This window comes from Mesorhizobium sp. M0077, from assembly GCF_040322955.1.
In the GTDB taxonomy this organism is placed as follows: Bacteria; Pseudomonadota; Alphaproteobacteria; order Rhizobiales; family Rhizobiaceae; genus Mesorhizobium.
Genome location: NZ_JAMYUL010000003.1, coordinates 1 through 55763, shown reverse-complemented (window position 1 = coordinate 55763; position 55763 = coordinate 1). Strand labels below are relative to the sequence as shown.

Genomic DNA, 55763 nt, shown 5'->3' with positions numbered 1-55763 from the left:
TCGCCTTCGCACGGCTCGGCGGCTGGACGCAGGACGTCGGGCCGATCTATGAGCAGGAAGTCATCGTTACGCTCGTCAAAGGCAACAGCGTGAGAATTATCGCAGCGCCGGCAGCCCCTGCCGTTCCGAAGATCGCCGCCTGCGACGCCGTGTGGGCTGCTGCGGACGCCGCCGCGCAGAAATTCCAGGAGGCCTACCAGGCATCGGACCTGAAGGACGAAAAAGCGTTCGAGTCCTCCAACGCCGCCTGAGACAAGGGCGACAGCGACTACCGGGCCTGCATGGCGCAGCGCCTGCCGGCTGACCCGGCTTTCCCGGCGCTGCTCGCCCAGGCGCAGGCGCTGGCCGATCAAATGGCTGGGAAGTAAGCCTCCCGCAAGGGCCCGCGCGGCAAGATCAGGCGGCTTGTTGCAATCTGAGGCGAATATGACTTCGCCGCTGGGTTGCAGAACGCTGCAACCTGGCGTCCTACTTTCGGACACTCATTCAGATTTCGGCTGGACCCTGGCAGCCAAAAGCTTACCGTTTGTTCTCGGATTCGTCTCGAAGCTCAAACTTAAGCTTTAGCTACTATGGTCGACCGAAGGACTACTGTCCTGGAAAGGTCTTCGGATCGAGTTGGCAGGTGCAATGCTCAATTCCGGCCGGTTGAAACGGGCCGTTTTTTCTTCCGCCAACTTGCCGGCGGCGATTGCCTTTGTCGTGCTTCTCGTCTGCGCCCTGGTTGCCGACCAGAGGAACAGAGAGGTCTCCGATCAGCTGGCGCGCGCCGACGTCCTGGCCAAGGTCAACATCATACGCGCCAAGCTCGAAGGCAACATAGGCGGCAATCTCCAGCTGGTTCAGGGTCTCGTTTCGACAATCGTTACCGAGCCCTATATGGGCCAGCAAAGATTTGCGGCACTCGCCCGTAATCTGTTCGAGCAAAAATCGCAGTTGCGCGATATTGCCGGCGCCCCCGACCTCGTCATCGCGCTGATGTATCCGCTGGAAGGCAATGAAAAAGCCATCGGGCTGGACTACCGCAAGAGCGATACGCAACGCATGGCCGCGCTTCGCGCCCGTGACCAGCGCGCGCTGGTGCTCGCCGGGCCGGTCAAACTGGCGCAAGGCGGACGTGGCTTCATCGGCCGTATCCCGGTCTTCGTGCCGACGGCGGGTGGCGGCGACCGTTTCTGGGGTATCGTCTCGGCCGTGATCGATGTCGATCGGCTCTACGCTGCCAGCGGACTGACCGACCCTGATCTGGATATCGATGTGGCGCTTATCGGCAAGGATGCGCTCGGCGGCGGCGGGGAACTGTTCTTCGGCGGCGATAATGTCGTGTCCGGCAATCCGGTGATGGCAGAGGTGCAATTGCCTTCAGGCTCCTGGCAAATTTCAGCCATACCGAAGGGCGGCTGGCCGACCGCTCCGAAAAATGAGTGGCTGTTGCGTCTGCTCATGGCGCTTGCCGGCGCGCTGGTGGTGCTGCCGATCCTCGTGGCAGGACGTCTTTTCGGTGAGCGGCAGAAAAGTGACGCCGAGTTGAGGCGCCTGTCCCGGCGGCTGGAGCTGGCGTTGGAAGCCTCTGCTATAGGCGTGTGGGAGCACGATACCGTCAGCAACGAACTCGTATGGGACGACCGCATCAACGAAATCTATGGCAAACCCGGCGGCGGCAAGACCCGTAGCTATGACGACTGGGCGCTGGCGATCCATCCCCAAGACTTCGAACGGGCTAAAGCAGATTTCGATTCGGCTGTTGCAACACAAGGCCCCTACTCTTCGCAGTATCGGCTCCTGCGGCCGGACGGCACCATTCGCCATGTGCGCACCCGCGCCAGTTTCTTCCGGGACATCGACGGCACGCCAAAAATGATCGGCGCCGAATGGGATGTGACAGGCGACGTGCTGCTCAACGAGAATCTCGTGCGTGAACGTCGCCTTTCAGAATCGAAAAATGCCGAACTGAACCTGGCCAAAGCCCGCATCGAGCATGTCGCGATGCATGATTCGCTGACCGGTCTGCCCAACCGTCGGTATCTGGACGAGATGCTTGCCGAAAACCGCGAAGCCGACGGCCGTGCGGCGTTGCTGCATCTCGACCTTGACCGGTTCAAGCAGATCAACGACACGCTCGGCCATGCAGCGGGCGATGCATTGCTGGTGCATGCTTCGAAAGTCATCAAGGCCAGCGTCGGCAGTGCCGATTTCGTTGCGCGCATCGGCGGCGACGAGTTTGTCGTGCTGAGCCATGGACGCGACGACAAGGAACTCGCCGCGCTGGCCGACCACATTATCGATGCGATGCGCCAGCCGGTCGACTATCTGGGTCACCAGTGCCGGTTCGGCGTCAGCATCGGCATTGCGGCCAATAGCGGCGTCGATGCAAGGCAGTTGCTTGTCAATGCCGATCTGGCGCTGTACCGGGCGAAAGGCCGCGGCCGCAACCGCTACGAGTTTTTCAACGAAGAGCTGCAGAGCGAGATCGTGCGGACCAAGCAGACCGCCGACGAGATTCTGGGCGGGCTCGAGCGGAACGAATTCATCGTCTACTATCAGCCGCAGTTCGACGCCAAGACGCTGGAGATCGTCGGCGTCGAGGCGCTGTCGCGTTGGGATCATCCGCAACGCGGCATGCTGACCCCCGACGCCTACATCAAGGTGGCTGAAGAACTTAATGTCGTGGCGCTTATCGACCGCACCGTCCTGGAGCAGGCGCTCGATAATTTTGAGCGTTGGTCGCGCAGCCACCTCAACATCCCGCGCGTCTCGGTCAACGTTTCCGCACGGCGCCTGGAAGACAGGGACCTGATCAAGGGTTTGCGCAAGCTTCCGATCAAGGAAGGGACCGTGTCGTTCGAACTGGTGGAGTCGATTTTCCTCGACGAAAACGACGAGCTGGTCAGCTGGAACATCGAACACATCAAGGGGCTCGGCATCGACGTCGAGATCGACGATTTCGGCACCGGGCATGCCTCGATCGTCTCGCTGTTGAAGTTGCGGCCCCGTCGCCTCAAGATCGACCGCCAGCTGGTCACCCCCATCACCAGCTCAACCGCACAGCGGCAGCTTGTGTCGTCCATCATCGACATCGGCAAGTCGCTCGGGATCGAAGTGATCGCCGAGGGCGTCGAGACGATGGAGCACGCGCGCATCCTGAAAGAGCTTGGCTGCGACATCCTGCAAGGCTTCCTGTTCGGCTACCCGATGGATGCCAAAGCCTTCAAGGCCTTCGCGCAGTCGCGCAAATGGCTGGCGGCGAGCTGACAAATCCTGGCTTTGCTGGACGCAAATGCGGACGCAGGACCTGCGTCAGGTCCGCAGCCCCGGCGCCTCGTGCCCGGTCCTCTCCACATATTCGGTATAGCCGCCGCCATAGGTGTGGATGCCTTCTGGCGTCAGTTCCAGCACGCGGTTGGAGAGTGCGGCCAGGAAATGGCGGTCGTGCGAGACGAACAGCATGGTGCCTTCGTATTGCGACAGCGCCGTGATCAGCATCTCCTTGGTCGCGATGTCGAGGTGGTTGGTCGGCTCGTCGAGCACCAGAAGATTGGGCGGATCGAACAGCATCAGCGCCATCACCAGGCGCGCCTTTTCGCCGCCTGACAGAACCCGGCATTTCTTCTCGATCTCGTCGCCGGAAAAGCCGAAGCAGCCGGCGAGTGCCCTGAGCGGCGCCTGGCCGGCTTGCGGAAACGCGTCCTCCAGCGTCTGGAACACGGTGCGTTCGCCCTCCAACACCTCCATGGCGTGCTGGGCGAAATAGCCCATTTTCACACTCGGCCCCCGAGCAACTGTGCCGGCATCCGGGTCAGACGCGCCGGCCACCAGCTTCAGCAGCGTCGACTTGCCGGCGCCGTTGACGCCCATGATGCACCAGCGCTCGCGGCGGCGGACCTGGAAATCCAGCCCCTCATAGATCGAGCGACTGCCATATCCCTTGTGCACGTTCTTCAGCGTCACGACATCCTCGCCGCAGCGCGGCGCCGGCTGAAAATCGAAATTCACGATCTGACGGCGCTTGGGCGGCTCGACACGATCGATCTTGTCGAGCTTCTTCACCCGGCTCTGCACCTGGGCGGCGTGTGACGCCCGCGCCTTGAAGCGCTCGATAAAAGCGATCTCCTTGGCCAGCATGGCCTGCTGGCGCTCGAACTGCGCCTGCTGCTGCTTGTCGGCGATCGCCCGCTGCTGCTGGTAGAATTCGTAATTGCCGGAATAGGCGGTGAGCGAACCGGCGTCGATCTCGACCACCTTGTTGACGATGCGGTTCATGAACTCGCGGTCGTGCGAGGTCATCAGCAGCGCGCCCTCATAACCCTTCAGGAACTGCTCCAGCCAGATCAGGCTTTCGAGATCGAGATGGTTGGACGGTTCGTCGAGCAGCATGACGTCGGGCCGCATCAACAGGATGCGGGCCAGCGCCACGCGCATCTTCCAGCCGCCGGACAGTTTGCCGACATCGCCGTCCATCATTTCCTGGGAAAAGCCGAGGCCGTCGAGCACTTCGCGGGCGCGGCCATCGAGCGCATAGCCGTCGAGCTCCTCGAAACGATGCTGCGCCTCGCCGTACTTCTCGATGATCTCGTCCATCCGGTCGGCCTGCTCGGGATCGGCCATGGCCGCCTCGAGTTCGGCCATTTCGGCCGCCACGTCGCTGACCGGCCCGGCGCCGTTCATCACTTCGGCCACAGCACTGTGGCCCGCCATGTCGCCGACATCCTGGCTGAAATAGCCGATGGTGACGCCGCGATCGACCTGCACCTGGCCTTCGTCGGGCTGTTCCTGGCCGGTGATCATGCGAAACAGCGTCGTCTTGCCGGCGCCGTTCGGGCCGACAAGGCCGACCTTCTCGCCCTTCTGTAGCGAGGCCGAGGCCTCGATGAAGACAAGCTGGCGGCCGTTCTGCTTGCTGATGCTTTCAAGACGGATCATGAGGCGGTCCGGGGGAGTTGGTGCAAAGTTGAGGGATTTGCCCGGGGCCATACGCGAATGAGCGCAAGGAGGAAAGAGGCAGAAGCGCCACAGATGGTGGCGAGGACCCGTCATCGCGCCCGAAACAAAAATCCAGCGATTGTCGAAAACCGCCCTCGCGGAACGACATTGGCACGGCGGCCTGCATGGCCCCCAAACAGCGACACCAACAGGCAGGAATATGACGATGGCCAAGATGCTCGTGATCTACAAAACCCCGGCTGATCCGGAGGCGTTCGACCGGCACTATTTCGAGGTTCATGTGCCGCTGGCCAAGAAGCTTCCCGGACTGCGGCGCTACGACATCAGCAGGCGGCCCATCATCAAGCGCTCGGCGGGCGAGATTCCGTATCTGGTCGGGACACTCTATTTCGACAGCCTCGCCGATATGCAGAGCGCATTTGCCACCGAAATCGGCATTGCCTGCGCCGCTGACCGGCGTATACTCGCCCCAGGAGACGATGACTTGACGATGCTCCTGTTCGACGTCGACCAAGTGTGAATCTTAGCCGATCTCGGAGTGGAACGAAGGAGCCGCGCCGAAGCGGACGACGTTACTTCGCGTCGTGGAAGATGATTCCCACCGTATGCCGCCGTCCCGAGCGCAGGCGGCTGACGCCGTGCCGGAGATTGACGCGGTAGTGCCCTTTCGTACCTTGCACCGGGCGATTGTGGACAGCAAAGATCACTGCATCGCCCCGGGTCAGCGGCACCACTTCGGCACGGCTTTGCATGCGCGGGCGCTGCTCGGTCAGCACGAATTCGCCGCCGGTGAAATCCTCGCCCGGCTGCGACAACAGGATCGCGACCTGCAGGGGAAAAGCGAGGTCGCCATAGAGATCCTGGTGGAGGCAGTTGAAGTCGCCGGGGCCATATTGGAGGAGAAGCGGCGTCGGCCGCGTTTGGCCGCCTTCGTGGCAAAGCTGGAGGAAGGCGGCGTGGTCATCGGGATAGCGCCGTGCCGCGCCCATGCGATCGTTCCAGTCGTTCGCGACGCCGGCCAGCCTGGGATAGAGCGCGGTGCGCAGGCCACCGACCAGATCCGGCAGCGGATAGCGGAAATAGCGGTACTCGCCCTTGCCGAAGCCATGGCGGGCCATCACCACATGGCTGCGGAAATGGTCCTCATGCGGATAGAGACCGGCGATCTCGGCGCACTCCTCGGGTGCAAGCAGCGCCGGCATGACGGCGCTGCCGTGGCTGTTCAGTTCGCCGACCAGAGCACTCCAGTCCTGCGCTGCGACGCGCGCTTCGGCCGAATGGGCTGCGCGTTTGGTGCTTATCGAATGGATGGTCATGGATGCCTCCTTTGCTTGCGGTCAAAGTGGGGCGAACGAGGCGCCTGGGCCACCCGATTCCTGCGATGAACATTGTCATCTGCTGCCGGCAGCGATTAACTGTGTACATGCATCTTTCGATCGAACCGCTAAATGGCGTCAAAGGGCTTCCTCTCGGATCGTCTAAGGCGACTGTCAGATCCTTCTTTTCAGGAGAGCTCAAGGTCTTTCGGCGGAGCCCAACCAGCGTTCCGGCCGACTATTGGCCGGACCTTGGAGTATTCGCCTATTACAAGGCCGATGGCGCACTCGAAGCGCTAGAATTCACCTCGCCTGCGATCTTGGAACTGGGTGGCGCGTCGCTGTTTCCGATTTCCATGGAGGTTGCGCTGAGGTTCTTGAGACAAACCGACCCCAATGTGAAGGTCGAGATCGATAGCGCGATTTCGAATGCTCTCGGCATCAGCATCTGGACAGCCATAGGAAAAGAAGCGGACTCCCAGGTGGAAACACTTTTGCTGTTTGGAGCAGGCTACTACGGCTGATCCTTCCGGCGATATCCACTGCAGATCGACTGCGTATCGATCGCATCAGACCGGATCGGCACCCTTGCGGCGATACGCCTCCAACTCAGGGTCCAGATCGACCCTCACCGCGTTTGTGAACAGGCAGGTCGCCACCATGATGCCGGCGAAGGCGACGAGGTTGACCAGCAGTGTGTCGTCGTAGCTAGCCTTGAGTGCCGCCCAGACATCGTCGGGAACGGCGTTGGTATCGGCAGCGACTGCCTTGCCGAATTCGATCAGCAAAGCTTCTTCAGCGCTGGGCTCGATCGCCTCGGGATCAAGACCGCTGTCGATCAGCGCGCGGCGGAAGAAGGTAAGCGGTATCTCGGCGCGGCATCTCTCGGAGATCGCCAGCGACAACAGCCAGACAGCGCGGTCGTCGAGTGCGGGCTTGAGCAGATCGCGAAGGGTGAACCATTCGGCATAGATGCGGTGGGCCGCCGGTGAATGCAGCAGGATGCGCTTCATGTTGGTCATGCGTCCGCGCAGGCCAAGCTCCCTGTCGTGCTCGGCGCGGATGTCTTGCGATGCCGAGGCGTAGTCGATCGGCGGGATCATGGCCATGGGACGGTCCTTGGTTGGTGGTAGCGAGGCATTCTGCGACACCCTCACCCAAGCGTCGTATGCAATTGCGGCGCGGCGCGCAGCGTGTTGGACACCGTGCAGATCGCTTCGGCGTCCTCGACGATCCGCTGCTTGGTCGCAGCGTCGAGATCGCCTGAGATGTCGAGCCTGATGTTGAGCCTTTCGACGCGCGACGGCTCGTCCTTGGCCTTCTCGCCGCTGACCTCGGCGCGCACCTCACCAAGCGCGGCGGCAACCCCGAGGCGGGAGGCGGCGATGCGCGCGCTCAGCACCATGCAGGCGGCGAGCGAGGCGTAGAGCAGGTCGAGCGGATTGAAGCCCGGCGCGCTGACGCCGGTGACGACATCGACTGCACCGCCGGTCGGAGTGGTGATGGAAGGCAAGCCGCCGGGCTGCAGCGTCGCCGTCGCGCCGGTGACGCGGGTTCTGACCTTCAACTCAGCCATCGCAAATCCTTCTGGCCGGCAGTCCGGCAAAGGGGTAAGGATCGCCCGTGGCGTGTCCTGTCCCGCTATATGGTATGTCCTGGGCCGATACCGCAACCTCCGCAGAAGCGGCACCCTGTCAGCAATCTTCACCACGCCCGTTCCCTCTCCGCCCTGCCCTGCGGTAGGCTCGCGCGATCCGCAACAGGATCGCGAGAGCCATGATCGTCCAGGCCTGCATCAATGGCGCGCGCGCCGCCGATTTTCACCCCACACTGCCGCTCGACTCCGACGCTATGGCGCGCGACGGGGCGGCTTCGATTGCCGCGGGCGCAGCTGAGCTGCATGTCCATGCCCGCAGCGCGGACCGCCGCGAGAGCCTTGCGCCGGCAGCGATGGATCCGACCATCGCAGGGCTGCGCCGTGCCTGCCCCGGTACGCTGATCGGCGTCTCCACCGGCGCCTGGATCGAGAATGACGATACAAGCACGCTGGTCGCCATCGCCGGCTGGCGCGAATTGCCGGACTATGCCTCGGTCAATCTCAGCGAGGCGGCCGCGCCTATCGTCATGGAGAGCCTGCGGCAGCGCGGCATCGGCATCGAGGCGGGTCTGGCGTCGGTCGCCGACGCCGAGCGGCTGGTCGGCCTCGACCATGGCGGGCGCGTGCTGCGCGTGCTGATCGAGATTTCCGAGCAGACGCTAGACGAGGCTTTTGCGGTCGCCGACGGCATCGAACAGGTCCTGGAGCGCGCCGGCATTCGCCGTGCCATCCTGCTGCATGGCGAGAACGCGACGGTGTGGCCGTTCGTGCGCCGTGCCGCGGATCGCGACTGGTCGACGCGCGTCGGGCTGGAGGATGGGAAGCATCTGCCGGATGGCACGGTTGCGGCCGGCAATGCCGCGCTGACGGCGGCAGCCGTGGCGATCTTCCAGGCCGGGCGATAGCGCATACAAGCAGCGCGCCAAGGCATCGCCGAGACGATGGCGATCGCAAGGCCCGGGCCGCGAAAGTCGGTGAAAGCTATTCAAATTTTATGTATTAATTAAACCGGCAGTTAATCGTCGCATCAACGATCTCATCGGTGTTAATATTCTCCGGCATCGGGGACATTTTTTAATGAACGTCATTCCGGATAATGATCACGCTGCGCCGCGTCGGATTCAACAATATACATCGATACAGACCCTGCGGGGGCTAGCAGCCCTAATGGTTGTTATCTATCATCTTCCGGCCGCACTAGGCGTGCTCGATTTGCCTATTCCCATTCTAAACAGCGGCGTCGACCTGTTTTTCGTCATCAGCGGTTTTGTCATGGTTCTCTCGACGGAGAACAGACATCGCGACCACCGTGCTTTTTTGATGCAGCGGTTCACGCGCGTCGTTCCGTTCTATTGGGTCATGACCTTCCTCATGGTCGCCGCACTTTGGCTGTTTGCCGGTCGTGGAGTGTCCTTTGAGCAGATTACCAATAGCCTGCTTTTCGTGCCCTATCTCGATACGGCCACAGGCTATGTCCAGCCAGTGCTTGGCGTGGGTTGGACGCTCAATCTGGAAATCCTGTTTTACATTCTGTTCGCGGCGACTATGGGTTTTGGTGCGCTGACGCAAATGGCCACGATTGGCGTTGTCTTTGCAATCGCCGTAGCCGCACGCATTATCTTCAAACCCGCCGCCGACACTGTGCTGTTTTTCTATACCACGCCAATCCTGTTTGAGTTCCTTGCCGGCATGGCTGTCGGCCATCTGGTCGGCAGACTGGTGCGTTTGCCGGCTTTCCTGGGCGCCTCGGCTGTCGGGTTCGCTATTGTGTCCACACTGTTGATGGTACTTGGCTTCAACTTGCCGCGAACCCTTGCTCAAGGTATCCCGGCGCTGATCCTTGTCGCGGGTTGCATCAGCCTGGAGAGCTACTTCCGACTTTTTGCTCCTCGCGTGCTGGCAAGGCTGGGAGATGCTTCCTACTCTCTCTATCTGACCCATCCTATCGTGCTGCTCGCGATCGCTCCTGTCGTTGCAACCGCCAATGTGTCACCATGGCTTGCAAGCATAGCTATTGTCACCGCCTGCATCGCCGTGTCCCTGGCGAGTTATAGTTTTATCGAAAGGCCGCTTTTGGCCATGTCGCGAATGAGCCTCTCCGCTTATCAGGTGAAGGCGTGAGTTGCGGCTACGCCGCAGCTCGGTCGGCCTGCCATTCGGGTGCGTTGCTCACTACGACCTACCGTCGCGTTCAAGCGACCACGGCCGCGGCAAGATCGTCTTCGAACTCCCTCACCTAGTGCTGTCGCGCACATCCTCGACTGCCCCAAAATGTGCAGCGGTTTTGGGACGACATGCATCCTGTCTTGCCTGAACGCACACGGGAACTGACACAGAGGGATGACATAGCTCTTGCTGCTGTTAAAAATTCCCCATAAGGTATTTTTCATATCCGAAAGAAAATCCGATCGTTTCTTTCCCATTATGAAAGCCTTGCCTTTGCGTGAGCATCTCGATCAAACCGATCGACGGCTGGTAAAGCTGTTGTCGCAGGATGCCCAGCCCGGCATCAACCGGCTCGCCGAGACGATGGCGATCTCGGTGCCGACGGTGCGCTCAAGGTTGCGCAATCTGCTCGACCGCAACCTCTTGAAGATCGTCGGGCTGCTCAATCTGACCGAACGCCCCGAGTTGATCTCGGCCATTGTCGGCATCAACGCTCAGGGACGTGGCCGCGCCCGGGAACTGGCGCAGCGCATTGCCGAACTGCCTTTCGTCAACTCGGCCTCGGTGGTTACCGGGCGCTTCGACATCATCGTCGACGTGACCGTCGCCGGCGATGTCGCCGACCTCTACCGCATCACCAGCGAGCTGATTCCGGGCGCCGGCATTCCCGGGGAAGTCGTGCGCAGCGAAACCTTCGTCGTCATGGCTTCATGCAACAAATGGGTCAGCCTTCCCGAAGGCTGCTGGTCGGAAGAAACACCGTCACGCAAGGAGCCGGCATGAGAATAGCTGTTCTCGGCGGCCTCGGCCTGCAGGGACGGGCGGCCATCGCCGATCTCGTCGCCAGCGCCGGTGTCGAGGAAGTCGTCTGCGTCGATACGTCGGCTGACGGCCCTGCCCGGCTTGCCGGGCTGACCGACCTTTCCCGCGTGCGTTTCGTCATGCCCGAGGGCGCGATCGGTCCGGCGCTTGCCACCGTGCTGGCGGATGTCGACGCCGCCATCGATCTGTTGCCGCAGCCATTGATGCGCGAGGCGGTGCAGGCCGCGATCGCAACGCGCACGCCGCTGGTCACTACCAATTACGGCAAGGCGATTGCCGATCTGGCGCCGGAGGCTGAACAGGCCGGCGTTTCGATCATGACCGAATGTGGGCTCGATCCCGGCATCGACCTCGTGCTCTATGCGCGCGCCGCAAAGCAGTTCTCTACGATCTCCTCGATCGATTCCTATTGCGGCGGCATCCCCGAACCGAAGGCGATGGCGAAGCCGCTTTGCTACAAGGTAAGCTGGAATTTCGACATGGTTCTGGTCAGCCAGAACCGCGACAGCGTGATGATCGAGCATGGCAAGCGCGTCGAAGTGCCGGCCGGGCGGCAGCACGACAATGCCTTCATCCACGAGATCGAGGTCGCGGGCCTCGGCCGGCTGGAAGCTTTCCCCAATGGCGACGCGCTGCACTATGTCGAGATGCTGGCGGCCGCCAAGGGATTGCAACGCTCGGGCCGCTATACACTGCGCTGGCCGGGATGGTCGGCGTTCTGGGCGCCGCTGAAGGAACTCGGCTTCCTCTCCGAAGACAAGGTGCCCGGCACCGGCGCCAGCCCCCGCGAATTTCTCGGCCGGCTGCTCGGCCCGCAATTGCAGTATGGCGCTGACGAGAAGGACCTTTGCGTGATGCGCAATGTCTTTTCCGGTCTCGAGGGCGGTCGCGCCAAAACGGTGACATCGGACCTGATCATCGAACGCGACCTGGCATCCGGCCTGTTCGGCATGAGCCTCGGCGTCGGCTATCCCGCCAGCATCGTGGCGCAGATGCTGGCGCGGCGCGAGATCGCCACACCTGGCCTGCTCAACCCGCTGCTGCATGTGCCGGACGAACCCTTCTTTGACGAGCTGGCGAGGCGTGGCATCAAGGTGACCGAAACGGTGGCCTGGGACTGACGATTTTCGAACGGTGGCTGCCGCCGGCAAACGGTGCCGCCGCTCAAAAAACACCCAAAAGGGTGGAATAACAAAGTGGAACAACAACGATAACAGGAGGAATGCCAAAATGAAGATTGCCAGACTTTTTATCGCCGGACTTGCGCTTGCGGGGCTCGCCACGGCGGCCAGTGCCGGAACGCTCGACGAGATCACCAAGCGCGGCGAACTGCGCGTCGCGGTACAGACGCAAGGACCTCCCTTCTCGCTGGTCGGCGCGGCCGGCGAGCGCACCGGCAGTTCGGTCGAACTCGCCGAGCTGATGGCCAAGGAAATGGGCGTCAAGATCACCTTCCTCGACTATGACTGGGACGGGCTGATCCCGGCGCTGCTTTCGGGCAAGGCCGACCTGCTCGTCGCCGACATGACGCCGACGCTGGCGCGCGGCATGAAGGTCGCCTTCACCACACCTTACATGTATACGGGCAGCACCGTCTTCACCAAGGCCGACAGCAAGTTCAAGACAACCGAGGACTGCAAGGCCAAGGGCACCAAGATCGCCGTGCTGTTGGGCGCCACCGGCGAAAAGGAAGCCAAGAACGCCTTCCCGGATGCCGACATCAAGAGCTACAAGGGCGGCGGCCCGCTGCTGCTCGACGCGGTCAACAACGGCCAGGCCGATTGCGGCGTCAACGACGTCTCGGCGGTCAAGGGTCAGTCGACAGCCTATCCCGCCGGCACCTTCACCATCATGCCGGACCTGTTGTCGAAGGAGCCGCTTGCCTTCGCCACCCGCTACGACGAGCCGGACCTGTTGATCTGGATGAACCTGTTCCTCAACCAGGTCAGCATCGACGGCCGCTTGCAGAAGAACCTCGACTACTGGGTCAATTCCGACGCCTGGAAGAAGGATCACTAAGCAGAGGTAAGCAGGGAGTAGTGAGTAGGAAGTAGTGAATGGTGAATGGTGAACGGCCATTCCGGACGCCCTTCACTGCTCACCACTCACTACTCACTACTGCCCATTCACCATTCACAATTCACCGCCATGCTCGAAAATTTCAGCTTCCGCACCATCGTCGAATATCTGCCGCTGTTCGGGCAGGGTCTGATCACGACCGTGTGGCTGTCGGCGCTGTCTTTTGCGGGCGCGCTGGCCGTCGGCATCGTGCTCGCCGCCATGAACCTGCAGCGCGGCCAGCTGTTTCGCGTGCTGGCCAAGGGCTATATCGATGCCGTGCGCGCCACGCCGTTGCTGGCGCAGCTCTACTTCCTCTATTTCGGCCTGCCGCGTCTCGGCTTCGTCCTGCCCGAGCTCGTCGTCGGCATCATCGCTTTGTCGCTGAACAGCGGCGCCTATGTCGCGGAAATCATCCGCGCCGGCATCCTGTCGATCCCGCGCGGCCAGGTCGAGGCCGGGGTTGCCTCGGGAATGACCTATGTCCAGCGCATGCGCCTGGTCATCCTGCCGCAAGCCTTCAAGGTGACGATCCCGCCGCTGCTCGGCCAGGCGATCGTGCTGGTCAAGGATTCCGCGCTTTTGTCGCTGATCTCGGTTTCCGAACTGACGCGCGCCGGCCAGTTGCTGGCGTCCGACCGCTTCATGCCGGCGGAAGGCTTTCTCACCATCGCCGCTTTCTATCTGCTGCTCTATTACTGCCTCAAAGGACTGGCGGGGCTGTCCAGTCGGTGGCTCGGTCTGCAGCCGGCAAGGAGCAGCACATGATCTGGCAACAGCTGCAAAGCCTGGCCGGCAGCTACCCCCTCGCCTTGCGCGGCCTTGGCATGACCGTGATGCTGTCGGCGATCAGCCTGGTGCTGGGCACGCTGCTTGGCTTCGGCCTCGGCATATTGCGCACCGGCGGCAACCGGCTGATCTCGAGCGTGATCGGCGCCTGGGTCGACCTGATCCGCGGCACGCCGTTCCTGGTGCAGATCTTCCTGATCTTCTTCATCCTGCCGGAATTCGGCATCGAGCTCGATGCCTTCACGGCCGGCATCATCGCGCTCACCAACCTCGCCGCGTGCTTCATCTGCGAGATCGTCGCCGCCGGCATCCGCTCGGTGCCGACCGGCCAGGTTGAGGCAGCTCTGGCGTCTGGCCTGTCGCGCTGGCAACGCATGCGCCAGGTGGTGCTGCCGCAGGCGATGCGCATCGTGCTGCCGCCGCTGGTCGGGCAATATGTACTCTTGATCAAGGATTCCTCCGTCGTCTCGGCGATCGGGCTGACCGACCTCACCCGCGTCGGCTGGCTTGTGGTGCAGCGTGTGCCCAACGGCCTGCTGGTCTTCTTCCTGGTCGGCGTCGGCTATTTCGTCGTCTGCTATCCGCTGATCATGCTCGCCCGCCGGCTGGAGCGCCGCATGGGCGCGGCGCATGGCGAGGTGCAGCTGTGACATCGAACCCAAAGGGCTGACCGCCATGACCAATCCAAGCCCGACCAAGACAAACCTGACCAAAACGGGCATGATCGACTTTCGCGGCGTCAACAAATGGTTCGGCTCGCTCAATGTGCTGAAGGACATCACGCTCAGCGTCGAGCCGCGCGAAGTGGTCGTCGTCTGCGGCCCAAGTGGTTCGGGCAAGTCGACGCTGATCCGCTGCATCAACGGCCTGGAAGCGATCAAGGATGGCGACCTCGTCGTCGACGGCCAGCGCCTCGGCGACCCCGCCACCAACATGACGCAGCTGCGCACCGAGATCGGCTTCGTCTTCCAGTCGTTCAACCTCTACCCGCACAAGACGGCGCTGGAAAACGTCACGCTGGCGCCGATCCATGTGCGCAAGATCCCCCGCGCCGAGGCCGAGCAGGCCGGGCGCGACTTGCTGGCCAAGGTCGGCCTCGCCGACAAGGTCAACGCCTACCCGTCACAGCTGTCCGGCGGCCAGCAGCAGCGTGTGGCCATCGCGCGCTGCCTCGGCATGCGCCCCAAGATCATGCTGTTTGACGAACCGACCTCGGCGCTCGATCCCGAGATGATTTCCGAAGTGCTCGACGTCATGGTCGCGGTGGCCGAGGAAGGCATGACCATGATGGTGGTAACGCACGAAATGGGCTTTGCCCGCAAGGTGGCGCAGCGCGTGGTGTTCATGGACGCCGGCGCCATCGTCGAAAGCGGCACGCCGGAAGCGTTTTTCTCCGACCCGAAGACCGACCGCAGCCGGGCTTTTCTAAGCAAGATTCTAAGGCATTAGAGCTTAGCCAAAGCCGGTCGTCCGAAAGGCCGCGGGGCAGGAACTGTCGACGCACAGCGCCAAACAACGAGCCGCCGGTAGAGTGGATCGGCTACGTTTAGGTCTCCGGCTACGCCTCTGGGACCTTCCACGTGCCGTCCAGAACCTTCGCGCGTGGTCGATAGAGCCGTACCATCCAGTTCCAGCCGGGCCACCATCGGCTGTACGGTCAAGCCACCGGCGCCGCGCCGCGCCGCTCGAGCGCGGTCCTGCGGATGATTTCCGCGATTTCCGGGCTGCTGCTGCACAGCATCTGGAAATCCGCCGCGTGCAGCGACAGGAGTGAGACAGAAGTTGCGGCAGTGACGGTCGCCATACGCGGTTCGCCGCTGATCAGCGCCATCTCGCCGAAGAAGGCGCCAGGGCCAAGCTCCACCGGGTTCGGCGTCGCGACGCTGACGCGGCCCTCCACGACGAAGAACATCCGATCGCCGGTCTCGCCGCTGCGGCAGATCACGGCGCCCGCCGGCACCGTGCGGGGTCTTAACGCGCGCACGATCTCGACCAGCGTGGCCGGGCCAAGCTTCTGAAACAACGGAACGCCGGCAATCAATTGCCAATTGCGGACGAAATCCTCGCGACGGACTTCTTGATAAAAGCCGGAGGCAAGAATGCCGGCCCAGAGCCCGAAGATGCCGATGCCACACATCATGACAGCCCCGGCAAGAACGCGGCCGGCGAAGCTTTGCGGAATGTCGTCGCCATAGCCGGTAGTGGACAGCGTGACCACCGCCCACCACATTGTCTCGGGGATGCTGCCGAACTTTTCCGGTTGGACGTCGCGCTCGATGACATAGGCCGCAAGTGCGACACCGAACAGAACCAGGCCGAAGACCGTGGTGACGCCGACCAGGTTGCGCGCTTCGTTGGCCAGAACCCTGCCAAGCAGCGGGAAGAACGTCGAGTCGCGCAGCGGCTTCAGCAGCCAGACAGCACAGTAGAGGCTGCGGTCGGGCGTGCCGTCGAGCAGGAATGCGGCGAGTGGAACCAAAACCGCGAGCACATCGATTGCGATTGCCGGCGTCCTGTCCCGAAGGTCTCCCGCCCAGCGCTTGAGCAGGGTCTCGGCCATCTGCAGAAGATAGGCGGCCCAAATGACAGCGAGCACGGCAGCCAGAGCCAGTCTGCTTCGTCCGGACATGTTCGGCATCGTGAGCGCAGCCACCGCCAGAAGCCCAGGCGCAGCGAGCACCGCATTTAGCGGTGCGTAGATTCTCAGAAAAGGCAGTACCGACATTCTATCCCACCAGCGGCCACTGTGCTCCAGAATAGAGGCCTTCCGGGCAAGCGCAAAGGGTGCTTTGCGATCGCAAGATCAGGTCACGCCAATGGCTTTCGGGCGCCGCTATCGGCGCTCCACGGTCGCACCGCAGGCGACGGATCAGCTCGGGAGCCGCCACATTCGCACGCGACCCGCACCGCGCAATTCCGTTTCCTCGAGTGGGTCGCAAGCAAATTTCGGTCCAAGCAGTTGGCAAGTTGCATCGGAAATACGGATTTCATCGGGCTCCGCGGACGTTTGAATACGTGAGGCGAGATTAACGGTCTCACCCCACAGGTCGTAGGCGAACCGCCTCTTGCCTATGACGCCGGCGACGATCGGTCCTGAGTGAATTCCAATTCTCAGCCTTATCGGTTCTCCTGCGAAGCGTTCCCGCTTGACCGCTTTGCGCAGCTCAATCGCATAGCGCGTGAGGGCCTTTGCATGATCGGATCGCGCCGTGGGCAGGCCGGCGACCACCATCACACAATCGCCAATTGTTTTGATCTTTTCGCAGCCGTATCGCTCAGAGAGCCGATCCGCCGCCTTGAAGAAGTAGTTTAAAATAGCGAGCGTCGTCACCGCTCCGACGCTGCGCGCTCGTTCCGTAAAACCGACGATGTCGGCAAAAAGCACACTCACCTCTGCGTGGTTGTCGGCAATTTTCTTTTGCGCTTTCAATCGCTCCGCGATCGACGCCGGGAGAATGTTGAGGAGCAGGTTTTCGGCGCGCTGGTATTCACGCGCCAATCCCTCCTGGCTCTTTCTCAGTGCCTCGTTCGTCGATTGCAATTTTTCGTTGAGTTGACGCTCCCTCTCTTGCAGGAGCGTCATTTCATAGGCCTTCTGTTGAAGCCGCTGCCTGTTGTCTCGTTCGGCAGTGGCGTCCAGAAAAAGCAGCCACACGAACGCATTGTCAGCAAAAAAATGGAGGTCGGCGACACGCCCGCCGGGCAGTTCAACCATATCCATGCGAAACGGAAGCTCCGGGCAAGGCAGCAAACCTTCCATGAATTCAAGCTGCTCCGCAACAGGCTTGCCGATGCGAAGCGATGACAGCCCGTAATGTTCAACATTACCGCCCTTGGCAGCTATGCAAAGCTCAGCGTCGATTTTCAGATAAGCGACAGCGTGCCCGTCGAAGAAGAAATTGAAAAACCAATTTCTGACTTCTTTTGGCAATTCATGCATGGTCTATTTGGTGACCATCAAGGCAAGTTGACGAAAGGCGTCATCGACCTGCTCGCCCGAAAGCGCACTTGTTAGATAGATTTGCCATCCACGTTGCCTCAACTCGTTGATCTCACCATCCGATATCGCCCACCGATCGGCCAGATCGGACTTGTTGAACAGCAATACGAACGGCATGGCGCCGAATTCGGCCTCGACCCGTTCGCGCAGCGTGAGTGCCACGGCAAGAGTAGCAGCGCGGGTTCCATCGACGACTAGCACGAGCCCGGTTGCACCTCGAACATAGCTGACGCGGAATGAGCCGATATCGTCCTCGCCGGCCAAATCCCACAAAATCAGATCCACGGTTTTGTCCGGGAGCGCGACGCTTTTCTTGTCGATTTTCACTCCGACGGTGGTCAAGTAGGTTTCTGAGAAGATGCTCTGCACAAACCTGCGGACCAGACTCGTCTTTCCGACGGCGAAGCCGCCCAGCATGCAGATCTTTTTTTGCAACATGTTGGGCTCCGCTAGTCCAGGTTTACCGTAATCGAAACCCGGCGATTGGTGGAGCTACCGGTTAGACTGTTTTCAGGTACAGCCGGCTCAAAAGTGCCCGCGCCCCGAACCAGCAGCAGTTCGGGAGCAACGCCGCGCTTGTTGAGAAGCGCACGAACTGTCTCGGCGCGGGCGGCGCTGATCGACGCGTTGGCCGTCTCACGGCCCGTGGTGTCCGAATGCCCGGTCAACATGAACCGCGCCGTTACGCCGGAATTGCGGGCACTCTGGGCGAATTCCTTTATTTGATCCGCCAACCTGTCGAGAACCGGCGTCTGCTCCGGTCCCGGCACAACCTTGCCGGAAGAGAAGAAAATATCGGTCGTCTGGATCGCCTGCCTCAAATGATTAAGTTCTGCGAGGTTCAGCTCACGCAGCTGCGAGACATCCAGAACCACTCCGTCCGCCGAAAGTTGTTCAGCGGCGGCCCGCGCGCGGTTGATCCAGCCGGCAGGAGCCTCACCCACGGCCACAATGCGACCCTGGATGATCGAGAGCTGAACGGTTTTCGGCGGGGACAGCGCCGCCGTCAGCCGCTTCACCACAAACTTCGGATCAAGGCTCTGATAGAATTGCCACTGTGCATGAACGCGGGCAGGATCAACGTCCGTTCCGGACAGCAGGGCTTGCGGGTCGGCGGCAAGCGGGTCTCTCAAGCCGGAAATATAGAAATGTCCGCCCCTCGCCGTTTGTTGGGCGACGATGATTCCCGGTTGGGCCTCAAGTCGCGACACATAATACTGCCAGTGCTCCGCCGCGCGTGCTTCGGGGCTCACGTCACGAACCTTGGAGATGTCGAATTCGGGTCCGCCTGCCGAAAGCTGCCGGGCCGCCGCGCGCGCGCGATCGATCCAGGTGTCGGGAGCCTCACCCTCGGCAACGATGCGATCATCGACGATCGAAAGTCGTACTGTTTCCGGCGGATACAGTGACGCCGTCAGCCGCTTCAGCACGAACTCCGGCTCAAGGCTCTGATAGAACTGCCACTGCGCATGAACCCGGGCGGGATCGACCTCTGTTCCCGACAACAGCGACTGCGGATCGGCGCCAAGCGGGTCTCGCAGGCCGGCAATATAGAATTGGCCGTCGCTTATCTTTTGGTCTGCAACGATGATGCCCGGCTGGGTCTCCAGTCGCGACACATAGGCGTGCCAGCGCTCCGCCTCGCTCACTTGGGGACTTACGTCACGAACCCCCGAGATATCGAAGACCGGCCCGCCTGCCGAAAGCTGCTGGGCCGCCGCGCGCGCCCGGCTGATCCAGGTGTCGGGAGCCTCACCCTCGGCGACGATGCGGCCATCGACAATCGAAAGTCGCACTGAATCCGGCGGAGCCAGCGACGCCGTCAGCCGCTTCAGCACGAACTCCGGCTCAAGGCTCTGATAAAATTGCCATTGCGAATGAACCCCGGCCGGATCGACTCCCGTGCCTGACAACAGCGACTGCGGGTCGACGGCAAGCGGGTCCCTCAGGCCGGCAATATAGAACTGGCCATCGCGTACCTGCTGTTCGGCAACGATGATGCCCGGCTGGGCCTCCACTCGCGACACGTAAGCCTGCCAGCGCGACACGTAAGCCTGCCAGCGCTGCGCTGATTGCCAGGAAAGAAAGTACCAACCGCCTGCCAGACTCAAAAGCAGCAGGGCAACGGCCGCCACCAGCCACGGAAATCCGTCGTTTGATTCCTCCTGCTTCAGCTCGACGCAGGTCTGCAACTGCGCCTCTACGGAGGCCAGTTGCGAACCGTCGCCGTCGAACTGCTCTAAAGCCTGTGAGCTTTCCTCATGGATGCGAAGCAACACATCGCGAACGATTTCATGCAATTCCTCCGGCGGATTTCCCCGGATCACCGAAACCAGGGTCGCAAACGGTCCAACTTCCGACCAGAGACGAAGCTCGCCGAAACGGATTGTGTCCAGGCCGCTCTGCTCTTTCTCGTTAAATGAGTCTTTTACAAAATCCTGAATCGCACTGAGCATCGAAGAAATGAGCTGAGGATCTTCGCTCGTCGCATTGTCGGCAGTTACATGCGCTATCAAAAGGCCGGAATTCCGATGAATGAGAAAGGCATGTTCCACACGGTAGACAAGGGAATGCTTCAGAACAACTGCCGAGAAGCTTGCCCCTGTTCTCCAGGCTTCAAGTCTCCACTTGAGCCCGTGCCAGGTGAATATGTGCCTTAGAGTTTCATTCAGCGACTGAAAGGTCTGGTCGATCTTTTCGCCGATCGACTTGCGAATTGCCGGCAGAAACACCGGGTACAATATGTCCGTCAGCGTGCGCGGGCTCTTCTGGATCGACCGTTGCACAGCCCGTTCGACAGCTGGCGCAAGCGCCTCGCCGAGTTGCGCGTAAGGCGCTCGTCCGGCAGCACTGGGAAGAACGTCGCCCACGGCCGCCGCAAGCTGCTCGGGTTCGTCGAGCAGATGCGTAACGCGTGAAAGCTCCGAGATTTCACGGCTGACCAGCAACTGCCGCAGCGTTTCCATGCGCGGATCGGCGGTTGGAACCGCCTCGAACTGCGCACGGTAGTCCGGATCAACGTTCCGGGCAATTTCGATCAAAAGACGAGCCAGAGCCTCGCGATCAATCTCTGTATCGTTCGAGGCTGTTCTTTGCGGAAGGTTGAATGGGTCGACGGTGGACGTCAAGGTCCCATCAACTCACTTTCCAGCTGCGGTCCGAGTTGCTCTTGCTCCCGACGGGATCCTGATTGAGACACTTTGCAACCTCGACAAACAGGCCAGCCAAAAGATTTCGGTCGGTCTTGACGTTGCTGAGGTCGGCAAACATCTTCTCGATCAGCATCTGAACGCCTTCATTCTTCTGCTTGATTTCCTCACGCAGCAAATGATCGTTTCGATTTATCCGGTCCGAAACGTCGCGCTCGAGCGCGCTCAACTGATCCGACAACGTGCGCACCTGCTTTTCAAGAGCCTGGTTTTGCTCGCGAAGATTCCGGTCGATCTCCTTGTCGGCATCGGCTCGTGAATCTTTTTCGCTCCGCAATTGCCCTGCAAGCGAATCGATCTGCTTCTTTGCATTCGACTCGTACATTTCGAGATTGCGCTTGGCCTCGGACTCGACATCCTTGAAGCGCTGCAACACCCGTTCTTCAAGCTTGGAAAAACGGCGGTCATAGTCCTGCATCTGGTTGCCGAAGAGCAGGTCACGGATCTTGTCGACACCGACGGCGTCGCCGGCGGTTCCGTTTTCGCGGGCCTGAACTCCCATGAAGTTCAGCCCGTTTCCTTCTGTGTTACCTATCAGATTTACGTCCGCCTTCTTTTCTGAAGAAGCGGAATTCGAAGATTCCTTAGCCATCCATATACCCCCATTGAACACATGCCGTCAGGTAAGCATGTCAGCAATCGGGCCGCAAGCCGGATTCGTCTTGACTTATGCCTATTCATGGGGCAGCCGAGCGCGATGGCTAACGGCCCGGCAATGGCAATCAGGGGCGAGGCCCTCTTGAAGGCGCGGAACGTGCGGACGGTTTCGCGTATCCAAAAAGCGGCCTTCAGTCGAACGTCGCCAGCGGCTCGGCATTGATCTCGACCCACTCACAGCGCCGGCTTTCGTGGTAAAAAGACTGAAAGGGCGGCGGGAACGACGGGTCGGCGAAGGCGCCGACGGGAATGGCGATCACGCCGGGTTGCGTGTCGATGCGATAGTGGACGGCGGCGCCGCACTCCGGACAGAAATTGTAGATGACGCGGCCGCCCTCGTCGCCGGTGCGCGTGAACTGCTTCGCCCGCCCCTCGATCGATACATCAGCTTGCGCAAACCGGACATTGTAGCTGAAGGCGCTGCCGGTGCGGCGCTTGCAGTCGAGGCAATGGCAGACCGAGATGCGCACCGGCTCGCCCGAACAGACGGCTGAAAGCTGGCCGCAGAGACATTGCGCGCGGCGCGTGACCATAGTTTCTTCCTCCCCTTCACATCACTGCGTATCGGCGCTGGCCCTCAGTTCCGTCCGCTTCTGTTCCGAAACCATGGCCAGATCCAGCACCTTCTGCAGTTCGGCGGCATGGTGGAATGAAGGCTCGGCCTGCACGCCGCTGCGAACCGCATCGACGAAGCGCTGGTAATTGGTCGGCACCGTGCCGGCGTCGAGCACCTGCCATTTGGCGTTCTCGATACCCCCGCCGACACACGCCTTCAGTTCCGAACCCTCGAGATTGTGCACGACTTCGATGCCGCCCTTGTCGCCATAGATGCGCAGGCGCAATTCGTTGATGTGGCCGGTCGCCCAGCGGCTGGCGTGAACGACGCCAAAGGCGCCGTTGGAGAAATCCAGCGTCATGGCGAAGCTGTCATTGGCGTCGAGGTCGTATTCGCCGATACGGTTGCCTGGCGCCTTGTCGAAGGTGCGCAGCCGGCAAAACACGTGGTCGACGTCGAGTGCGGCGCCATAGCTGGCGAAATCGAGGATGTGGATGCCGACATCGCCGAGCACGCCGTTGGAGCCGTGGTCGCGCGACAGCCGCCACAGCCATTTCGGGTCGGTGCGCCAGTCGCCCCAGAATTTCGAGACCAGCCAGCTCTGTAGATAGGAGGACTCGACGTGGCGGACGGTGCCGATCTCGCCGGCCAGCACCATCTGTCGCGCCTTCTGCAAGGCAGCGACATTGCGATAGGTGAGGTTGACCATGTTGACGATGCCGGCGGCCTCAGCCGCTTTGGCCATCTCGCTTGCCTTGCCGAAGTCTTCGGCCAGCGGCTTTTCGCACAGTACCGGCTTGCCGGCCGCGATCAGCGCCATGGTGGTCGGGTGGTGAATGCGGTCGGGCGTGACGTTGGCGACCGCATCGAACTCGCCCCACGCCAGCGCGTCTTCCAGCGATGTGAATCGCTTCGGTATCTTGAACCCGTCGGCAAATTCGCCAACGCGCTTTTCATCGACGTCGACAGCACCGACGATCTCGACGCCGTCGATACCGCCGAAGCGGCGGGCATGCTCCTGCGCCATCCAGCCGGTACCCAGTATCAAAAGCCGCATTCTCTGCACTCCGAGCGAATTGGTTCGATTCAATCATATGGCGCAGATACGGTCTAGGAAACCCATGCGGAAAACCGCTACGCCTTTTTTCCTGGATTTTGCTTTAGCGGAAGCCGGCCTCGCCCGAAGCGTGCAGCTTGCCGCCGCGCTCGACGATCGGCTCCAGCGCCTTCTCGACCGGCACGTTCGGCGCCTCAAGGATCGCCGACTTGGTGCCCTGCGGATTGTGCGCCCACTTAACCGCATTGCGCAGCACCTTGTGCACATTGGCGTCGTGATAGGTCGGATAGGTCTCGTGGCCCGGGCGGAAGTAGAAGACATTGCCGGCGCCGCGGCGATAGGTCAGCCCAGAACGGAACACCTCGCCGCCCTGGAACCAGGAGATGAAGACGGTCTCCAGCGGTTCGGGCACGGCGAACTGTTCGCCATACATTTCTTCATTCTCGAGCTCGAAATATTCGCCGACGCCCTCGGCGATCGGATGGCTGGGGCTGGTCACCCAGAGCCGCTCGCGCTCGCCCGCCTCGCGCCATTTCAGCGTGCAGGGCGTGCCCATCAGCCGCTTGAAGATTTTCGAGAAATGGCCGGAATGGAGAACGATCAGCCCCATCCCCTCCCAAACGCGGCGGGCGACGCGCTCGACGATCTCGTCGGCCACCGCGCCATGATCCTTGTGGCCCCACCAGACCAGCACGTCGGTCTCGGCCAGACGGTCGGCCGGCAGGCCGTGCTCCGGCTGCTCGAGCGTGGCGGTCGAGGCGGAGATCGCCTCGTCGGCATTCAGCGCCTTGGCGATGGTCGTGTGCATGCCCTCGGGATAGAGGGCTGCGACCACCTCATTGGTCCGCTCATGGATGTTCTCGCCCCAAACGACAGCGCGTATTGTCATGATGTCCTCGTGGTGAAGCCGACCCGCAGGGGTCAGTCATAATCTGCCTGGGGGTCAAAAGGGAATAGGCAGTGGGGAATAGGCTATAGGGGCAGAAAACAAGGAACAGGCGATGGACGCTCCTGGGCCCTACTGCCTACTGCCTACTGCCTACTGCCTACTGCCTTACGCTCCCCGGCCTTCCTGAGCGACCCGCGTCAGCGGCTTGGTCAGGCGCGGCACGACGACGAGGCGCTTGATCTTGCCTTTCTTGTAGGCGGCAAGGAAGCGGGCGTAGTCCTTGAAGACGACGCAGCCATTGGACTCCGCACGGCCGCCGCGCAGCATGTAGGTGTGGGCGAGCAGGCCGTCGCGACCGTACTTGTTGCCGCCGCTGACGGGAGTGAGACGGAGCGCCTCGACGCCATGGAAGCGGGATTCTCGAAGACGCAGATCATAGGTGTTGGGCGGCGTCGGGCCGACATTCTTCTTGTGCACGAAGCGCGGCTGGTCGACCATCGAACCCAGCCCCGAATGGGCCTCCAGCCGCGAGCCGTCCGGCATGTAGACGGTCTTGGCCGAGATATCGTAGACGGCGACGCCGCCGCCCATTCCGGGCGTGGCGAACAGATCCTTGAAGGCGCGACCGACACCGCCCGCCGGGACGTCCGGCTTGGCATAGGCCAGCATCTCGCCGGCCTGTGTCTTCGACCGTTTGCCAGGCTTGATCCGGCTTGATCGGATGCTCTGGCTGTCTGGCACGCCAGGCAGTGCGGCGACCTCCGAAGTACTGCGTGGCGAGCGCGGCGACGAATTGCCCGGCGACTGGGGTGCGGGGCTCTCGGGCGTCCTGTCGGTCTGTGGCTTGGCTGCCCTGGGCTTGCTGGCTTGCCGAGCCTCGGCAGGCTGAGCGGTTTCGGCGCGTGGACGCCAACCGGGCAACGCAATGTTGTCGGGCAGATCGTCCTGCGGCGGCAGCGAAGCGACCTGAACCTCGGCCTGCTCAGGATCCTGCCCTCCGGCGATTGCTTCAACGGCCGGCGGCGGGGCCAGCATGTCAGCGTCTTCCGGCAAGCTGTTGGCCAGCGCCAGCGCCAGGCGCGATGAGCGTTCGATCTCAGCCACTTCCGGCCCAAAGCGTTCCGAGGCCGGGCCATGCTGATCGGGCAGCCGGACTTCGGCGAAACGGGCAGCGACCGGAAGGCTGGCAAGCATGAAGGGCGCATTCGAGGCCTTGGCGAAGGCGGCAGCCAGCTTTTGCGGCGACAGCTCTGCCTTGGCCACCACGCCGTCGAAGCGCATGCCGCGCGAAGTGGCGAGAGCGACGCTGGTGTTTGGCGCAATGTTTGAGGCGACACTGCTCGGGGCCACAGCGTGCGTGGCCGGCTTCAGCCGCGCCATCTTGCCGTCATGCGCGAAGTTCGCGGCGGCATGCGCGCAGCCGGCGTCGCATTGGCTGAGCAGCGAGGCCTGTGATTTTTGCGCCGGAAGCCGCGGCGCCCACGAATTGGCGAGGCTGCGGCGCGAATCGGCAAGTGCTGCGTTCGGCAGAAGCAGACTGTGCGGAAGGCTGTTGGAGGCTGCGGTGAGCGAGGTACCGAGCGAATAGAGGCCGGCCATGGTTGCCACCGACCACAGCGCCAAGGCCGCGCCGACAACCGGCACCACCACCCAGCGCTGGCCGGATCTCTTCGAAGTCAAACCCCGTTCAGGAGTATCGCCCCGGTCTTTCAAACGCAAAAACGCCATACAACCACTCTCAATCGGCATGCAGGCTTGCGACCCTCGCATCCGTGACATCCACAGTTCGCTGGTGCCCCCTGCACCTTTCGCGTCTGTTGCCGATTGAATCAAAAGATGGACAAAGTTGGTTAACCAATCCCTCCATCAGCCACCGATTATGCGGCGCCTGATACGAAAAAAAGAGCACTCCATGGTCTGCGCCACGGTAGAATGCTCTCCCTCACCCCCGCCTTGCTGCCCGTTTTTGCGATCCAAGTCAAGGAAACGCTGCGTCAGCTTGCTGCAAGCCTGTGCTGATTGCCCGCTGATCGGCCTTCTCAATCAGTTGACCTTCCGGTGGCTGGAAGGTCTATCTGCTCAGAGACGGAGACCTCCGGCGACGGAAATTTACCGATGAGAACCGGCATCACGACCGAAGAATCCGACTGCAGGTCGAACCCCTGCTGCGGCTGGCTGAGCACGGATGGATGGGGCAAGGACATGGCGCCGTGAGATGGACTGTGAAAGCGGCGCTGCTGTGGCTGGTCTGTGCCCTTACGATGGGCGCCTCCGTCGGCAGCGGACCGATCGTCGCGGCCCGCCAGGCGTCGATGAAGGAGATGGCGGCGGCTGCGAAAACCATTGCCGGCATGTTCGACCGCAGGCAAGCCTATGACGCCGCAGCCTTCAAGGCGGCAGCGGACACGCTGCGCGCTCGCACCGGCCCTGCCCTGATTGCCGAATTTCCGAGCGGCTCGCTTGGACCGCCTTCGCAGGCCAGGCTGGAGATCGATCAGTCACGGGCGGAATTCGAGGCCCTGGCAAATCATATCGGAACGCTGGCCGACGCTCTGGCCGCCAAGGCCGAAAGCGCGCCGGCCGTCATCACCGATGACATGCGCATGGGCACCGGCCTGGCGATGGGCGGCGGCAGCCTGCTCGGCAAGCGCTCGATTCCAGAGGAAGCCGATCCGACCAAACTGCCGGCGGAGCATATCCTGCATCTCATCCTGCAGGATTGCTCGACCTGTCATTCGAAATTCCGGCAAAAGGTACAGTGAAGCGACATTATCCGGCGGAGCATTTCCTTGCTGGCCTGCGCCACAGCCACTTCGCATACAAGTAAATTCGTTTGTGCTAATATATCGAGGATCGTGCATATCCATGCATGACGAGCATCGGGAGGATGCAATGAAAACCATGAATCGCAGGTCTGCAATTGCCCTCGGTCTGACGACCGCCGCGGTAGCGCCTTTGTTCACCTTGGCGGCATCGGCAAAAATCAAGAAATACGGCCCGAAAGAGGGCAAGGAGATTGCGCCCGGTGTCAGGGTGGTGGAGGTCGGCACCGGCAATGCAGACATTCCCGCCTATAAGAGCATCGCAATTATCGACGTTGTGTTTCAGCCCGGAGCACATGCTCCTCAAACCGTGATGGACAACGACATGGTGTGCACCATTACCTCAGGTGCATTCACGATCAAGAAAGCGGACAAGGAATTCAAGCTCAAGACGGGTGATATGTACACCTGCTCCAAGGGCAAGACCGATGAAGCGACGAATACAAGCAAGGAGGTCGGCGTGCATCGCATCGCCGTATTGATACCCGCATAGCAGATGGAATTCCGGCCGGACCACGCCGTCGCGAGTCCGGCCGGCCAGACGAGGCGATCTCGTTCCGTCGTCAGCGCGGCCATCTCACGCCAGCCACTCCCTGATCGCCGAGCGGGCGGGAACGGCGCGCATGTGGTCTTCGCGCTATGGCTTTGTTTGGGCATGATCTTTTGGGAAAGCTGGCTTGGTTTTCAATCATCGGCTAGGTCGAATGGCTGATCAATCAGCGCATCCACGTGGCCAATACGGAGATCGAAACCGCACGAGTTTTGCCGGCCACCAGGCGGTGTTCGAGGCGATCGAGCGCCGCGACCCGGAAGCGGCCGGCCAAGCGATGCGGGCGCATCTGGAAAACGCCCGGAGCAAGTTCAATTCAGGTTCGGGCAGATTGGACTGGCCGGCAGACGCGGCAGCGCTCTGGCGCAAAGCAAAAAGCCCGCCGTTCAAAGCCGGCGGGCTCCCTTCAATCATACAGCGCGATCCGGTCGCCGATAACCAGGACGACCGAATTTCGGCCTTCAGCGGCTGGTTGCGCTCAGGGGGCGGGCTTCGACGGGTTTGAAGCGACCAGCGATCCGAGTTTGCCGGCTTTGGCCAGACTCGGCTTTTCGTAAGTTTTCTTCACAGAATCCCTCCTCTAATGGCATCAATTTCCTCTGCCAGGCCTGTTTTGTCAAATCTGGCAGCAGTCCGTCACAGCTCCCGGCGGCAATTCGTGCCGTTACGCCGGCTCGCGCTTCAGCGCCTGCGCCATGCAGTGAATGCCGCCGCCGGTCTTGGAAATCTCGCTCATGTCGACGGCAGCAACCTCGAAGCCGCGCGCTTTGAGTTGGCCGATCAGCGACTGGCTCGACGTCGGCGCGATCACCCTGTCCTTGCCGAGCGACATGAAGTTGCAGCCGAGCGCCATCGTGTCCTGGAAGGGCACGTCGATGATCTCGTGGCCCTTGCCCTTCAGCCAGTCGACGATGCCGGGCTCGGTGCAGGCGAGGCACACCGCGGTGAGCTTCTCGGCGACCGGCACCACCATCAGGTCGATATGGACGTAATATTCGTCGATGAAGGCGAGGCGCGTTTCCCAGCCTTCCTTTTCGAACCAGTCCTGCACCTGGCGGGCGCCCTCTTCCTGCGTGCGGGCGCCGCCGCAGCCGATCAGCACCACGCCCTCCTCGATGACGTTGAAGTCGCCGCCTTCGAAGGTGCCAGCCGTGACCATGTCGTAGATGGGTATGCCGAGCTTTTCATAGGTGCGGATGGCGGCATAGTTCTCGCCGCGCCGCCACCAATTGGCCATGGCGGTGATGAAGGCGCCGTAGGGCGTCATGACGCTGGAGTCTCTGGAATAGACCTGCATCGGCAGTTCCGGCGTCGGCTCGTGCCAGTGGATGTTGACGCCGAAATGCTCATAGGCGGCGACGAGGTCCTTGTGCTGCGCCTGGGCGATCTGAACGTTGCAGGGCGCTTCGCGCAAATGCTTGCGCGAGAGCGAGCTGGTCGAGAGGTGGCGCAGGAAGTTTGGCGAGCCGAGCAACACGTCTGTCAGCACGTCGGTCTCGTTGGCAAAGCCCCATGATGTCAGCGGCTTGGTGCCGCCGGCGGGATTGCGGCGCTGCAGCGAGAACGGTTCGGCGATGATGCGATCATGGACGGTCATAAGGTTCTCCTCGATTTGACTATGCAGCTTGATTGGATTGGCTGCTCGGAATCCACCAATCGCGTCCGCGCGCGGTGGTGACATATTCCGGCCAGCGGAAATTGATCGGCGGGTCATAGTCGCAAAGCGGCGCGATCCAGTTGGAGCCACCAATGCCGCCGCCGGTGCGGGTGACGAATTCGTCCATGGCTGCATCACGCGCGGACTTGTCCTCGAGCAGGCGGAGGGCTGCAAGCGCAACCGTCTTGGCGGCGCAAATGACCATCGGGTCAATGGTGGCCGAGATACCGCCCAGCGCGTTCATCGCCCAGGATGGATAGGCATGGCCATTCGCCGAGCGCAGCGCCGGGCGAGCGACATAGAAGCGTGCGGTCGGCGTGTGCCACGACATGTCGGTGTAGTCGTCGGAGGTCGAGTTGATCTGCGACGGAGGCAAATCGCGGCGCAGGATTGCCTCGGCCTCTTGCGGCGCAACCAGCCGCTCCATCTCGTCGATGAAAGGGTTGTCGGTCGCGGTGCCGCCGGCATTGACCTGGACCTCGCGACCGATCGCTTTCGCCGCCTCGTCCCAGCTCGGAGCGCCAACGGTGGACAGCGCCTCATAGGCAATCCCCGCCATGGCGTGATTGGCGAGGCCCGGCCTCGACTTCGACACCCAATGGCGCTCATAGCGACAACCGCTGATCGCCGCGGCCGCGGCCGCATTACGGTCGAGCACCGCGGTGACCTGCTCTGCCATGGCAATGGTCGGCACGCGGATCATGTACTGGATCTCGGCCAGCCCCGCCGGCAGATTGTCGGCGGTCGCCTGCCCGGCGGTGAGGATCGCCTCGCTGATCGACCAGCCGCCCTGGTGAGGCAGCATGGAATCGCGCAGCGCCTTGGAGGTCATGTACATCGTCATCAGTGCGTCGTTGGCGCCGGGCGCCCGCACCGCCGAATGCGCCTGCGGGATCGGCGCGCCATCGCTTGCGCGAACCCAGTTTTCGGGTTCGTCGCAGACAAAACGGTAGATCATCGCATAGGCGGCGCCGCAATGCGTGTCCCAGCGCGCCGTGTTGCAGAGCGGCAGCATATAGAAGGGGTGGAAGGAGATCATGCCGGCAAGGCCGTCATAGTAGCCCTTGGCCGCATGGATCGGCTTCGAGCCCCTGACCTTCTCGGCCGGCTCGCCGGTGAAGCGCAACGTCCCCTCGATGCCGTGGCGTTGCATTGCAGCCTTGGTGGCGAGAAGTCCGCCGAGGCCGGCAATGCCAAGCCCGGAATGCGGATCGGTGTGGCCGCCGGCCTCGCTGCCGAGGCCCGGCCGCGATCGCTTCACCGTTGCCGCGTCCTGGCAGTTGCCAGGCACGGCGTCGTATTCGCCGTACATGCCGATGGTCGGCCCCGGGCCATTCGTCCAGTGGGCGCAAAAGGCGGTCGGCATGCCGGCCGACCCTTCCTCGACCGAAAAGCCCTCATGCTTCAGCCGCGCGACATACCAGGCCGCCGACTGGTATTCGCGCCAGGCTGTTTCGCCGAAATCGAAAATGGTGCGCGTCCACGCCGACAGCGACGGCTGGATGCTATCGAGACAGGCAAGCGCGGTGGCTTGCGCCGAGGTCGTCACCGGTTTCTCCATGCGGCCCAAGAAAGCAGTGAAGCGGCATTGCAAAAAGTGATATGTTTTTCCGGTTCATGCAAATTCGGTTCACCTGAGGCCTCTTGCGAATACCTTCCACACAGGCGCTGCGCGCCCTCGACAGTTTTGCCCGTCACGGCAGTGTCTGGCGCGCAGCCGATGAACTGCATTTGACCCGCAGCGCCGTCAGCCATCAGTTGCGGCTGCTCGAACGCGACCTCGGCTTCGACCTGCTGGAGCGCATCGGCAAGGGCGTGGCGCTGACACCGCGCGGCCAGCGCTATGCCGCCGATGTGAGAAAGGCGCTGACGGTGCTCGGCGATGCGGTGACGCGCCAGGCCGGCACGGGCGTCGGCGGTTCGTTCGCCGTTTCCTGCACGCCGGGCTTCGCCTCTCTGTTCCTGTGCACGCACATCGGCGAGTTCCGGCAGATGTATCCGGACGTGGCGCTGTCGATCCTGACGCCCAGACGGCTGGACGATGTCAGCAATCCGGACGCCGATGCCTTCATTGCCTTCGGCGTCGGCAACTGGCCGAACCGCTCGGTGGAGTTGCTGTGCGAAATCTCGTTCACGCCACTTTGCAGCCCGACACTGCTCAACAAGGTCGGCGGCTTTTCAAAACCGGCCGACGTGCTGCGCGCCAATCTCCTGCATCTCGGCGACACCGAGGACTGGGCGCGCTGGCTGGCGCTGTCCAAGGTGGAAAACCCCGACACCGAAAGCGGTATCTTCTTCTCGGACATGAACCTCGTCTTCTCCGCGGCGATCGCCGGACAAGGCATCGCAATGGGCGACGAACTGACCAGCCGCCGCGCGCTCAGCGAAGGCCGTCTGGTGCGCCCCTTCGACATCGCGATCCCCTCGCCGCGCTCGTATTTCCTGGTGTCGGAACATGCCAAGGCCAGCCACCCGGTGCTGGAAGCATTCAATGGGTGGTTGAGGTCGAAGCTGTCGGAGAACCGGATCAGCCCGTACTAGCCTCCCATCCGTGAATCAAATTTGCCGATCAGGCGAAAACTATTCGGTTGCGGTGAGCCGGCGCACTGCCCTACGCTCAAACCACGATCAAGGAAGAGGCAGGATGCAGCAACCCGGCCGGGCCGCAGAGATCAAGGCAATCGGGATCGGCAAGAGCTTCGGCTCGTTCCGGGCGCTGGACGACCTGACGCTCAATATCGGCCGTGGCGAATTTTTGACGCTGCTCGGCCCCTCCGGCTCGGGCAAGACCACCTTCCTGATGATCCTGGCAGGCTTCGTGCAACCGACCGCCGGCAAGCTTTTCAGCGACGGTTTCGACATCACCGATCGGCCGGCAGAGCAGCGCGCCGCCGGCATGGTGTTCCAGGGCTATGCGCTGTTTCCGCATATGTCGGTCGAGGCCAACATCGCCTTCCCGCTCAAGGTGCGCAAGAAATCGGCCTCCGAGATCAAACGCCGCGTCGCCGAGATGATCGAGCGCGTCGGACTGAAGGGCCATGAGACGAAACTGCCGGCGCAACTTTCCGGCGGCCAGCAGCAGCGCGTGGCACTGGCGCGTGCGCTGGTGTTCGAACCCGGCGTGCTGCTCCTCGACGAGCCGTTCTCAGCGCTCGACAAGAGCCTGCGCGGCCTGATGCAGGCCGAGATGAAGCGGCTGCATCAGGAGACCGGCACCACCTTCGTCTTCGTTACCCACGACCAGAGCGAGGCGCTGGCGCTGTCGTCGCGCGTCGCCATCTTCAACCATGGCAAATTGCTGCAGGTCGGTGCACCGGACGAGGTGTATGACCGGCCGGCCAATCGTTTCGTCGCTGAGTTCCTGGGCGAGATCAACATGCTGCCGTTGAAGGGGGTCAAGCCCGCCGACAATGGCTCGACAGGCCTCTGCGAGGACCGCGCGGTCAACATGCTCTGCAAGGCCGAGAAAGTCCGTGGCGATGCGATCCTGGCGATCCGGCCCGAGCATATGTCGATCGCGCGCGAAGCCGCCGCCGGCGAGAATGGCATCGCCGCCACCGCCATCGGCTCGACCTATCTGGGTGCGGCGACCAAACTCGATCTGACGACGCGCCAGGGCGCCAAGGTGACCGTCTCGGTGCCGAACGAGGTCGCGGCGGCGGCGCTGAGCAAAGGCAATTCCGTCTGGCTGACCTGGCCGGCGGAAAAGGGTTTCCTCCTTCCGGACGGAGGATGACGACGAGAACGGCGAAGTCTTCCAGCAAAGAATCTGGAGCGCGCCATAACCACCGGAACCAACAACGAAAAAGGGGAACTAAAATGACAGACCAAAGCAAAAAACAAGCCATGGACGCGCTATCCGCCCGGGCTGTGCGCGGCGAGATTTCGCGCCGGCAATTCACCCAGCTTGCAGCCTTCGTGCTGGCCGGCACGCCGATGCTGCTGCGCTCGACCGGCGCGTTTGCGCAGGCCAAGGAACTGGTGCTGGTCAACTGGGGTGGCGATGCCCTCACCGCTTATGACGCCGCCTATGGCCAGGCCTTCACTAAGGAGACCGGCATCGCCGTCAAGATGGACGGTTCGGGCCCGACCGAAGGCGCGATTGCCGCACAGTTCAAGAGCGGCGCGCCGACCTGGGATCTCGTCGATGTCGACCCGTTCTCGGCCATCACGCTCGGCGCCCAGGGTGCGCTCGAGCCGATCGACTACGCCGTCGTCGACAAGAAGAAGATGCGAGAAGGCTTCGGCTGGGAATACGCGGCCTCGACCTATTTCTTCTCCTACGTCATCGCCTATGACTCGGAGAAATACGGCAAGGACGCGCCGACCGGCATGGCCGACTTCTTCGACGTGAAGAAGTTTCCGGGCAAGCGCTCGCTCTACAAATGGGGCGTGTCGAGCTGGGAAGCAGCGCTGCTCGCCGACGGCATCGCGCCGGCATCGCTCTACCCGCTCGACCTGAAGCGCGCGCATGACAAGATCGCCGCCTTCAAGGAAAACGTCGTGGCCTATTGGGGCGGCGGCGCCGAAAGCCAGAGCGTGCTGCTCAACGGCGAAGCCTCGATGGCGATCGTGTGGTCGACCCGCGCCTCGCTGATCGAGCAGGATTCCGGCGGCAAGATCAAGTTCATCTGGGATCAGGGCCTGATTTCGCCCGGCGCGCTGGCCGTGCTCAAGGGCAACCCCGGCGGCAAGGACGCAGCGATGAAGTTCATCGCCAGCGCCCAGGATCCGGAGAAGCAACTGGTGATGTTCGACAAGCTTGGACAAGGTCCGGCCAATCCGGCCGCCGATGCGCTGATCCCCGCCGACAAGAAGCGCATCAACCCGGTCGATCCCGAAAACATGAAGAAGCAGATCGCGCTCGACATGGATTGGTACGCCAAGAATTACGGGGCAGCACTCGACGAATACACCAAGATCATCTCGGCCTGACCAGGCCGGGCACGAGCTTCGATGAGAGGCGCCCTCTCCGACAGGATGGGCGCGGCGGTGCTGATGGCGCCGCTGCTCCTGTTCCTTGTGCTGGCCTACGCCTGGCCGTTCCTCGGCGTCGTCAAGTGGAGTGTCACCTTGCCGACACCGGGGCTCGGCCAGTATGGCGCGCTCGCCACCGATGCCCTGGTGCAGTCTGTGTTCATCCGCACGCTGCGCATCGCGCTGATCGTCACCGTGGTTTCCGTGGCGGCGGCATACGCCATCACCATGGTTTGGGTGCGCGGCAGCCCGGCACAGCGCATAATCGCTGAATTCTGCATTCTCGTCCCCTTCTGGATCTCGGTGCTGACCCGCGCCTTCGGCTGGGTGGCGCTTTTGTCCAACCGCGGCCTGATCAACACCTGGCTGCAATCGATCGGCTTCATCTCCGAGCCGCTGGCGCTGGTGCGCAACGAGTTCGGCGTCATCGTCGGCATGACGCATTTCCTCATTCCCTTCGCGGTGTTCCCGCTGGCCTCCGCCATGCGCAGCCTCGACGAGCGCGTGCTGCTCGCGGCGCGCGGGCTCGGCTCCAGCCGCATGCGCACCTTCTGGACCGTGTTCGTGCCGATGACGCGCTCCGGCATCATCGGTTCGGCGATGATCGTGTTCGTCTTCTCGCTCGGCTTCTTCGTCACGCCGGCGATCCTCGGCGGCGGCCGCAGCGTGATGATCGCCGAGCTGATCTATCTCCGCATCTTCCAGAGTCCCGACTGGGGACTGGGTGCGGCGATCAGCGTCGTGCTGGTGCTGTTCGTCGGCGCGCTCATGGCGCTGCTGTTCCGCTATGTCAGACCGAAGCAACTGATCTGATGCCGACCTATCGCCCCGGTCCCGTCTCGCTGATCCTCGCCGTGCTGGTGGCGCTGTTCCTGCTGCTGCCGCTGTTGGCGGTCATCCCGGTGTCGCTGACGCCAAGCCGCATGCTGGCGATGCCGACGGGCGAGCTGTCGCTGCGCCACTACCGCGCGCTGATCGAGGATCCGCGCTGGCTCGACGCCATCCTGCTGTCGATCCGCATCGGCATCGTCAGCAGCGTCATCTCCACCGTGCTGGCGCTGTGCTTCAGCCTTGGCGTCTGGATGTTCCAGCCGCGCTTCACGGCCACCCTTGTCGGCTTCGTGCTGTTGCCGATGGTGGTGCCGCCGGTGGTCTCGGCGATCACGCTCTACTTCCTGCTGACGTCGATCTCGGGCATGAGCTCGTTCTTCGGCTACGACACCTGGCTTGGCGTCGCCATGGCGCATTCGGTGATGACGGTGCCTTTCGCCACGGTGCTGATCCTGGTCTCGCTCAGCCAGCTCGACCGCCGCATCGACCTTGCCGCGCGCGGCCTTGGCGCCGGTGTGTGGGAGCGCGCCACGCGCATCATCATGCCCAACATCAAGTTCGGCATCGTCACCGCCGCGCTGCTGTCCTTCGTGCTGTCCTGGGAAGAGATCGGCGTCACGCTGTTCATCACCTCTGTCAACGCCATCACGCTGCCGCGGCTGATGTGGATGGGCCTGCGCGACAACATCGACCCGGCGATCGCCGCGCTCTCGGTGATCCTGATCATCATCACTGTGCTGGTGCTGGCGGTGCGGACGGTGGTGGTGAAGATGCGCGGCGGGCACTGAGCCAAGGTGGCCAACAACGGCGATAGCCCAGCCGCTGTGTGAAGGGCGTTACGGACGGTAAGCGCCGGGTACATTACGCGGCGTCATGGGAAACCTGCCGCTGGTGACATTTGCCTTCGTGTCGGTGCTCGGAATGGCGGTTCCGGGACCGGACGTCGTGCTCGCCATTACCAACGGCTCCCGCTACGGTTTTCGACGCGCGTTTCTCGGCATGGCCGGCGTCGTACTGTCTGATTTCGTTCTTATCAGCATCGTCGCGCTGGGCTTCGGCGCTCTTCTGCTGGCTTCGGAATTCTATCTCTCGGCTCTCAGGATGTTCGGCGCGGGCTATCTGCTTTTCGTCGCCATCGGTACCCTGCGCACAGCATCCCGACCTTCGTTCAACCCTAACCTTCCCGAAACACGCCATTCAGCCAAGGCACTCATTGGGCGCTGCTTCCTGGTGGCGGTCACAAATCCGGCGGCCTGGCTGCTTTTCCCCGCGATCCTGCCGCATTTTGTCCGCGTGGATGAGCCGATCGCGATCCAGTATGGCATCCTGGCCATTATCGCCGCGCTTGCCGATGTGTTTGTGCTGACGTTTTACGCAGCCCTTGGCGCGCGGGCTGCAAGGCTTCTGGCTGGGCCAAACGCCGTGTGGATCGACCGGTTTTACGGTATCGCCCTGCTTGGTCTTTCGAGCACTTTGATCCTGCAATCCCTCGGCCATCTTAGATAGTCGACACAGGAACACACAGGCCCGGATTTTAGCAATCGGCCCGCAATCAGCTTGCGAAGAATCTCGACAGCCTTGCCGCCGTGGCTTCGGGGTGCTCTTCCGGGAAGAAATGCCCACCCTTGACCGAGCCGCCTTCGACGTTATCAGCCCATTGCCGCCAGATCGCCAACGGGCCGCCCTCCTCCGCATACCAGTTTTCCAACCCACCCTCGCCGCTCCAGAGCGCAAGCAGCGGGCATCTGATGCGACGGCCGTCAGCCTGGTCCTGCGCGTCGTGCTCGCGGTCGATGCCTGCGGCGGCGCGATATTCTTGGCAAATGGCGTGGACATGGGCGGGATCACGCAGCGCCTCGATATAGGCGGCCCTGACCTCATCGGGAAAAGCATCTGGAGCCGAGCCCCAGCCGGTGATCGCATTGTCGATGACTACATCCGGTGCGGCAGCCAGAAGGCGTTCCGGCAGCGGATCGGGCTGGGCAAGCAGGCTCCACGGCCAGAAGGCCAGCGCCAGCCTGGCATCAGCACGATCCCAGGCGGAGGCCGTGGGGATGACGTCGAGAACGGCGACCTTCGACACGGTTTCGGGATGGTCGAGCGCCAGCCGGTAGGCGACGCGGCCGCCACGGTCATGGCCGGCAACCGTGAAGCGGCCGAAGCCGAGAACGTCCATAACCTGCACCATGTCGCGCGCCATGGCCCGTTTGGAATAGGCGGCATGATCGGCTCCGGAAGCCGGACAGCCGCTTTGGCCGTAGCCTCTCAGATCGGCGGCAACCACGCTGAAGTGCGGCGCCAATGCCACGGCGATGTCCCGCCACATAACATGCGTTTCGGGAAAGCCATGCAGGAGCAGCAGCGGCGGCCCTGAGCCACCGGCCCTGACGAAGATCGATGTCTCCTCCATTTGAACGGTCCTGGCGTCAAAGCCCGCAAACATCAGCTGCCGCCAACCATTCCGTGGCTGGAACGGATTCGCAGCACCTGGACACCCTTCGGCAATTCGATCAGGAACTCCTTGTCGCGGTCGAGATGGTGGATGCTTTGCGGATCGCCGCCGGTAAAGGCGGCCATCGCCTCGACGTTCTCCCAATAGGAGATGGTGATGAATTCCGAATGCGTCGGCGTGTCCTCGCGAAAAGTCTGCACGCCCAGCGCTTTCTCGATCAGCGGCTTGATACCGGCCTCGTAATTGTAGCGCTCATAGGCGTCGGCCTTGTCAGGCAAGGTCCTGCCGCGCCAGATGCGCGCAATCGTCGGGGTTTTCGGTGCCATCTGCCATAAACACCTGAGCGCCGGCCGTGTTCCGAACATCTCGACTCGTGGCAGCCGGATCGCCGCCCGAACCTGCGAGCAGGGGCCGGCCAAGTTGACTAGCTGTCGCGGTCAATGCACAAGGAGCCATGGTCTGAGGGCGGGACGGTGACGCATCGGTCTGCAAAACCGACGTAGTGGGTTCAATTCCCACTCAGGCCTCAACACTATCTCTTTGAAGTTGTTGGCGATCCCGACAGGATTCGAACCTGTGACCATCGGCTTAGAAGGCCGGTGCTCTATCCAGCTGAGCTACGGGACCGCTGGCCGGCATTTGATATCTTGGCCGGCTGATGTCTATGTGCCAGGCGCTGACCGGCGGTCAATGCGTCCAGGGTATCCTGCGGTCATAGCGGAAATTTTCCGCATAGGAAATCTGCCGGCGCTTGGTCTCTTTCGGCTCCTCGACACGGAAGGCCAGCCCCTGCTTTTCGGCATAGGCCACCGCTTCTTCCCTGGTGTCGAAGGTCAGCCTGATCTGGCTCAGCATGTCGCCCGATGTGGTGTAGCCCATCAGCGGGTCGATCTTCTTGCGTTGGGCGGGATCGAATTCCAGCACCCAATGGCCGGTCTTGGCCTTGCCGGACTGCATCGCGGTTTTGGCTGGGCTGAAAATTCGCGCGGACATGGGCACCTCGTAGCTGCGTTGGCGGTAGCGCCGCCTTATTTCAGTCAATACTGTGCAACACTGCCGACGGCAAGGCCGAAGCGGCCTGCAACCAGGCCGCTTCGGCAGCGGCATCGGCCCGATACACTGGCGTAGCATCAAAAGTCATGGTCATGATGGCGACACAAAGAGGCATGGACGCAGGGATTTTGCACGCCGAGGCCGACAGCCAAGCGATTTTCGACGGCGCGATCGTGATCGGCGCCGGGGCAGCCGGCTTGACCGCAGCCCATGCGCTGCTCAAGACCGGCGTGCCTGTGATGGTGTTGGAAAAGGAAGCCCGGCTGGCCGAGCCATGGCACGGGCGGCACGAGCGACTGCATCTCAACACGCATCGCGACCTTTCGGCGCTGCCGGGCGTTTCCTTTCCTGCCGGCACCCCTGCCTTTCCGCACCGAAACACCATCATCGGCCATTTGAACGAATTCCACGCCATGCACCGGCTGCCGGTCGAGTTCGGCATTGCGGTCGAGGAGATAGGCTTCGAGGGCGACCACTGGCTTGTGCGGACCAGTGCCGGGCCGCGGCTGGCGCGCCATGTCGTCATCGCCACCGGGCGCGACCGGCAGCCCTTCATTCCGGCCTGGAAAGGCATGAAGGCCTTTGCCGGACGCATCATCCATTCGGCCGCATTCGGTAACGCCAAGGCCTATGCGGGCAAGAAAGTGCTGGTCGTCGGCGCCGGCAATTCCGGCTTCGACGTGCTCAATCACCTGGTGGCAGCCGGCACCGGACAGATCTGGCTGTCGGCGCGCAACGGTCCGGCACTGCTGCCCAAGCGCCTCGGCCAGATCGCCGTCCATCGGTTTTCGCCGATCCTGGCGCGGCTGCCGTTCAAGCTCGCCGATGCGGTGATGGCGGCGACGCAGCGATGGGCCTTCGGCGACCTCACGGCCTACGGCGTGCCGCCGACGCCTTCGGGCGGCGCAAGCCGGCTGGCGTCGGATTATACCGCCATCGCCACCGATGACGGCGCGGTCGATGCCATCAAGGACGGCAGGATCATCGTCTTGCCAACCGTGCGGGAATTTACCCGCGACACGGTCGTTTTCGACGATGGCGCGACGATCCAGCCGGATATCGTCATCGCCGCGACCGGCTACCGCACCGGGCTCGAGGCCATGCTGGGCAAGCTCGGCGTGCTCGACGAAAAGGGCGTGCCGCTGTTCAACGGCGCGGACAGCGACCCGAAACTGCCGGGCCTGTGGTTCACCGGCATGCGGCCAAGCATCCGCGGCTGCTTCGCCAATGCCCGCATCCAGGCCAAGGCGATCGCAGCCAGGATTGCACGGGAGCGCAGACCGCCAAGCCCCGTTTGACGATTTAGGGGTTGCGCGACAGGGTCCGGAACCGTATACGCCGCAGGGCCTCGGAGTGTAGCGCAGCCTGGTAGCGCATCTGGTTTGGGACCAGAGGGTCGGGAGTTCGAATCTCTCCACTCCGACCATTTTTTCCCACAAAGCCAGTCCTTGCCCAAGGTCACTCCCAAGGTCGCCAATGGCTGCCTCGCCGGTAGCGCATGGCGGCACGCATTGCCCAAGCAGCAGCCGCTCGCCGATCGGACCCTACATTGGAACACCAGTTCGCTCCGAGAGTTGTGTATGTTCAACCAAGGAGCCAACAATGAAAACCCTTCTCATCGCCTCGATGATCGCGTTCGCCGGAACGGCGGCTTTGATCGCACCGGCGCAAGCCGCCAGTCTGACTATCCAGTCCGATGACGACGATCAATATTCGTCCGACGATGGCGATATACAGATTCGTCGCCATCACCAGCGCCACAAAGACTATAGCGACGATTATGGCGACGACTACAGCGACAACCAGGATGGCCAATGGCGGCGCCACCACCGCCATCACCGCTGCCATATCGAACTGGTCAGGCACTGGCGCCATCACCACAGGGTCGTCGAAGAGGTCAGGGTCTGCGGCTGATCCGGTCGCTTCGGACCGAGTTGGCGGCCGGAGCACCAATCTGACCTAAAGCGCGAACGGACTCACGCGACGCGCTTGAGGTCTTGTTTGATGCATGTGGTTCTCTCAAAACCGGGGCCACTTGAGCGACATGCATCAGGCGCCGGTATCATCGACAGCATCCCTTCTGCGGGTTTGGCTGAAAATCCGACGCAGGGATAATCCCCCCGCTTCCACCTCTACCGCCGGTCTAAAAGCACGTCGCGCTGAAACGTATCCAGGTGATGCATGTCGTTCTGTCAAAACCGGGACCACTTTTGAGCGACATGCATTAGACTCCGGGCAAAGGGGAGATTCTGGATGCTTGGTCTCGAGGCATGGCTTTCGCTGATTGGCCCTGCCTACTTCGCCTTGATCGGCATCACGGTTCCGTTCGTCGTAGTCTGGGCCATTATCTGTGCAGCCCTGTGGATCTGGAACAACCGGCCGAGCAAGAGGCAAGGCCCTCCCCGCTCGTGGCCCGCCAGCGTGCTGTTCTTTGTCGTCGTTGCCGCGTGCTACGTGGCAGCGCATACGGTGGTCTATCTGCTGGTCCGGTATCTGGCGGCGTTGTGGGCATAAACGTAGCTCTATAGAGCGCTCTCGATATCGGTCTTCGAAAAATCGTCGCCAACATAGAGCAAGCGGCAGGCTCGATCCTTTGCCACTTCATAGGCAAAGCAATCGCCGAAATTGAGCCCGGCCGGATGAATACCCTTGCCCCATCGCCCATACGCCTCGGCTATGCGCCGGCCAGAGGCTGGTGTCACCGCCGTGACCTCGAAGCCGAGCCCGTCGATCAGGCCGGCCATTTCCTCACCGACATTGCGCCTATCCGCCACGATCAGCGCCTCGGCCACTGTGCCAGCCGAGATCAGAATATCGTCTTCGGCTTCCAGCGCCGCAATGCAGGCACTGGATTGAGGTTCGGCAAAAACGATCGCCATCAGGGCCGAGGTATCGACCACGATCATTCGGGCAGGCCATCAGCGCCATAGAGGAAATCCTGACTGCGCGCTGCATCCGGCCCGGCCTTCGCCTTGGCAGCGCCGGATGCTCGCATTGCCTCCAGCAATGCCCGGCGGCCTTTCCTGTCAGGGGCAGCCTTCACGGGAACAAGGCGCACGGCTGCATGACCATGGCGGGTCAGGATAATTTCATCCCCAGCCTCGGCACGACGCACCAGTTCGGTGAGCTGCCCCTTGGCGTCTGTAACGGATACCTGCATTGACCACTCCTTTATGGACCATGCTCTGGTCCATACTCAAAAAGTAGACCATCTAATGGTCCATTTCAATGCAGGACGATGAGATGCGGCTTGGTGAAGTCTGAATGACAGCTGGCGCGCAATCGTAGGCCTTGCGGCGATTCTATCTGAAGGTAAGCTCGCCGGGCGAGAACCCCAATCATCACTCCCGGCGAGCCTACAACCCGATCAGGAACGCGATCAGGACCGGGGTCAGCCGGCAAACGCAGTGTTGCAAGATGGATGCCAGAGGTTTCTTCTCGAAATGGGACAGGAGCGGAGTCTTCTCCTTCCACTGCCTACACCTCGAACTCGCCCTGCCCTTCGTCCATTGCGCTGACGGTTTCGGCGGCGAGCGCCCTGGTGATCGGCGTCTTGCGCTCGAGCGCGGTGCGGTCGAGGCGCTCGACCACGCGCATGGCGGTGGCCAGCGAGCGCTCGATGCGGCGCACCAGATATTGCACGACATGCGGCTCGACCTCGACCTGGCGGTCGGCGAAGAGTTTGGTGATGACACCGGCCAGAAGCAAATCGTCCGGCTCATGGATCTCGACGGTTGCCGCCGCCTTCAGCCGCGAGGCAAGATCGGGCAACGTCACCCTCCAGGCGGCGGGGAAGCGCCGCGCCGTCAACAGCAAGGTGGCCCCGGCGCCGCGCACTTCATTGATGAGATGGAACAGGCCCGCCTCGTCGATGGCTGTCTTGTCGACATCGTCGATCAGCGCGGGCCTGCCGCCAAGCCCGGTGATGGCATTGCCGATGCGCTGGGCATCGACCGCCACAGCGTTGGCCCGCGCCTGCCAGATCGAGCCCAGATGTGTCTTGCCGGAACCGGCCGGGCCAGCGAGCACGATCACCGGCGACGGCCAGTCCGGCCAGCGATCGACAAGGGCTGCCGCCTCGCGGTTGGTGGCCGACACCACCAACTCGTCGCGCGAGTAGCCAGTGCCGTGGCCAAGGTCGAGCGGCAGTTGGCGCGGCGGTTCGGTCTTATGATCCGTCACGTTCAGCCGCGCGGCGACCGGTGGCCGCCGCCGCGAGCGGCGGGCAGCGGCGGGACGGGCTCGGTGGAGTGTCCCTTGTAGAGCGGCGATTCGAGATAGCGGGCAATGGCAAACCGCACCAGCACGGCAACCGCCGCCGAAGCAGGAACGGCGATCAAAAGGCCGACGAAGCCGAACAGGGCGCCGAAAGCGAACAGCGCAAACATCAGCCAGACCGGGTGCAGGCCGACGCTTTTTCCGACCAATCTGGGCTGCAGGATGTTGCCTTCGATGAACTGGCCGATGAAGAACACCACGGCGACAGCAACGATCATGGTCCAGTCCGGCCAGAACTGGACGAAGGCGACGCCGACGGCCAGGACCAGTCCGGTCAGCGAGCCGACATAAGGGATGAACGAGATCAGCCCGGCGAAGAGGCCGATGAGGATGGCGAAATTCAGCCCGGTCAGCGTCAGGCCGGTGGCATACATGCCGCCGAGCACCAGGCACAGCGTGCCCTGGCCGCGCACGAAGCCGGCGGTCGCGGTGTTGATGTCCCTGGAGATCGCCCTGACCGTCCCGACATAATCGCGCGGCACCCAGCTGTCGACGACCGCCACCATGCGATCCCAGTCGAGCAGCATGTAGAAAGCGACAACCGGAGTGACCACGAACAGGCTGACCACCGACACCAGAGCAACGCCGGAACTCCAGATCGAGGTGAAGACGGTGCTCAGCAGGCCGAAACCGGACGTGAGCAGCGAATTCAGCCCGTCGCGCAGGCCATTGGCATTGACGCCGAATTTCTGCTCCAGCCATTTCGGATCGAAGCTGGTGATCAGCGACTGCAGCCGGGTCAGATATTCCGGCAGCTTGCTGGCGAAATCGGCCATCTGCGTGGCCAGTACCGGAACCAGGATGACGAAGGCCAGCACCAAAAGGACGATGAAGGCAATCAGGATGACCACCGTCGCCATCAGCCGGGAGAGGCCGAGGCGTTGCAGCCGGTCGGCGACCGGGTCGAGAAAATAGGCCAGCACCATGCCGGCAACGAACGGCAACAGGATGCTGGAAAAAATGTAGAGGAACAGCGCCAGGAAGATTGCCGTGCCCAGCCAGAAGAAAATCTGGCGGCGAAACGCCAGGGACGCAGCCGCGTCTGCTAACGCGGCAGTCGCGGCATTCTTGTCAACTACCCGGGGTGGAGCCTTCGCCATAGCCGCTCATATGCCTCAGCCAAGCCACGAGATAGGCCGCGGCCGAAGCCACGGTCAAGACCCCGGACAGCAATATGAGCGCAGGCCTGAGCGGGTCGAGGTGGAGGCCAAGGGCAAGTTCGCCCAGCACCACGGCGCCAGCACGATCTGGGCGGCGGTGTTGGCCTTCGACACATAGAGCGGCTTCATCTCGACCGGATGCGCCATGACCGTGGACAGACGGCGCAGATGATCAGCGCATCGCGTGACACCATGGTCACCACCAGCCACAGCGGCAATTGCCCGATGAAGCCCATGACCACGAACACCGAGACCAGAAGCACCTTGTCGGCCATCGGATCGAGATAGGCGCCGAGTTTCGAATGCTGGTTGAAGCGGCGGGCGATGAAGCCGTCGACGCCATCGGAAATTCCGGCAACGAGAAATCCGGCAAAGGCCCAGTCCCAGCGCATGTTCAGCATCGCCAGCACCAGCACGAAGCGCAGGATGGTGATGAGGTTGGGAATGGTCAAAGGCATGTCCCGCCATGCTTGTTCTGCAGATAGATGATGGAGATGGATTGTGGCTGCAAGGACCAGCGGTGAAGGGGCGACTGTCCACGTATTTATCCTGGGCAAAAGCCCGGTATCCTGTCGTCATCCTTGCCCCCCGAAACCATTCATGCGAAGAGCCGCCGAGGGAAACAGGGATGCGCCGACGATGAGCAAGGGCGACCGGGCCAAGCGCAAGAACGGGCTCACCTATGCCGAGGCGGGCGTCGACATCGATGCCGGCAACCTCATGGTCGAGAAGATCAAGCCGCTGGTGCGCGCGACGCGCCGGCCGGGCGCCGATGGCGAGATCGGCGGTTTTGGCGGCCTGTTCGACCTCAAGGCGGCGGGTTTCACGGATCCGGTGCTGGTCGCCGCCAATGACGGCGTCGGCACCAAGCTGAAGATCGCCATCGATGCCGGCAAGCACGACACGATCGGCATCGACCTCGTCGCCATGTGCGTCAACGACATCGTCGTGCAGGGCGCCGAGCCACTGTTCTTCCTCGACTATTTCGCCACCGGCAAGCTCGACCCCGACCAGGGGGCGGCAATCGTCGGCGGCATAGCAATCGGCTGCCGACAGGCCGGCTGCGCGCTGATCGGCGGCGAGACCGCTGAAATGCCCGGCATGTATAACGACAAGGATTACGACCTTGCCGGCTTCGCCGTCGGTGCGGCCGAACGCGGCCAGTTGCTGCCGACCGACGATATTGTCGAAGGCGACGTGCTGCTTGGGCTGGCTTCCTCGGGCCTGCATTCGAATGGCTTTTCGCTGGTGCGCCGTATCGTTGCCGTCAGCGGGCTTGCCTGGAGCGATCCGGCGCCGTTCAACGACGAAGCGACGCTGGCCGAGGCGCTGCTCGAGCCGACCCGCATCTATGTGAAGTCGGTCCTCAAGGCCATCCGCAACACGCATGGCATCAAGGCACTGGCCCATATCACCGGCGGCGGCTTTCCCGAAAACATTCCGCGCGTCCTGCCCAAGGACTTTTCCGCAGAGCTCGATCTCAATGCCATCGATGTGCCGGCGGTGTTTTCCTGGCTGGCGAAGACTGGCGGCGTGGCGCCGGAGGAGATGATGCGCACCTTCAACTGCGGTATCGGCATGATCCTCGTCGTCGCCTCCGGCCAGGCCGCACAGGTCGCAGCCGTGCTGCAGGAGGCCGGCGAGACGGTGACGCCGATCGGCCGCATCGTGCCGCGCCGCGACGCCGGCGTCATTTATCGGGGCTCGATCGGCCTATGAGCAGGAAACGCACGGTTGTTTTGATCTCGGGACGCGGCTCCAACATGACGGCGCTGATCGCGGCGGCCAGCGACCCGGCGTATCCGGCCGAGATCGTTGGCGTCATTTCCGACCGGGCCAACGCCGCCGGCCTCGGCATCGCGGCCGCGCGCGGTATCCCGACCAAGGTCATCGTGCGCGCCGACCATGCCAGCAAGGAAGCCCATGATGCGGCGATCGACGCCGCGCTGATTGCATTCAACGCCGAGATCGTGGCGCTGGCCGGCTATCTGCGCATCCTGTCCCGCGGCCTGGTCGAGAAGTGGCAGGGGCGCATGATCAACATCCACCCTGCCCTGCTGCCGGCCTTCAAAGGCCTGGACACGCATGCGCGCGCCCTGCGCGCCGGCATTCGCATTCATGGCTGCACGGTGCATTTCGTCACATCAGAGATGGATGACGGCCCGATCATCGCGCAGGCAGCGGTGCCGGTGATGGTCGGCGACAACGAAGACACGCTGGCCGCCAGAGTGCTGAAGGCCGAGCACCGGCTTTATGCGCTGGCGCTCGGGCTGCTCGCCGACGGCAAGGCGCACATGGAAGGCGGTCGCACCGTGCTGGCACATTTCGCCGACGATGCCGAAAACGGAACTTCCGTGGTGATGGCGCCCGACCCGCTGCGCGAAGAACGCGATCTCGAACATCTGGCGCGGATCACGCCGTAGGCCGACATTGGCGACACCGAGACAATTGCTCCTGCTGCGCCACGCCAAGTCGAGCTGGGACGACCCGGCGCTTGCTGATTTGGACCGGCCGCTCGGGCCGCGCGGGCTGAAGACGGCGCCGCCGATGGGGCGCGAACTGGCGCGGCGCAGTTGGCCGCCTGACCTGGCGCTGGTGTCGCCGGCGCTGCGTACGCGCGAGACATGGCGGCTGGTCTCGGCGGAACTGTCGGCGAGCGTAACGGTGGAGTTCGCCGAGGCGCTTTTCGAAGCCACGGCTGGCGACATTCTGGCCGAGCTGCAGCAGGCAGTCGCATCGGCTAGCTGTCTCCTGGTGCTCGGCCATAATCCCGGCCTGGAGGACTTTGCCCGCCGGCTCGCCGGTCCGCGATCGGGTGTGGCTGCTCTCAGGAAACTTGAAGAGAAATTCCCGACCGGCGCCCTTGCCCGCTTTGTCATCGACGGCGACTGGGCGGATCTCGGCTTCGGCGCGGCCCGGTTGACGCATTGCATCAAGCCGAAGGATCTAAGCTAGACCAAGCTGCCTAACGGGCTAGCCGCAGGTGACAGCCGCAAACCGTGTTTTGAAAAGACCACGGTCAAACAAGGAGATAGGACCAATTGCTGGCGGATTGATTCAAGATCTTTGCGGCCCGAGTCGATTGCATAAAAACAAGAGCGGTGGGCCGGGCCCACCGCTCTTTGTGGTCGTAGATTTCTCAGAAAATCAACGACCCCAGATGCCCTGGCCGGATTGCGGCTGGTTCGAGTCGCCCTTGATCGTGAAATCGCCGAGGCTGGCCGGCTTGCGGATCGAGGCGGTATAATTGTGATCGATGTTGCCGGCGGGCGCTGTCACAGCAGGCTGGTTGACGCCGTCGGAGCCGTAGTGGTCGCTGCCTGCGAAAGCGGTGCCGGTGGCAAGGAGGATGGCAGCAGCGGTAAGTGCGATCTTGGTCATTTCAGGTAATCCAGATTTTTCAGTTCTGTCCGTCAAGTGGCGTGCCTTGGGAGGAATTCGCGTCGCTCGGACCACCCCGAAATGGGTGTGCGTTGCTGCCATTGCCAATCACAAAAATGTGCGAACCGAACCGTTCGGTTCGGTGTGGGAAGGCGCGAAATGGCGTAGTTGTTGCTATATTCTATTCTCTAGGCGGCTCCGACCTCGCAACGCCCCTCGTTGCGTTACCCTTGCATCTCAAAAGGTCGTGAAGCCCAGTACGTCGCGCATGTCGTATTCGCGGGGCGGCCGGACGGCGACCCAGCGTGCTGCCGCAATGGCGCCGCGCGCGAACATCGAGCGGTGGCCCGCCGAATGGGAAAGCGTGAGCGTCTCGCCCTCGGCCAGCAAGCTCACGCTGTGCTCGCCGACGATGCTGCCGCCGCGCAGCACGGCAAAGCCGATCTCGCCGGCAGGGCGTGGACCTGTAAGGCCGTCGCGGATGCGTTTCGCCACATCGTCCAGCCTGACGCCATGTCCGCGAGCGGCCGCCTCGCCCAGCATCAGCGCCGTGCCCGACGGTGCGTCGACCTTCATGCGGTGATGCGCTTCCAGGATTTCGATGTCGGCGGCGGGACCAAGTGCTCGCGCCGCCTGCTCGACCAGCCCGGTCAGCATGCTGAGCCCGAGCGAGTAGCTGCCGGAGCGAACGATGGCGACGGACTTCGAAGCAGCAGCGATGGCGGCGAGATCGGCCGGCTCGAAGCCGGTCGAGCCGATGACCAGCGCCGGGCCGCCGCGGGCCGCGCAAGCTTGTGCAAGATCGACGGAGGCCGCAGGCGTGGTGAAATCGATGACGACATCCGCAAGCGCCAGTGCTTCGTCGCGCTCGACCAGCCCCTCACCGATGCTGCCCGGCCTGTGAAAGCGGGCGACGAGCGTCAGCCTGGGATCGGCCTCGACGGCCAGCGCCATCTGGCTGCCCATGCGCCCGTTCGCGCCGGCTATGGCTATTTTCAAAGGATGCGGCATGGCGGCTTTCACTGGAAATGCGAGTCGCAACAATGATCTACCATGCCGCCCTGCCAGATTGATTCAGCCGGCGCCATGCGTCTTGAGCATCATGCCGGCGATGTCCTTGACCAGCTTGGCGGCAACCAGCGCGGTGAGATTGGAGACGTCCTGGCTTGCATTGTATTCGACGACATCGGCGCCGACGATGGGCTGGTCGATCCGCTGGATCAGGTTGATCACTTGCCGGGTTGTAAGACCACCGGGTTCGCGGTGCGACACGCCGGGCGCACAAGCCGGGTCGAGGCCGTCGAGATCGACCGAGAGATAGACCGGCGTCTTGAGATCGAGCTGCAGATCCTCGCTGAAATGCCGCGCCTCGATCATTTCGACGCCGAAGCGCTTGAGCTGGTCACGAAGCTCATCATTGAGGGTGCGCAGGCCGATCTGGATCAGCCGGTCAGCCAGCCCCTCCTCCAGGATGCGCGCGAAGGACGAGGTGTGGGACCGCCTGTTGCCCTGATAGGCATCGTAGATGTCGGGATGGGCGTCGATCTGGACGATCGTTAGCCTGGCATGGCGGCGGCGCACGGCACGCAGCACCGGCCAGGCGATGGCATGATCGCCGCCGAGGCTGATCAACGGGTGGCCGGCATCCAGCGCGCGGCCGACCTCGGCCTCGATTCGCTCCCACGGATCGCCGGCGCCTGAAAAGTCGATGTCGCCGTGGTCGACGAAACTGTCCGCCACATCGAAGCCGGTTTCGCTCCACGAGCTGTGCGCGTCGCTTTTGAGTTCCCGCCGGATCAGGGCCGGCGCTGCGGCCGCGCCCTTGAGATAGGACGAGTTCTCGTCATGCGGTATTCCCAGAAGCGAAACCCTGGTCATCGGCGTGCGATCTCCGGCAACAGGCAATCTCCCTAAACCCGGCAGCTGGCTTGGCGATAGCAGTGCCGCTTGGGCCAGTTGCGAAGGCGATCAGGCGTCATTTCCCGATCGCGCCGCCCAGTCTTTGCCTGACGATCGCGATATGGAAATCCGTGCCATGCAACAGCCCGTCATCGTTGAAGTCGTAGCTGGAATTGTGCAGCGGCGGCGAGGTCTCGCCATTGCCGAGAAAGACGAAGCAGCCCGGTACGTGATCGAGGAAGCGGGCGAAATCCTCCGAGGCGGTCATCGGCTCCGCCGCGATGCTGGCGGCGCCATAGGCCAGCACGCGCCTTGCGGCGACAAAGGCCGCGTCCACCAGGTCGGCATCGTTCTGCAGCGGCACGAATTCCCTGCTATAGGTCACGTCGGCGGCGACATTGTAGGCAGCGGCGGTGCCTGCCGCGATGACCCGCATCTGGCGCTCGATCTCGGCGCTGACCTCGGGACGAAAACTGCGGGCGTCACCGAGGATGCGGGCGAGGCCGGGCAATGCGTTGCGGGTGCCGTCGGTGATCAGCTCGGTCACCGAAACCACCGAAATGTCGGCGGGACTCAGCCGGCGCGAGACGATGGTCTGCAGATTGGTGACCAGCGCGCAGGCGGCGACCAAGGTCTCGTTCCCGGAATGTGGCCGCGCCGCATGGCCGCCGATGCCCTTGAGCACGATCTCGAAATTGTCCTCCGCCGACATGAACGGGCCGGCACGGGTCTCGAAATGCCCGACGGGCAGGCCAGGCATGTTGTGCAGGCCAAAAATCTCGTCGAAGGGAAAGCGCTGCAGCAGCCCGTCGTCCAGCATCGCCAGCGCGCCCCTGCCCCATTCCTCGGCGGGCTGGAAGATGAAGCGCACGGTGCCGTCGAAACCGCCCTCGGCGGCCAGCAGCTTTGCCGCGCCGAGCAGCATGGTGGTGTGGCCGTCATGGCCGCAGGCATGCATGATGCCGGGGTTCTGCGAGCGATGGGCGGTCGCGGACTGCTCGGTGATGCGCAGCGCATCCATGTCGGCCCTGAGCGCAATCGCCCGGTTGCCGCTGCCGCGCTTCAATGTGCCGACGATGCCGGTGCCGCCGACCCCCTCTGCAACATCGTCCAGCCCGAATTCGCGCAGCTTCGCGGCGACAAAGCCAGCGGTGCGCTTTTCCTCAAAGCCGAACTCGGGGTGCGCGTGCAAATCGCGCCGCCAGCCGGTCATTTCCTGCTTCAGCACATCACGATCGAGCTCAGCCATTTTCTCCCCGACCTATCTTGCAAGCTCACTGGCGACATCAAGCAGGATGTTGGTGCCGGCGACAAGCTCGGCATCTTCAGTGTGTTCGCGCGGATTGTGGCTGATGCCACCGGCGCTCGGGACGAAGATCATTGCCGCCGGCGCGAGGCGGGCCATCATCTGCGCGTCATGGCCGGCGCCCGATGTCATGCGCCTGACGCCGAGACCGCGGTTCTTCGCGGCCGCCTCGATCCGTTCGACGATGCCGATGTCGAATAGCACCGGTTCGAAGCGGGCGAGCCGCTCGACCGAGATCGATACGTTCTCCAAAACCTCAAGCTCCTCGAGATAGGCAGCAAGGGCCGCCTCATGCGCCTGCAAGCGCTGTTCGTCGGGATCGCGCAGGTCGATGGTGAAGACGGCGCGCGCGGGAATGACGTTGATGGCGTTGGGTTCGAAGCGCATCGTGCCGACCGTGGCCACGGTTGGCCCATTTGAAGCCCTGGCCCGATCGTGCAGGAAGGTGATGATGCGGGCGGCGGCGTGGCCGGCGTCGCTGCGCATCGACATCGGCGTGGTGCCGGCATGGTTGGCGGCGCCGTCGATGGTGATGCGCTGCCAGGAAATGCCTTGCAAATTCTCGACCGCGCCGATCGGCACGCCTTCACGCTCCAGCACCGGCCCCTGCTCGATATGAAGTTCGAGATAGGCATGCGGCTTGAGGAAGCCGGGTTCGCGGTCGCCGGCATAGCCGATGCGGGCGAGCTCCTGGCCGAGCACGCTGCCATCCGTGCCGATGGCGGCCAGCACGGCCTCGGCACTGACGCCACCGGCATGGCATAGCGAGCCCATCATGTCAGGCGTGTAGCGCACACCTTCCTCATTGGTGAAAGAGGCGACCGCGACCGGGCGCGACGGCGAAAAGCCCGAAGCCTGCAGCGTCTCGATCACCTCCAGCCCGGCCAGCACGCCGTAGCAGCCATCATAGATGCCGGCATCGATAACGGTGTCGATATGCGAACCGATGAGCAGCGGCGCCTGCCCGGCATTGTCGGGGCTTGCCAGATGCCGAAGATATTACCGACCCGGTCGATGGCGACTTCCAGCCTGGCCTGCCTGAGCCAGCCGACAAAGAGGTCACGGCCCTGTTTGTCTGTGTCGGAGGCGGCGAGCCGGATCAGCCTATCCTCACTGTCGCGGCCAACGGCGGCGAGTTCCCGGATGCGGCCAAGCAGACGCTGTGCATCGATCCCGATCATGGCTATGCCTCGGCCTTCAGCTTGCCGGCCAGCACATCGGCGGGGCTCTGCCCGACCAGCTCGGTATAGCGGTGCGGGTCTGTGGCGCCTTCGGTGTTGATTACAAGCACGCGGGATTTGTCGTCGAACCCGAGAGCGGCCTTGTGGTCGGCCACCGCCCGGATCAGCCCGGCCAGACCGACGCCGCCGCTTTCGCCGGCGACGATCACTGGATCATTGCCAGCCGGCCGTGCCAGCCGCCGCATCACCGCGACCGCCTCCTCCTCATCCACCGTCATGAAGGCATCGGCAACCCGCGCCAGAACGCGCCAGGCAACTTGCGAGGCCTCGTAGCATTCGAGCATCGCCATCACCGTCGGCTGGTCGTGTGCGACCTTGACCACGTGGCCCGCCCGGGCGGCTGCGACAACGCAGGCGGCGCGGGCCGGCTCGACGACGATGAAGGTCGGCCTGGCGTCACCGAGCACGATGGCGAGATGGCCGGCCAGGGCGGCGGCAATGCCGCCGACACCGGCCTGCACGAAGACATGGGTCGGCGGCTGCGGCAACTGGCCCAACGCTTCGCGCACGATCGCCGTATAGCCCTGCATGACCAGACCGGGGATGCGCTCGTAGCCCGGCCAGGAGGTGTCGGACACCACGGTCCAGCCTTGCTCCGCTGAAACCTCGGCGGCCTGCCTGACCGAGTCGTCATAATTGCCGTCGACGCGGATCATCTCGGCGCCATAGCGGGCTATTGCTGCAATGCGCGCCTCGCTGACGCCGGCGTGAACGAAGATTGCCGCTTTCGCGCCTACCAACTGTGCACCTTGCGCGACCGAGCGGCCATGATTGCCGTCGGTGGCGCAGGCAACCGTCATGCCGGCAGCGACCGCCCGGACGTCGAACCGGTTGAGATCGGCCACGTCAACGGGCCGATGAAGCGATCGGCTCGCCTCCTCCAGCACCAGTCGAAAAACGGCATAGGCGCCGCCGAGCGCCTTGAAACTGCCGAGACCGAGGCGAAAGCCTTCATCCTTGATGTGGACGGAGCCGAGGCCGAGTTCGCCGGCCAGCGTCGGCAATGCAAGCAACGGAGTTGCCAGGTGATTGTCGCGATGGGCAAGAAAGCGCTCGACCGTATCGGCACCGGCATTCCCCAGCGTTTCGGCATCGACCGGATCGAGCGGCCGACGGTGCAAGGCATTGCTGTTGAGCAGGAACACGGGTGGCCTCCTTTGGGTGTGACGAAATCATATTGCAGCCGAGGCGCAAATAGCGCTGTTATTGGCGCTTCGAAATGCAAGTTTGTTTCGCCAGGATAGCGCTTTGCCTCGATCGCCTTCGCTCGACAGTTTCGACCTCGCCATCCTTGCCATCCTGCAGCGGGACAACACGATGCCGCAGCGGCTGATCGGCGAAGCCGTCAACCTGTCGGCGCCGGCGGTGCAGCGGCGCATCAAGCGCATGGAACAGTCCGGCGTCATTGCGGGCAATGTCGCCGTGGTCGACCCGGCGGCGGTCGGCCATCCCATCACCATTTTCGTCGAGGTCGAACTGGAGAGCGAACGCTCGGACCTGATCGACGCGGCCAAGCGGCAATTCTCGGCAGAGCCCGAAGTGCAGCAATGCTACTACGTCACCGGCGAGGCCGACTTCATCCTAGTCATCACCGCGGCCGACATGGGGGCCTATGAGGCCCTGACGCGCAGACTGTTCTTCGACAGCAAGAATGTCCGAAAATTCCGCACCTTCGTTGCCATGGACCGTGTCAAGGTGGGGCTGATGGTGCCTCTGCCGGGATAGCCAGTCTCTTTTACGCAATTCCGGACGGAAAACCGCTCACACTTTTCCTGGAATTGCTTTAGCCCGCCGGCCGCAGCCAGACCTTGTTGTCGTGGAAGGCCGCACCGCCATAGGGCGCTGGTGCGTCGGCGCCGGTGAGCACATTGATGCCTTCGCCACGCTCATGGGCGCTGTTTGGCCAGATGCCCTCGGCGATCACCACGCCGCGCTTGAGGCCTTCGAACAGCTTTGCGTGCAGCACCACCTCGCCGCGCCGGTTGCCGACCTCGATACGGTCGCCGTCGCCCAAGCCAAGCGCGGCAGCGTCGTCCGGATGCACCAGGAGTTCCGGCCGGCCTTCCTTGGCTCTCGACACCGGAGTCTCGGCGAATGTCGAATTGAGAAAATTGCGCGCCGGCGATGTGGCGAGCCGGAACGGATGCTCGGCGTCCGCGACCTCGATCAGGTCGACATGGTCGGGGAATTCCGGGAGCTCCGCCACCGGCCCGAACAGGCCCATGCTTTTCGGCGGCCGGTTGGGCGCCGCCTGCCCGCTCCAATTGGCGCGGAAATGGAATTTCTTGTCGGCATGGCCGAAACCATCGATGAAATGCGCCGCCTCGAAATCCGGCTGCAGGTCGACCCATTTGTCTTCCTTGAGGCTGGCGAAGGAGCCCAGCCCGCGCTTGCCCAGGATGATGTCGATATGCTGCTGCTCGGTCAGGCCAAAGCCCGGCCGGTCGGAGACGCCGAGACGCTGCGCCAATTGCTCGATGACGAAATGGTTGGTGCGCGGCCCTTCCGGCGGGTCGATCAGCTTGGGACCAAGCGTGATGTGCTGGTTGCCGCCGCCCTTGTAGACGTCGTCATGCTCGAGAAACATCGTTGCCGGCAAAACGACATCGGCGAGCTTTGCCGTGTCGGTCATGAACTGCTCGTGCACGCAGGTGAACAAGTCGTCACGCAGGAAACCCTGCTTCACCAGCCGCTGCTCGGGCGCGACATTCACCGGGTTGGTGTTCTGGATCAGCATCGCCGTCACCGGCGGGCCGCCATAGAGCGCGTCCGCTGCACCGGTCAGCACCGGGCCGATGCGCGACTGGTCGAGATGGCGAATATTGGGATCGCGCATCGCGGCGCCTTCCAGCACATCCTGGTTGAGCTTGAAGATGCCGGAATTGGAATGGAAGGCACCGCCACCCTCATATTGCCAGGCGCCCGTGACGGCGGCGATGCAGGATGCCGCGTGCATGTTGACCGCGCCGTTGCGCTGGCGGGCAAAGCCATAGCCGAGGCGGAAATAGGTTTTCCTCGTCGTGCCGACGAGGCGTGCGAAAGCCTCGATCTCGGTGACGGCAAGACCGGTGATGGCGGAAGCCCATTCCGGCGTGCGCGTCTCCAGATGCGCTTCCAGCCCCTTCGGATCGTCGGTGTATCTTTCGAGATAGGCGCGGTCGGCCATGCCTTCCCTGAACAGCACATGCATGACCGCGCAGGCCAGCGCGCCATCGGTGCCGGGCTTCAGCACAAGGCCTATATCGGCCTGCTTCATCGTCGCGTTCTCGTAGACATCGATGACGACGATCCTGGCGCCACGCTCCTTCCGCGCCTTGATGGCGTGGGTCATGACATTGACCTGCGTGACCACGGCATTGGTGCCCCAGATCACCACGCAGTCGGACTTCGCCATCTCGCGCGGATCGGGACCGCGCAAGGCGCCCGCTCCCATCATCCAGCCGGTCCAGGCCAGATTGGTGCAGATCGAGCCGAAGAAGCCGGAGTATTTTTTCGCATGGCGCAGCCGGTCGATGCCGTCGCGCTGCACCAGCCCCATCGTGCCGGCATAGAAATAAGGCCAGACGGTCTCGGAGCCGTATTTTTCCTCGGCCGCGATGAAGTTCTCGGCGACGACGTCGAGTGCCGCTTCCCAGCTGGATTCCTTCCAGACGCCGTCGCCCTTGGCGCCGGCGCGCATCAGCGGCTTCAGCAGTCGGTCCGGATGATGGACACGATCGGCATAGCGCGCGACCTTGGCGCAGACCACACCAGCCGTATACGTATTGGACTTGGCGCCATGGACACGGCCGATGCGGTTGCCATCGAGCAGTTCGACCTCGAGCGCGCAGGTCGAAGGGCAATCATGCGGACAGGCGGAGTGGCCGATTCTGAGCTTGGCGTGCTGGTTCATGCGGCGTTTTTAGCGGGTTTCGCGGGCGGCGTGTAGGGCCAGATCTTACCCTCCCCTTGATGGGGAGGGTCGGCGCGCAGCGACGGGGTGGGGTGCGGCGCGGGGGGGGGCCGCCCCCCGCCCCCGCGGGGCGCGCCGCCCCCCCCCCCCGCCCCGGCGGCGCGCGCCACCCACCCGGGCGCAAACGCAGCAGACAGCAGGCGAGGT

56 protein-coding genes, 3 tRNA genes and 2 pseudogenes (1 of these 61 running past the window's edge) are annotated in these 55763 nt (G+C 62.8%); 30 read left to right on the top strand and 31 right to left on the bottom strand.

Translation table 11 applies throughout. The annotated features are described in order from the left end of the window. Together NKJ57_RS07465 and NKJ57_RS07460 are read left to right on the top strand one after the other, a co-directional pair. Positions 1-251, top strand: the 3' portion of a protein-coding gene (locus NKJ57_RS07465) for a hypothetical protein (protein ID WP_352510908.1). Its footprint begins 526 nt before the window's first position; 251 of the gene's 777 nt are visible here — the last part of the coding sequence; its start codon lies off the left edge, out of view; its stop codon occupies positions 249-251. Positions 252-630: 379 nt separating this feature from the next. Further along, entirely contained in the window at positions 631-3252 is a 2622-nt protein-coding gene (locus NKJ57_RS07460) for a bifunctional diguanylate cyclase/phosphodiesterase (RefSeq protein WP_023827696.1), read from the top strand. Between the two features lie 45 nt (positions 3253-3297). Here the strand turns inward: NKJ57_RS07460 and NKJ57_RS07455 are convergent, their stop codons facing one another. Then, positions 3298-4920, bottom strand: coding sequence for an ABC-F family ATP-binding cassette domain-containing protein (locus NKJ57_RS07455; RefSeq protein ID WP_352510909.1), 1623 nt, complete (start codon positions 4918-4920; stop codon positions 3298-3300). 226 nt (positions 4921-5146) lie between these two features. Here NKJ57_RS07455 and NKJ57_RS07450 point away from each other — a divergent pair, with 226 nt between their 5' ends. After that, a complete protein-coding gene (locus NKJ57_RS07450; RefSeq protein WP_023705197.1) occupies positions 5147-5461 on the top strand; it encodes an EthD family reductase in 315 nt (104 codons plus the stop codon). Positions 5462-5513: 52 nt separating this feature from the next. On the opposite strand, the gene NKJ57_RS07445 is transcribed toward NKJ57_RS07450, so the two are convergent. Further along, positions 5514-6257, bottom strand: coding sequence for a 2OG-Fe(II) oxygenase (locus NKJ57_RS07445; RefSeq protein ID WP_352510910.1), 744 nt, complete (start codon positions 6255-6257; stop codon positions 5514-5516). 65 nt (positions 6258-6322) lie between these two features. Between NKJ57_RS07445 and NKJ57_RS07440 the strand changes: the two genes are divergently transcribed. Continuing rightward, the gene (locus NKJ57_RS07440; RefSeq protein WP_050586866.1) at positions 6323-6781 is read left to right on the top strand and encodes a hypothetical protein; all 459 of its coding nucleotides are present in this window, start codon (positions 6323-6325) and stop codon (positions 6779-6781) included. A 45-nt stretch (positions 6782-6826) separates the two neighbouring features. On the opposite strand, the gene NKJ57_RS07435 is transcribed toward NKJ57_RS07440, so the two are convergent. Continuing rightward, positions 6827-7366 carry a carboxymuconolactone decarboxylase family protein gene (locus tag NKJ57_RS07435; protein WP_023695530.1) on the bottom strand — a complete coding sequence of 180 codons (540 nt, stop codon included), beginning with the start codon at positions 7364-7366 and terminating at the stop codon, positions 6827-6829. 44 nt (positions 7367-7410) lie between these two features. After that, complete coding sequence (locus NKJ57_RS07430) at positions 7411-7833, bottom strand: OsmC family protein (RefSeq protein ID WP_023670326.1); 423 nt, start codon at positions 7831-7833, stop codon at positions 7411-7413. Between the two features lie 200 nt (positions 7834-8033). Between NKJ57_RS07430 and NKJ57_RS07425 the strand changes: the two genes are divergently transcribed. The 8 genes from NKJ57_RS07425 to NKJ57_RS07390 all read left to right on the top strand — a co-directional run bounded on the left by NKJ57_RS07425 (position 8034) and on the right by NKJ57_RS07390 (position 15138). Beyond that, the gene (locus tag NKJ57_RS07425) at positions 8034-8759 is read left to right on the top strand and encodes a 3-keto-5-aminohexanoate cleavage protein (protein WP_023743846.1); all 726 of its coding nucleotides are present in this window, start codon (positions 8034-8036) and stop codon (positions 8757-8759) included. A gap of 172 nt (positions 8760-8931) precedes the next feature. Then, the gene (locus NKJ57_RS07420; RefSeq protein WP_352510911.1) at positions 8932-9975 is read left to right on the top strand and encodes an acyltransferase family protein; all 1044 of its coding nucleotides are present in this window, start codon (positions 8932-8934) and stop codon (positions 9973-9975) included. Positions 9976-10293: 318 nt separating this feature from the next. After that, entirely contained in the window at positions 10294-10803 is a 510-nt protein-coding gene (locus NKJ57_RS07415) for an Lrp/AsnC family transcriptional regulator (RefSeq protein WP_023670324.1), read from the top strand. Next, positions 10800-11963 (top strand): saccharopine dehydrogenase family protein, encoded by a 1164-nt coding sequence (locus NKJ57_RS07410; protein ID WP_023805624.1) that lies wholly within the window; start codon positions 10800-10802, stop codon positions 11961-11963. The genes NKJ57_RS07415 and NKJ57_RS07410 overlap by 4 nt, the downstream gene beginning before the upstream one ends. 109 nt (positions 11964-12072) lie before the next feature. Continuing rightward, positions 12073-12861 (top strand): ABC transporter substrate-binding protein, encoded by a 789-nt coding sequence (locus NKJ57_RS07405; RefSeq protein ID WP_023670322.1) that lies wholly within the window; start codon positions 12073-12075, stop codon positions 12859-12861. A 129-nt stretch (positions 12862-12990) separates the two neighbouring features. After that, on the top strand, positions 12991-13668 hold the full coding sequence (locus NKJ57_RS07400; RefSeq protein WP_023695534.1) for an amino acid ABC transporter permease: 678 nt from the start codon (positions 12991-12993) through the stop codon (positions 13666-13668). After that, the gene (locus NKJ57_RS07395) at positions 13665-14339 is read left to right on the top strand and encodes an amino acid ABC transporter permease (RefSeq protein WP_023684787.1); all 675 of its coding nucleotides are present in this window, start codon (positions 13665-13667) and stop codon (positions 14337-14339) included. The genes NKJ57_RS07400 and NKJ57_RS07395 overlap by 4 nt, the downstream gene beginning before the upstream one ends. A gap of 70 nt (positions 14340-14409) precedes the next feature. Continuing rightward, the gene (locus NKJ57_RS07390; RefSeq protein WP_023670319.1) at positions 14410-15138 is read left to right on the top strand and encodes an amino acid ABC transporter ATP-binding protein; all 729 of its coding nucleotides are present in this window, start codon (positions 14410-14412) and stop codon (positions 15136-15138) included. Positions 15139-15346: 208 nt separating this feature from the next. Here NKJ57_RS07390 and NKJ57_RS07385 read toward each other — a convergent pair whose 3' ends face one another. The 9 genes from NKJ57_RS07385 to NKJ57_RS07345 form a co-directional block, all read right to left on the bottom strand. Further along, positions 15347-16414, bottom strand: a complete 1068-nt coding sequence (locus NKJ57_RS07385; protein ID WP_023693904.1) for a cyclic nucleotide-gated potassium channel — start codon at positions 16412-16414, stop codon at positions 15347-15349. A 144-nt stretch (positions 16415-16558) separates the two neighbouring features. After that, the gene (locus tag NKJ57_RS07380) at positions 16559-17629 is read right to left on the bottom strand and encodes an adenylate/guanylate cyclase domain-containing protein (RefSeq protein ID WP_023821290.1); all 1071 of its coding nucleotides are present in this window, start codon (positions 17627-17629) and stop codon (positions 16559-16561) included. Between the two features lie 3 nt (positions 17630-17632). Continuing rightward, a complete protein-coding gene (locus NKJ57_RS07375) occupies positions 17633-18127 on the bottom strand; it encodes a Rab family GTPase (RefSeq protein ID WP_023670316.1) in 495 nt (164 codons plus the stop codon). Between the two features lie 11 nt (positions 18128-18138). Then, positions 18139-20817: an OmpA family protein gene (locus NKJ57_RS07370; RefSeq protein WP_352510912.1), complete on the bottom strand. Its 2679-nt coding sequence runs from the start codon at positions 20815-20817 to the stop codon at positions 18139-18141. 7 nt (positions 20818-20824) lie between these two features. Beyond that, positions 20825-21490: a hypothetical protein gene (locus NKJ57_RS07365; RefSeq protein ID WP_023670314.1), complete on the bottom strand. Its 666-nt coding sequence runs from the start codon at positions 21488-21490 to the stop codon at positions 20825-20827. Positions 21491-21686: 196 nt separating this feature from the next. Next, positions 21687-22088, bottom strand: a complete 402-nt coding sequence (locus NKJ57_RS07360; RefSeq protein ID WP_023670313.1) for a GFA family protein — start codon at positions 22086-22088, stop codon at positions 21687-21689. Positions 22089-22109: 21 nt separating this feature from the next. Further along, complete coding sequence (locus NKJ57_RS07355) at positions 22110-23168, bottom strand: Gfo/Idh/MocA family protein (protein WP_023701868.1); 1059 nt, start codon at positions 23166-23168, stop codon at positions 22110-22112. Between the two features lie 103 nt (positions 23169-23271). Continuing rightward, positions 23272-24057 carry a ThuA domain-containing protein gene (locus NKJ57_RS07350; RefSeq protein ID WP_352510913.1) on the bottom strand — a complete coding sequence of 262 codons (786 nt, stop codon included), beginning with the start codon at positions 24055-24057 and terminating at the stop codon, positions 23272-23274. A gap of 165 nt (positions 24058-24222) precedes the next feature. Then, on the bottom strand, positions 24223-25785 hold the full coding sequence (locus tag NKJ57_RS07345; RefSeq protein ID WP_502902020.1) for a DUF2778 domain-containing protein: 1563 nt from the start codon (positions 25783-25785) through the stop codon (positions 24223-24225). A 482-nt stretch (positions 25786-26267) separates the two neighbouring features. Here NKJ57_RS07345 and NKJ57_RS07340 point away from each other — a divergent pair, with 482 nt between their 5' ends. The 3 genes from NKJ57_RS07340 to NKJ57_RS07330 all read left to right on the top strand — a co-directional run bounded on the left by NKJ57_RS07340 (position 26268) and on the right by NKJ57_RS07330 (position 27934). Next, a complete protein-coding gene (locus tag NKJ57_RS07340) occupies positions 26268-26819 on the top strand; it encodes a cytochrome c (protein ID WP_027048847.1) in 552 nt (183 codons plus the stop codon). A gap of 130 nt (positions 26820-26949) precedes the next feature. Further along, a complete protein-coding gene (locus tag NKJ57_RS07335) occupies positions 26950-27372 on the top strand; it encodes a hypothetical protein (protein ID WP_023684778.1) in 423 nt (140 codons plus the stop codon). Positions 27373-27556: 184 nt separating this feature from the next. Then, positions 27557-27934: an FCD domain-containing protein gene (locus NKJ57_RS07330; RefSeq protein ID WP_352510915.1), complete on the top strand. Its 378-nt coding sequence runs from the start codon at positions 27557-27559 to the stop codon at positions 27932-27934. A 159-nt stretch (positions 27935-28093) separates the two neighbouring features. On the opposite strand, the gene NKJ57_RS07325 is transcribed toward NKJ57_RS07330, so the two are convergent. Then, positions 28094-29026 (bottom strand): dimethylarginine dimethylaminohydrolase family protein, encoded by a 933-nt coding sequence (locus NKJ57_RS07325; RefSeq protein WP_023695542.1) that lies wholly within the window; start codon positions 29024-29026, stop codon positions 28094-28096. Positions 29027-29045: 19 nt separating this feature from the next. Beyond that, on the bottom strand, positions 29046-30647 hold the full coding sequence (locus NKJ57_RS07320; RefSeq protein WP_031193513.1) for a zinc-binding metallopeptidase family protein: 1602 nt from the start codon (positions 30645-30647) through the stop codon (positions 29046-29048). Positions 30648-30730: 83 nt separating this feature from the next. Here NKJ57_RS07320 and NKJ57_RS07315 point away from each other — a divergent pair, with 83 nt between their 5' ends. From NKJ57_RS07315 to NKJ57_RS07290, 6 genes are all read left to right on the top strand, one after another. Beyond that, positions 30731-31627 carry a LysR substrate-binding domain-containing protein gene (locus NKJ57_RS07315; RefSeq protein ID WP_023705214.1) on the top strand — a complete coding sequence of 299 codons (897 nt, stop codon included), beginning with the start codon at positions 30731-30733 and terminating at the stop codon, positions 31625-31627. 103 nt (positions 31628-31730) lie between these two features. Next, on the top strand, positions 31731-32822 hold the full coding sequence (locus NKJ57_RS07310; RefSeq protein ID WP_352510916.1) for an ABC transporter ATP-binding protein: 1092 nt from the start codon (positions 31731-31733) through the stop codon (positions 32820-32822). Positions 32823-32905: 83 nt separating this feature from the next. Further along, complete coding sequence (locus NKJ57_RS07305) at positions 32906-34021, top strand: ABC transporter substrate-binding protein (protein ID WP_352510917.1); 1116 nt, start codon at positions 32906-32908, stop codon at positions 34019-34021. Positions 34022-34042: 21 nt separating this feature from the next. After that, positions 34043-34876: an ABC transporter permease gene (locus tag NKJ57_RS07300; protein ID WP_352510918.1), complete on the top strand. Its 834-nt coding sequence runs from the start codon at positions 34043-34045 to the stop codon at positions 34874-34876. Beyond that, complete coding sequence (locus NKJ57_RS07295) at positions 34876-35682, top strand: ABC transporter permease (RefSeq protein WP_023689053.1); 807 nt, start codon at positions 34876-34878, stop codon at positions 35680-35682. Before NKJ57_RS07300 ends, NKJ57_RS07295 begins: the two co-directional genes overlap by 1 nt. Before the next feature lie 103 nt (positions 35683-35785). Continuing rightward, positions 35786-36400, top strand: coding sequence for a LysE family translocator (locus NKJ57_RS07290; protein ID WP_245261757.1), 615 nt, complete (start codon positions 35786-35788; stop codon positions 36398-36400). Between the two features lie 46 nt (positions 36401-36446). On the opposite strand, the gene NKJ57_RS07285 is transcribed toward NKJ57_RS07290, so the two are convergent. Together NKJ57_RS07285 and NKJ57_RS07280 are read right to left on the bottom strand one after the other, a co-directional pair. After that, positions 36447-37337 (bottom strand): alpha/beta fold hydrolase, encoded by an 891-nt coding sequence (locus tag NKJ57_RS07285; RefSeq protein ID WP_488377233.1) that lies wholly within the window; start codon positions 37335-37337, stop codon positions 36447-36449. Beyond that, positions 37337-37672: an antibiotic biosynthesis monooxygenase family protein gene (locus tag NKJ57_RS07280; protein WP_352510920.1), complete on the bottom strand. Its 336-nt coding sequence runs from the start codon at positions 37670-37672 to the stop codon at positions 37337-37339. The genes NKJ57_RS07285 and NKJ57_RS07280 overlap by 1 nt, the downstream gene beginning before the upstream one ends. Before the next feature lie 130 nt (positions 37673-37802). Here NKJ57_RS07280 and NKJ57_RS07275 point away from each other — a divergent pair. Continuing rightward, a tRNA-Cys gene (locus tag NKJ57_RS07275) sits at positions 37803-37873 on the top strand. Positions 37874-37896: 23 nt separating this feature from the next. Here the strand turns inward: NKJ57_RS07275 and NKJ57_RS07270 are convergent. Together NKJ57_RS07270 and NKJ57_RS07265 are read right to left on the bottom strand one after the other, a co-directional pair. Continuing rightward, positions 37897-37973 (bottom strand) — tRNA-Arg (locus NKJ57_RS07270). Positions 37974-38033: 60 nt separating this feature from the next. After that, on the bottom strand, positions 38034-38339 hold the full coding sequence (locus tag NKJ57_RS07265) for an ETC complex I subunit (RefSeq protein ID WP_023670294.1): 306 nt from the start codon (positions 38337-38339) through the stop codon (positions 38034-38036). A 173-nt stretch (positions 38340-38512) separates the two neighbouring features. Here NKJ57_RS07265 and NKJ57_RS07260 point away from each other — a divergent pair, with 173 nt between their 5' ends. From NKJ57_RS07260 to NKJ57_RS07245, 4 genes are all read left to right on the top strand, one after another. Next, positions 38513-39697 (top strand): flavin-containing monooxygenase, encoded by a 1185-nt coding sequence (locus tag NKJ57_RS07260; protein WP_352510936.1) that lies wholly within the window; start codon positions 38513-38515, stop codon positions 39695-39697. A 51-nt stretch (positions 39698-39748) separates the two neighbouring features. Then, positions 39749-39825 (top strand) — tRNA-Pro (locus NKJ57_RS07255). Positions 39826-40001: 176 nt separating this feature from the next. Beyond that, positions 40002-40313 carry a hypothetical protein gene (locus NKJ57_RS07250; protein ID WP_352510921.1) on the top strand — a complete coding sequence of 104 codons (312 nt, stop codon included), beginning with the start codon at positions 40002-40004 and terminating at the stop codon, positions 40311-40313. Positions 40314-40652: 339 nt separating this feature from the next. Beyond that, positions 40653-40913 (top strand): hypothetical protein, encoded by a 261-nt coding sequence (locus NKJ57_RS07245; protein WP_023738658.1) that lies wholly within the window; start codon positions 40653-40655, stop codon positions 40911-40913. A gap of 8 nt (positions 40914-40921) precedes the next feature. Here NKJ57_RS07245 and NKJ57_RS07240 read toward each other — a convergent pair whose 3' ends face one another. The 5 genes and pseudogenes from NKJ57_RS07240 to NKJ57_RS07220 all read right to left on the bottom strand — a co-directional run bounded on the left by NKJ57_RS07240 (position 40922) and on the right by NKJ57_RS07220 (position 44289). Continuing rightward, positions 40922-41305, bottom strand: a complete 384-nt coding sequence (locus tag NKJ57_RS07240; RefSeq protein ID WP_352510922.1) for a type II toxin-antitoxin system VapC family toxin — start codon at positions 41303-41305, stop codon at positions 40922-40924. Beyond that, positions 41302-41559: a type II toxin-antitoxin system Phd/YefM family antitoxin gene (locus tag NKJ57_RS07235; protein ID WP_023705316.1), complete on the bottom strand. Its 258-nt coding sequence runs from the start codon at positions 41557-41559 to the stop codon at positions 41302-41304. The genes NKJ57_RS07240 and NKJ57_RS07235 overlap by 4 nt, the downstream gene beginning before the upstream one ends. Before the next feature lie 317 nt (positions 41560-41876). After that, a complete protein-coding gene (hdaA, locus tag NKJ57_RS07230) occupies positions 41877-42581 on the bottom strand; it encodes a DnaA regulatory inactivator HdaA (RefSeq protein ID WP_031209584.1) in 705 nt (234 codons plus the stop codon). A 2-nt stretch (positions 42582-42583) separates the two neighbouring features. Next, positions 42584-43777, bottom strand: coding sequence for an AI-2E family transporter (locus NKJ57_RS07225; protein ID WP_023711891.1), 1194 nt, complete (start codon positions 43775-43777; stop codon positions 42584-42586). Then, positions 43749-44289, bottom strand: a pseudogene (locus NKJ57_RS07220) (CDP-alcohol phosphatidyltransferase family protein). The gene NKJ57_RS07225 and the pseudogene NKJ57_RS07220 overlap by 29 nt, the downstream one beginning before the upstream one ends. Positions 44290-44476: 187 nt before the next feature. Between NKJ57_RS07220 and purM the strand changes: the two are divergent. Genes purM through NKJ57_RS07205 form a run of 3 tightly spaced genes read left to right on the top strand, consistent with a single transcriptional unit; the run spans position 44477 to position 46792 of the window. Then, entirely contained in the window at positions 44477-45556 is a 1080-nt protein-coding gene (gene purM, locus NKJ57_RS07215; protein ID WP_023738653.1) for a phosphoribosylformylglycinamidine cyclo-ligase, read from the top strand. Continuing rightward, positions 45553-46260, top strand: a complete 708-nt coding sequence (gene purN, locus NKJ57_RS07210; protein ID WP_352510923.1) for a phosphoribosylglycinamide formyltransferase — start codon at positions 45553-45555, stop codon at positions 46258-46260. Before purM ends, purN begins: the two co-directional genes overlap by 4 nt. A gap of 25 nt (positions 46261-46285) precedes the next feature. Further along, entirely contained in the window at positions 46286-46792 is a 507-nt protein-coding gene (locus tag NKJ57_RS07205) for a SixA phosphatase family protein (RefSeq protein WP_352573673.1), read from the top strand. Between the two features lie 192 nt (positions 46793-46984). Here the strand turns inward: NKJ57_RS07205 and NKJ57_RS07200 are convergent, their stop codons facing one another. The 6 genes and pseudogenes from NKJ57_RS07200 to NKJ57_RS07175 all read right to left on the bottom strand — a co-directional run bounded on the left by NKJ57_RS07200 (position 46985) and on the right by NKJ57_RS07175 (position 52809). After that, positions 46985-47218: a DUF680 domain-containing protein gene (locus NKJ57_RS07200; protein WP_352510925.1), complete on the bottom strand. Its 234-nt coding sequence runs from the start codon at positions 47216-47218 to the stop codon at positions 46985-46987. Positions 47219-47455: 237 nt separating this feature from the next. Further along, positions 47456-48229, bottom strand: a complete 774-nt coding sequence (gene dapB, locus NKJ57_RS07195; RefSeq protein WP_352510926.1) for a 4-hydroxy-tetrahydrodipicolinate reductase — start codon at positions 48227-48229, stop codon at positions 47456-47458. A 63-nt stretch (positions 48230-48292) separates the two neighbouring features. Next, positions 48293-49096, bottom strand: coding sequence for an agmatinase (gene speB, locus NKJ57_RS07190; protein ID WP_352510927.1), 804 nt, complete (start codon positions 49094-49096; stop codon positions 48293-48295). Between the two features lie 97 nt (positions 49097-49193). Then, positions 49194-50366, bottom strand: coding sequence for an amidohydrolase (locus NKJ57_RS07185; protein ID WP_352510928.1), 1173 nt, complete (start codon positions 50364-50366; stop codon positions 49194-49196). 12 nt (positions 50367-50378) lie between these two features. Continuing rightward, positions 50379-51604 (bottom strand): annotated as a pseudogene (locus NKJ57_RS07180) (Zn-dependent hydrolase). A 2-nt stretch (positions 51605-51606) separates the two neighbouring features. Continuing rightward, positions 51607-52809, bottom strand: coding sequence for a diaminopropionate ammonia-lyase (locus tag NKJ57_RS07175; protein ID WP_023821301.1), 1203 nt, complete (start codon positions 52807-52809; stop codon positions 51607-51609). Positions 52810-52912: 103 nt separating this feature from the next. On the opposite strand from NKJ57_RS07175, the gene NKJ57_RS07170 reads away from it, so the two are divergent. Beyond that, positions 52913-53389: an Lrp/AsnC family transcriptional regulator gene (locus NKJ57_RS07170; protein ID WP_352510929.1), complete on the top strand. Its 477-nt coding sequence runs from the start codon at positions 52913-52915 to the stop codon at positions 53387-53389. 58 nt (positions 53390-53447) lie between these two features. Here the strand turns inward: NKJ57_RS07170 and NKJ57_RS07165 are convergent, their stop codons facing one another. Then, on the bottom strand, positions 53448-55556 hold the full coding sequence (locus NKJ57_RS07165; protein WP_352510930.1) for a molybdopterin-containing oxidoreductase family protein: 2109 nt from the start codon (positions 55554-55556) through the stop codon (positions 53448-53450). Positions 55557-55763 lie beyond the last annotated feature (207 nt).

Bases quoted from the DNA above. Each gene is read 5' to 3' on its own strand.
- NKJ57_RS07395 (WP_023684787.1), top strand. From the start codon at position 13,665: ATGATCTGGCAACAGCTGCAAAGCCTGGCCGGCAGCTACCCCCTCGCC.
- NKJ57_RS07225 (WP_023711891.1), bottom strand. From the start codon at position 43,777: ATGGCGAAGGCTCCACCCCGGGTAGTTGACAAGAATGCCGCGACTGCC.
- NKJ57_RS07320 (WP_031193513.1), bottom strand. From the start codon at position 30,647: ATGGAGAAACCGGTGACGACCTCGGCGCAAGCCACCGCGCTTGCCTGT.
- NKJ57_RS07410 (WP_023805624.1), top strand. From the start codon at position 10,800: ATGAGAATAGCTGTTCTCGGCGGCCTCGGCCTGCAGGGACGGGCGGCC.
- NKJ57_RS07260 (WP_352510936.1), top strand. From the start codon at position 38,513: ATGGACGCAGGGATTTTGCACGCCGAGGCCGACAGCCAAGCGATTTTC.
- NKJ57_RS07430 (WP_023670326.1), bottom strand. From the start codon at position 7,833: ATGGCTGAGTTGAAGGTCAGAACCCGCGTCACCGGCGCGACGGCGACG.
- NKJ57_RS07440 (WP_050586866.1), top strand. From the start codon at position 6,323: ATGAACATTGTCATCTGCTGCCGGCAGCGATTAACTGTGTACATGCAT.
- NKJ57_RS07305 (WP_352510917.1), top strand. From the start codon at position 32,906: ATGACAGACCAAAGCAAAAAACAAGCCATGGACGCGCTATCCGCCCGG.
- NKJ57_RS07420 (WP_352510911.1), top strand. From the start codon at position 8,932: ATGAACGTCATTCCGGATAATGATCACGCTGCGCCGCGTCGGATTCAA.
- NKJ57_RS07185 (WP_352510928.1), bottom strand. From the start codon at position 50,366: ATGGCTGAGCTCGATCGTGATGTGCTGAAGCAGGAAATGACCGGCTGG.
- NKJ57_RS07335 (WP_023684778.1), top strand. From the start codon at position 26,950: ATGAAAACCATGAATCGCAGGTCTGCAATTGCCCTCGGTCTGACGACC.
- NKJ57_RS07165 (WP_352510930.1), bottom strand. From the start codon at position 55,556: ATGAACCAGCACGCCAAGCTCAGAATCGGCCACTCCGCCTGTCCGCAT.
- NKJ57_RS07350 (WP_352510913.1), bottom strand. From the start codon at position 24,057: ATGACAATACGCGCTGTCGTTTGGGGCGAGAACATCCATGAGCGGACC.
- NKJ57_RS07310 (WP_352510916.1), top strand. From the start codon at position 31,731: ATGCAGCAACCCGGCCGGGCCGCAGAGATCAAGGCAATCGGGATCGGC.
- NKJ57_RS07405 (WP_023670322.1), top strand. From the start codon at position 12,073: ATGAAGATTGCCAGACTTTTTATCGCCGGACTTGCGCTTGCGGGGCTC.
- NKJ57_RS07450 (WP_023705197.1), top strand. From the start codon at position 5,147: ATGGCCAAGATGCTCGTGATCTACAAAACCCCGGCTGATCCGGAGGCG.
- NKJ57_RS07380 (WP_023821290.1), bottom strand. From the start codon at position 17,629: ATGCATGAATTGCCAAAAGAAGTCAGAAATTGGTTTTTCAATTTCTTC.
- NKJ57_RS07295 (WP_023689053.1), top strand. From the start codon at position 34,876: ATGCCGACCTATCGCCCCGGTCCCGTCTCGCTGATCCTCGCCGTGCTG.
- NKJ57_RS07365 (WP_023670314.1), bottom strand. From the start codon at position 21,490: ATGGCTAAGGAATCTTCGAATTCCGCTTCTTCAGAAAAGAAGGCGGAC.
- NKJ57_RS07455 (WP_352510909.1), bottom strand. From the start codon at position 4,920: ATGATCCGTCTTGAAAGCATCAGCAAGCAGAACGGCCGCCAGCTTGTC.
- NKJ57_RS07375 (WP_023670316.1), bottom strand. From the start codon at position 18,127: ATGTTGCAAAAAAAGATCTGCATGCTGGGCGGCTTCGCCGTCGGAAAG.
- NKJ57_RS07360 (WP_023670313.1), bottom strand. From the start codon at position 22,088: ATGGTCACGCGCCGCGCGCAATGTCTCTGCGGCCAGCTTTCAGCCGTC.
- speB (WP_352510927.1), bottom strand. From the start codon at position 49,096: ATGACCAGGGTTTCGCTTCTGGGAATACCGCATGACGAGAACTCGTCC.
- NKJ57_RS07345 (WP_502902020.1), bottom strand. From the start codon at position 25,785: ATGGCGTTTTTGCGTTTGAAAGACCGGGGCGATACTCCTGAACGGGGT.
- purN (WP_352510923.1), top strand. From the start codon at position 45,553: ATGAGCAGGAAACGCACGGTTGTTTTGATCTCGGGACGCGGCTCCAAC.
- NKJ57_RS07235 (WP_023705316.1), bottom strand. From the start codon at position 41,559: ATGCAGGTATCCGTTACAGACGCCAAGGGGCAGCTCACCGAACTGGTG.
- NKJ57_RS07240 (WP_352510922.1), bottom strand. From the start codon at position 41,305: ATGATCGTGGTCGATACCTCGGCCCTGATGGCGATCGTTTTTGCCGAA.
- NKJ57_RS07390 (WP_023670319.1), top strand. From the start codon at position 14,410: ATGATCGACTTTCGCGGCGTCAACAAATGGTTCGGCTCGCTCAATGTG.
- NKJ57_RS07385 (WP_023693904.1), bottom strand. From the start codon at position 16,414: ATGTCGGTACTGCCTTTTCTGAGAATCTACGCACCGCTAAATGCGGTG.
- purM (WP_023738653.1), top strand. From the start codon at position 44,477: ATGAGCAAGGGCGACCGGGCCAAGCGCAAGAACGGGCTCACCTATGCC.
- NKJ57_RS07425 (WP_023743846.1), top strand. From the start codon at position 8,034: ATGATCGTCCAGGCCTGCATCAATGGCGCGCGCGCCGCCGATTTTCAC.
- NKJ57_RS07400 (WP_023695534.1), top strand. From the start codon at position 12,991: ATGCTCGAAAATTTCAGCTTCCGCACCATCGTCGAATATCTGCCGCTG.
- NKJ57_RS07280 (WP_352510920.1), bottom strand. From the start codon at position 37,672: ATGGCACCGAAAACCCCGACGATTGCGCGCATCTGGCGCGGCAGGACC.
- NKJ57_RS07245 (WP_023738658.1), top strand. From the start codon at position 40,653: ATGCTTGGTCTCGAGGCATGGCTTTCGCTGATTGGCCCTGCCTACTTC.
- NKJ57_RS07250 (WP_352510921.1), top strand. From the start codon at position 40,002: ATGAAAACCCTTCTCATCGCCTCGATGATCGCGTTCGCCGGAACGGCG.
- NKJ57_RS07435 (WP_023695530.1), bottom strand. From the start codon at position 7,366: ATGGCCATGATCCCGCCGATCGACTACGCCTCGGCATCGCAAGACATC.
- NKJ57_RS07265 (WP_023670294.1), bottom strand. From the start codon at position 38,339: ATGTCCGCGCGAATTTTCAGCCCAGCCAAAACCGCGATGCAGTCCGGC.
- NKJ57_RS07325 (WP_023695542.1), bottom strand. From the start codon at position 29,026: ATGACCGTCCATGATCGCATCATCGCCGAACCGTTCTCGCTGCAGCGC.
- dapB (WP_352510926.1), bottom strand. From the start codon at position 48,229: ATGCCGCATCCTTTGAAAATAGCCATAGCCGGCGCGAACGGGCGCATG.
- NKJ57_RS07285 (WP_488377233.1), bottom strand. From the start codon at position 37,337: ATGTTTGCGGGCTTTGACGCCAGGACCGTTCAAATGGAGGAGACATCG.
- NKJ57_RS07460 (WP_023827696.1), top strand. From the start codon at position 631: ATGCTCAATTCCGGCCGGTTGAAACGGGCCGTTTTTTCTTCCGCCAAC.
- NKJ57_RS07445 (WP_352510910.1), bottom strand. From the start codon at position 6,257: ATGACCATCCATTCGATAAGCACCAAACGCGCAGCCCATTCGGCCGAA.
- NKJ57_RS07355 (WP_023701868.1), bottom strand. From the start codon at position 23,168: ATGCGGCTTTTGATACTGGGTACCGGCTGGATGGCGCAGGAGCATGCC.
- NKJ57_RS07300 (WP_352510918.1), top strand. From the start codon at position 34,043: ATGAGAGGCGCCCTCTCCGACAGGATGGGCGCGGCGGTGCTGATGGCG.
- NKJ57_RS07200 (WP_352510925.1), bottom strand. From the start codon at position 47,218: ATGACCAAGATCGCACTTACCGCTGCTGCCATCCTCCTTGCCACCGGC.